This window comes from Rheinheimera pacifica, from assembly GCF_900108485.1.
Taxonomy (GTDB): Bacteria; Pseudomonadota; Gammaproteobacteria; order Enterobacterales; family Alteromonadaceae; genus Alishewanella; species Alishewanella pacifica.
In genome coordinates this window covers 57,672-115,342 of the sequence record NZ_FNXF01000010.1, presented here as the reverse complement: position 1 = coordinate 115,342, position 57,671 = coordinate 57,672, and the positions used below count along the sequence as shown (strand labels likewise).

General features: G+C 48.6%; 59 protein-coding genes (2 of these 59 cut by a window edge). 51 read left to right on the top strand and 8 right to left on the bottom strand.

Features of this window, described 5'->3' with window-relative positions:
- The 12 genes from flgK to BLW68_RS13415 all read left to right on the top strand — a co-directional run.
- A protein-coding gene (gene flgK / locus BLW68_RS13470; protein WP_092794227.1) for a flagellar hook-associated protein FlgK crosses the window boundary here: on the top strand, positions 1–1,746 show its 3' portion. 273 nt of this gene lie to the left of the window's left edge; the window shows 1,746 of its 2,019 coding nt (coding positions 274–2,019); the start codon falls outside the window, past its left edge; its stop codon occupies positions 1,744–1,746.
- 2 nt (positions 1,747–1,748) lie between these two features.
- Positions 1,749–2,984, top strand: a complete 1,236-nt coding sequence (gene flgL, locus BLW68_RS13465) for a flagellar hook-associated protein FlgL (protein WP_092794224.1) — start codon at positions 1,749–1,751, stop codon at positions 2,982–2,984.
- Positions 2,985–3,149: 165 nt separating this feature from the next.
- On the top strand, positions 3,150–3,977 hold the full coding sequence (locus BLW68_RS13460; RefSeq protein ID WP_092794221.1) for a flagellin N-terminal helical domain-containing protein: 828 nt from the start codon (positions 3,150–3,152) through the stop codon (positions 3,975–3,977).
- Positions 3,978–4,173: 196 nt separating this feature from the next.
- Positions 4,174–4,998 carry a flagellin N-terminal helical domain-containing protein gene (locus BLW68_RS13455; protein ID WP_092794216.1) on the top strand — a complete coding sequence of 275 codons (825 nt, stop codon included), beginning with the start codon at positions 4,174–4,176 and terminating at the stop codon, positions 4,996–4,998.
- Between the two features lie 147 nt (positions 4,999–5,145).
- Positions 5,146–5,973, top strand: a complete 828-nt coding sequence (locus tag BLW68_RS13450; RefSeq protein WP_092794211.1) for a flagellin N-terminal helical domain-containing protein — start codon at positions 5,146–5,148, stop codon at positions 5,971–5,973.
- 220 nt (positions 5,974–6,193) lie between these two features.
- Positions 6,194–7,018, top strand: a complete 825-nt coding sequence (locus BLW68_RS13445) for a flagellin N-terminal helical domain-containing protein (RefSeq protein ID WP_092794207.1) — start codon at positions 6,194–6,196, stop codon at positions 7,016–7,018.
- A gap of 68 nt (positions 7,019–7,086) precedes the next feature.
- Entirely contained in the window at positions 7,087–7,464 is a 378-nt protein-coding gene (locus tag BLW68_RS13440; protein WP_092794205.1) for a flagellar protein FlaG, read from the top strand.
- An 8-nt stretch (positions 7,465–7,472) separates the two neighbouring features.
- Entirely contained in the window at positions 7,473–8,936 is a 1,464-nt protein-coding gene (gene fliD / locus BLW68_RS13435) for a flagellar filament capping protein FliD (RefSeq protein WP_092794203.1), read from the top strand.
- A gap of 11 nt (positions 8,937–8,947) precedes the next feature.
- Positions 8,948–9,382 carry a flagellar export chaperone FliS gene (gene fliS, locus BLW68_RS13430; RefSeq protein ID WP_092794200.1) on the top strand — a complete coding sequence of 145 codons (435 nt, stop codon included), beginning with the start codon at positions 8,948–8,950 and terminating at the stop codon, positions 9,380–9,382.
- Positions 9,382–9,690 (top strand): hypothetical protein, encoded by a 309-nt coding sequence (locus tag BLW68_RS13425; protein ID WP_092794198.1) that lies wholly within the window; start codon positions 9,382–9,384, stop codon positions 9,688–9,690. The genes fliS and BLW68_RS13425 overlap by 1 nt, the downstream gene beginning before the upstream one ends.
- A 21-nt stretch (positions 9,691–9,711) precedes the next feature.
- Positions 9,712–12,528, top strand: coding sequence for a motility associated factor glycosyltransferase family protein (locus BLW68_RS13420; protein ID WP_092794195.1), 2,817 nt, complete (start codon positions 9,712–9,714; stop codon positions 12,526–12,528).
- A 66-nt stretch (positions 12,529–12,594) separates the two neighbouring features.
- The gene (locus BLW68_RS13415) at positions 12,595–14,040 is read left to right on the top strand and encodes a hypothetical protein (RefSeq protein WP_177172241.1); all 1,446 of its coding nucleotides are present in this window, start codon (positions 12,595–12,597) and stop codon (positions 14,038–14,040) included.
- Positions 14,041–14,185: 145 nt separating this feature from the next.
- Here the strand turns inward: BLW68_RS13415 and BLW68_RS13410 are convergent, their stop codons facing one another.
- The 6 genes from BLW68_RS13410 to pseB are packed head-to-tail and all read right to left on the bottom strand — an operon-like array spanning position 14,186 to position 19,573.
- A complete protein-coding gene (locus BLW68_RS13410) occupies positions 14,186–14,632 on the bottom strand; it encodes a GNAT family N-acetyltransferase (protein WP_092794190.1) in 447 nt (148 codons plus the stop codon).
- Positions 14,633–14,635: 3 nt separating this feature from the next.
- Positions 14,636–15,685, bottom strand: coding sequence for a pseudaminic acid synthase (gene pseI / locus BLW68_RS13405; protein ID WP_092794187.1), 1,050 nt, complete (start codon positions 15,683–15,685; stop codon positions 14,636–14,638).
- A 12-nt stretch (positions 15,686–15,697) separates the two neighbouring features.
- Entirely contained in the window at positions 15,698–16,735 is a 1,038-nt protein-coding gene (pseG, locus tag BLW68_RS13400) for a UDP-2,4-diacetamido-2,4,6-trideoxy-beta-L-altropyranose hydrolase (RefSeq protein WP_092794185.1), read from the bottom strand.
- Positions 16,732–17,430: a pseudaminic acid cytidylyltransferase gene (gene pseF, locus BLW68_RS13395; RefSeq protein ID WP_092794182.1), complete on the bottom strand. Its 699-nt coding sequence runs from the start codon at positions 17,428–17,430 to the stop codon at positions 16,732–16,734. The genes pseG and pseF overlap by 4 nt, the downstream gene beginning before the upstream one ends.
- Positions 17,427–18,575, bottom strand: a complete 1,149-nt coding sequence (gene pseC, locus BLW68_RS13390; RefSeq protein ID WP_092794173.1) for a UDP-4-amino-4,6-dideoxy-N-acetyl-beta-L-altrosamine transaminase — start codon at positions 18,573–18,575, stop codon at positions 17,427–17,429. The genes pseF and pseC overlap by 4 nt, the downstream gene beginning before the upstream one ends.
- On the bottom strand, positions 18,572–19,573 hold the full coding sequence (gene pseB, locus BLW68_RS13385) for a UDP-N-acetylglucosamine 4,6-dehydratase (inverting) (protein WP_092794169.1): 1,002 nt from the start codon (positions 19,571–19,573) through the stop codon (positions 18,572–18,574). The genes pseC and pseB overlap by 4 nt, the downstream gene beginning before the upstream one ends.
- A gap of 201 nt (positions 19,574–19,774) precedes the next feature.
- On the opposite strand from pseB, the gene BLW68_RS13380 reads away from it, so the two are divergent.
- The 33 genes from BLW68_RS13380 to BLW68_RS13220 all read left to right on the top strand — a co-directional run bounded on the left by BLW68_RS13380 (position 19,775) and on the right by BLW68_RS13220 (position 52,004).
- Entirely contained in the window at positions 19,775–20,569 is a 795-nt protein-coding gene (locus tag BLW68_RS13380; protein ID WP_092794166.1) for a flagellin, read from the top strand.
- Between the two features lie 112 nt (positions 20,570–20,681).
- Positions 20,682–22,133, top strand: coding sequence for a sigma-54 dependent transcriptional regulator (locus tag BLW68_RS13375; protein ID WP_092794164.1), 1,452 nt, complete (start codon positions 20,682–20,684; stop codon positions 22,131–22,133).
- Between the two features lie 120 nt (positions 22,134–22,253).
- Positions 22,254–23,360, top strand: a complete 1,107-nt coding sequence (locus BLW68_RS13370; protein WP_092794161.1) for a sensor histidine kinase — start codon at positions 22,254–22,256, stop codon at positions 23,358–23,360.
- 3 nt (positions 23,361–23,363) lie between these two features.
- Positions 23,364–24,734 carry a sigma-54-dependent transcriptional regulator gene (locus BLW68_RS13365; protein WP_092794158.1) on the top strand — a complete coding sequence of 457 codons (1,371 nt, stop codon included), beginning with the start codon at positions 23,364–23,366 and terminating at the stop codon, positions 24,732–24,734.
- Between the two features lie 116 nt (positions 24,735–24,850).
- The gene (fliE, locus tag BLW68_RS13360) at positions 24,851–25,186 is read left to right on the top strand and encodes a flagellar hook-basal body complex protein FliE (protein ID WP_092794155.1); all 336 of its coding nucleotides are present in this window, start codon (positions 24,851–24,853) and stop codon (positions 25,184–25,186) included.
- A gap of 14 nt (positions 25,187–25,200) precedes the next feature.
- Positions 25,201–26,895, top strand: coding sequence for a flagellar basal-body MS-ring/collar protein FliF (fliF, locus tag BLW68_RS13355; protein WP_092794152.1), 1,695 nt, complete (start codon positions 25,201–25,203; stop codon positions 26,893–26,895).
- A complete protein-coding gene (gene fliG / locus BLW68_RS13350; RefSeq protein WP_092794148.1) occupies positions 26,888–27,922 on the top strand; it encodes a flagellar motor switch protein FliG in 1,035 nt (344 codons plus the stop codon). Before fliF ends, fliG begins: the two co-directional genes overlap by 8 nt.
- Positions 27,923–27,939: 17 nt before the next feature.
- Positions 27,940–28,764, top strand: coding sequence for a flagellar assembly protein FliH (fliH, locus tag BLW68_RS13345; protein WP_092794144.1), 825 nt, complete (start codon positions 27,940–27,942; stop codon positions 28,762–28,764).
- Between the two features lie 3 nt (positions 28,765–28,767).
- Positions 28,768–30,114, top strand: coding sequence for a flagellar protein export ATPase FliI (gene fliI, locus BLW68_RS13340; RefSeq protein WP_092794139.1), 1,347 nt, complete (start codon positions 28,768–28,770; stop codon positions 30,112–30,114).
- Positions 30,114–30,569 carry a flagellar export protein FliJ gene (fliJ, locus tag BLW68_RS13335; RefSeq protein ID WP_092794136.1) on the top strand — a complete coding sequence of 152 codons (456 nt, stop codon included), beginning with the start codon at positions 30,114–30,116 and terminating at the stop codon, positions 30,567–30,569. The genes fliI and fliJ overlap by 1 nt, the downstream gene beginning before the upstream one ends.
- A 129-nt stretch (positions 30,570–30,698) precedes the next feature.
- A complete protein-coding gene (locus BLW68_RS13330) occupies positions 30,699–32,468 on the top strand; it encodes a flagellar hook-length control protein FliK (RefSeq protein WP_092794133.1) in 1,770 nt (589 codons plus the stop codon).
- Between the two features lie 95 nt (positions 32,469–32,563).
- Complete coding sequence (fliL, locus tag BLW68_RS13325) at positions 32,564–33,085, top strand: flagellar basal body-associated protein FliL (RefSeq protein WP_092794130.1); 522 nt, start codon at positions 32,564–32,566, stop codon at positions 33,083–33,085.
- Positions 33,086–33,097: 12 nt separating this feature from the next.
- Complete coding sequence (gene fliM / locus BLW68_RS13320; protein ID WP_092794127.1) at positions 33,098–34,186, top strand: flagellar motor switch protein FliM; 1,089 nt, start codon at positions 33,098–33,100, stop codon at positions 34,184–34,186.
- A 6-nt stretch (positions 34,187–34,192) separates the two neighbouring features.
- Positions 34,193–34,582 (top strand): flagellar motor switch protein FliN, encoded by a 390-nt coding sequence (gene fliN, locus BLW68_RS13315; protein ID WP_068234596.1) that lies wholly within the window; start codon positions 34,193–34,195, stop codon positions 34,580–34,582.
- Positions 34,582–35,094 carry a flagellar biosynthetic protein FliO gene (gene fliO, locus BLW68_RS21420; protein WP_092794124.1) on the top strand — a complete coding sequence of 171 codons (513 nt, stop codon included), beginning with the start codon at positions 34,582–34,584 and terminating at the stop codon, positions 35,092–35,094. Before fliN ends, fliO begins: the two co-directional genes overlap by 1 nt.
- A gap of 8 nt (positions 35,095–35,102) precedes the next feature.
- Positions 35,103–35,849, top strand: a complete 747-nt coding sequence (gene fliP / locus BLW68_RS13305) for a flagellar type III secretion system pore protein FliP (RefSeq protein ID WP_092794121.1) — start codon at positions 35,103–35,105, stop codon at positions 35,847–35,849.
- Positions 35,846–36,115, top strand: a complete 270-nt coding sequence (gene fliQ / locus BLW68_RS13300; protein ID WP_092794117.1) for a flagellar biosynthesis protein FliQ — start codon at positions 35,846–35,848, stop codon at positions 36,113–36,115. The genes fliP and fliQ overlap by 4 nt, the downstream gene beginning before the upstream one ends.
- Before the next feature lie 6 nt (positions 36,116–36,121).
- Positions 36,122–36,895, top strand: coding sequence for a flagellar biosynthetic protein FliR (fliR, locus tag BLW68_RS13295; RefSeq protein ID WP_177172240.1), 774 nt, complete (start codon positions 36,122–36,124; stop codon positions 36,893–36,895).
- A 15-nt stretch (positions 36,896–36,910) separates the two neighbouring features.
- Complete coding sequence (gene flhB, locus BLW68_RS13290; RefSeq protein WP_092794114.1) at positions 36,911–38,038, top strand: flagellar biosynthesis protein FlhB; 1,128 nt, start codon at positions 36,911–36,913, stop codon at positions 38,036–38,038.
- Between the two features lie 82 nt (positions 38,039–38,120).
- Positions 38,121–40,223 (top strand): flagellar biosynthesis protein FlhA, encoded by a 2,103-nt coding sequence (gene flhA, locus BLW68_RS13285; RefSeq protein ID WP_092794111.1) that lies wholly within the window; start codon positions 38,121–38,123, stop codon positions 40,221–40,223.
- Positions 40,224–40,233: 10 nt separating this feature from the next.
- Positions 40,234–41,619, top strand: coding sequence for a flagellar biosynthesis GTPase FlhF (gene flhF / locus BLW68_RS13280; protein WP_092794108.1), 1,386 nt, complete (start codon positions 40,234–40,236; stop codon positions 41,617–41,619).
- Complete coding sequence (locus BLW68_RS13275) at positions 41,612–42,490, top strand: MinD/ParA family protein (protein WP_092794105.1); 879 nt, start codon at positions 41,612–41,614, stop codon at positions 42,488–42,490. Before flhF ends, BLW68_RS13275 begins: the two co-directional genes overlap by 8 nt.
- The gene (locus BLW68_RS13270; protein ID WP_092794102.1) at positions 42,487–43,206 is read left to right on the top strand and encodes an RNA polymerase sigma factor FliA; all 720 of its coding nucleotides are present in this window, start codon (positions 42,487–42,489) and stop codon (positions 43,204–43,206) included. The genes BLW68_RS13275 and BLW68_RS13270 overlap by 4 nt, the downstream gene beginning before the upstream one ends.
- Before the next feature lie 53 nt (positions 43,207–43,259).
- Complete coding sequence (gene cheY, locus BLW68_RS13265) at positions 43,260–43,631, top strand: chemotaxis response regulator CheY (protein ID WP_206109480.1); 372 nt, start codon at positions 43,260–43,262, stop codon at positions 43,629–43,631.
- A gap of 25 nt (positions 43,632–43,656) precedes the next feature.
- Positions 43,657–44,409, top strand: a complete 753-nt coding sequence (locus tag BLW68_RS13260; RefSeq protein WP_092794099.1) for a protein phosphatase CheZ — start codon at positions 43,657–43,659, stop codon at positions 44,407–44,409.
- 15 nt (positions 44,410–44,424) lie between these two features.
- Positions 44,425–46,560 carry a chemotaxis protein CheA gene (locus BLW68_RS13255; protein ID WP_092794097.1) on the top strand — a complete coding sequence of 712 codons (2,136 nt, stop codon included), beginning with the start codon at positions 44,425–44,427 and terminating at the stop codon, positions 46,558–46,560.
- 12 nt (positions 46,561–46,572) lie between these two features.
- Complete coding sequence (locus BLW68_RS13250; RefSeq protein WP_092794094.1) at positions 46,573–47,721, top strand: protein-glutamate methylesterase/protein-glutamine glutaminase; 1,149 nt, start codon at positions 46,573–46,575, stop codon at positions 47,719–47,721.
- Positions 47,714–48,457, top strand: a complete 744-nt coding sequence (locus BLW68_RS13245; protein ID WP_092794091.1) for a flagellar motor protein — start codon at positions 47,714–47,716, stop codon at positions 48,455–48,457. The genes BLW68_RS13250 and BLW68_RS13245 overlap by 8 nt, the downstream gene beginning before the upstream one ends.
- 5 nt (positions 48,458–48,462) lie before the next feature.
- Positions 48,463–49,452, top strand: a complete 990-nt coding sequence (locus BLW68_RS13240) for a flagellar motor protein MotB (protein ID WP_092794089.1) — start codon at positions 48,463–48,465, stop codon at positions 49,450–49,452.
- Between the two features lies 1 nt (position 49,453).
- The gene (locus BLW68_RS13235) at positions 49,454–50,230 is read left to right on the top strand and encodes a ParA family protein (protein ID WP_092794086.1); all 777 of its coding nucleotides are present in this window, start codon (positions 49,454–49,456) and stop codon (positions 50,228–50,230) included.
- Between the two features lie 3 nt (positions 50,231–50,233).
- Positions 50,234–51,046, top strand: a complete 813-nt coding sequence (locus tag BLW68_RS13230) for a chemotaxis protein CheW (RefSeq protein ID WP_092794083.1) — start codon at positions 50,234–50,236, stop codon at positions 51,044–51,046.
- A gap of 30 nt (positions 51,047–51,076) precedes the next feature.
- Positions 51,077–51,571, top strand: coding sequence for a chemotaxis protein CheW (locus BLW68_RS13225; protein ID WP_068234640.1), 495 nt, complete (start codon positions 51,077–51,079; stop codon positions 51,569–51,571).
- Between the two features lies 1 nt (position 51,572).
- Positions 51,573–52,004, top strand: a complete 432-nt coding sequence (locus BLW68_RS13220; RefSeq protein ID WP_092794080.1) for a DUF2802 domain-containing protein — start codon at positions 51,573–51,575, stop codon at positions 52,002–52,004.
- Between the two features lie 13 nt (positions 52,005–52,017).
- Here the strand turns inward: BLW68_RS13220 and BLW68_RS13215 are convergent, their stop codons facing one another.
- Positions 52,018–52,332: an EscU/YscU/HrcU family type III secretion system export apparatus switch protein gene (locus BLW68_RS13215; RefSeq protein WP_092794078.1), complete on the bottom strand. Its 315-nt coding sequence runs from the start codon at positions 52,330–52,332 to the stop codon at positions 52,018–52,020.
- Between the two features lie 9 nt (positions 52,333–52,341).
- Positions 52,342–54,243, bottom strand: coding sequence for a flagellar hook-length control protein FliK (locus BLW68_RS13210; protein WP_092794076.1), 1,902 nt, complete (start codon positions 54,241–54,243; stop codon positions 52,342–52,344).
- 104 nt (positions 54,244–54,347) lie between these two features.
- On the opposite strand from BLW68_RS13210, the gene ccmA reads away from it, so the two are divergent.
- The 6 genes in view from ccmA to BLW68_RS13180 are tightly spaced (at most 2 nt apart) and all read left to right on the top strand, a layout consistent with a single transcriptional unit that may run on beyond the window.
- On the top strand, positions 54,348–55,007 hold the full coding sequence (gene ccmA / locus BLW68_RS13205) for a cytochrome c biogenesis heme-transporting ATPase CcmA (protein WP_245728340.1): 660 nt from the start codon (positions 54,348–54,350) through the stop codon (positions 55,005–55,007).
- Complete coding sequence (ccmB, locus tag BLW68_RS13200; RefSeq protein ID WP_092794071.1) at positions 55,001–55,666, top strand: heme exporter protein CcmB; 666 nt, start codon at positions 55,001–55,003, stop codon at positions 55,664–55,666. The genes ccmA and ccmB overlap by 7 nt, the downstream gene beginning before the upstream one ends.
- Position 55,667: 1 nt before the next feature.
- A complete protein-coding gene (locus BLW68_RS13195) occupies positions 55,668–56,402 on the top strand; it encodes a heme ABC transporter permease (protein WP_092794068.1) in 735 nt (244 codons plus the stop codon).
- A gap of 2 nt (positions 56,403–56,404) precedes the next feature.
- On the top strand, positions 56,405–56,605 hold the full coding sequence (gene ccmD / locus BLW68_RS13190) for a heme exporter protein CcmD (protein WP_092794065.1): 201 nt from the start codon (positions 56,405–56,407) through the stop codon (positions 56,603–56,605).
- On the top strand, positions 56,605–57,090 hold the full coding sequence (ccmE, locus tag BLW68_RS13185; protein ID WP_092794062.1) for a cytochrome c maturation protein CcmE: 486 nt from the start codon (positions 56,605–56,607) through the stop codon (positions 57,088–57,090). Before ccmD ends, ccmE begins: the two co-directional genes overlap by 1 nt.
- A protein-coding gene (locus BLW68_RS13180; protein WP_092794060.1) for a heme lyase CcmF/NrfE family subunit crosses the window boundary here: on the top strand, positions 57,090–57,671 show its start. Its footprint extends 1,386 nt past the window's final position; 582 of the gene's 1,968 nt are visible here — the first part of the coding sequence; the start codon lies at positions 57,090–57,092; its stop codon lies beyond the right edge, outside the window. Before ccmE ends, BLW68_RS13180 begins: the two co-directional genes overlap by 1 nt.

Here is a 57,671-nt window from a genome sequence, read left to right as displayed (position 1 = left end):
TTCTCGAACCCTGCCAACAGTATCGCTACCGGTATTAATGATTTATTTAAACAGTTTCAGGTTGCAAACAACGAGCCTGCTACACTGGCAAACCGTCAGTTGGTCATCGGCAGCTCCCAGGCTCTGCTGGATAAATTTAATACCTTATCCAGTCTGGTGCTGGATCAGGATAATTTTGTTAATCAGCAACTGGATATCTATACCCGTGAAACTAATTCTTATATTAAACAAATCGCCAGTCTGAATCAGGAAATAGCCTCCTACGGTACCGGTAACAGCCGGCCTATACCGCTGGATTTACTGGATAAACGTGATCTTGCGATCCAGAAATTATCTGAAATGGTTGAGATCCGCACGCTGGATGCAGACAACGGCGAAAAAATGGTATTTCTGGCCACAGGCCAATCGTTAGTGGTTGAGCGCGGCGAGTTTAATCTGGTAGCACTGCGTGGCAGCCCGGATCCATCCGTACGTGATTTAAAGCTGCAGTTATCCAGACGCACCGATGTTGAGCGCGATATTGATATTGATAATCTGGGCGGCAAAATTGGCGGCTTGCTAAAATTCCGTGAAGAAATTCTGATCCCGACCCAAAACCGGCTTGGGCAGTTAGCGTTATCAATGACAGACGCTATGAACACGCAAAACCGTTTGGGGATGAATTTAAACGGTGAAATTGGTGGTAATTTATTTAACCTTCCAACCAGTAGGGGTTTTGCATTTCCCGGCAACACCGGCGCCGGTGCGGTCAGTGTTGCTATTGAAGCAGGGCAAGGCAAAAATTTGCCACCTAACGATTTTCTGCTGACAGTTGAAGCTGGCGCTGTGCGGATCCAGGCTTTGGATGCAAAGGGCGAGATCATTGTTGGTTCTGACAAAGTAGTACCCGTTGGGGGCTTTCCTGCCACCATAAGCTCTGCCGATGCCGGCGGTGATTTGTATGGTCTGGAAATTACCCTGACAGGTGCCCCGGCTGTTGGTGACAGGTTTGAACTAAAACCCCTTAGTACCGCATCAAGAACCCTGACCCTGGCAACCACCCGGCCGGAAGATATTGCCTTGGCATCGCCAGTGCGCACCGGTTTTACCGTAAATAATTTGGGTAATGCCCAGATTGATGCGGTGAAGGTAAGCGATACTACCCCTGCTACTCTGCCGAACTATGGCTTTGATACACCATCAGGGTTGATCAATGGTCCCTGGACGATGACCTACGTTGGTGGGAATACCTTTGAAATTGTAGATAACCTCGGTAACCCGGTGGCAACTGCGGCTTTTGGCTCAAACCAGTATCAGGATATTTTTGCTCAGGCGGGAGTTGATGTTGGCTTTGATTTCTCCGTTACAGGCATCCCCAGTGTGGGCGATACTTTTAGCATCAGCTTTAATGACGGTGGTTTTAATGACAACCGTAACGGCCTGGCTTTGTCGGAATTACAAACTGCGCAAACGACCCGATTAAACCCATTGTCGGCGCCGGATAGCGCGAACGCAGTAAACTTTAATCAGTCTTATGCCGATATGGTTAGTCTGATTGGTGAGCGTACCAGCCAGGGGCGTAATAATGAAGCCGCAGGTAAAGCTTTATTAGAACAAACCACGGCCTGGTATGAATCATTATCCGGCGTCAGCCTGGATGAAGAAGCGTCTAACCTGATCCGGTTCCAGCAAACCTATGCGGCAGCGGCCCAAATTATTTCCACATCGCAAACCGTGTTTGACACCTTGTTAGCGGCAGTGAGGTAGTGATGAGATTATCTTTTAATATGAAATTTAATGCTGGTTTAGACGGCATTTTAAATACCCAGCAAAAAATGAACCGGGCGCAGGATCAATTAACCAAGCAAACCCGTATCTTGACACCTGCGGATGACCCTGCTGCGTCAGCAAAAGTGTTGGGGCTAGACCAGAATCTGCAGCAGGTTGCCCAATTTCAGAATAATAGCGTACTGCTAAAAAACAACCTGGCGCTGGAGGAAACAGTACTTACCAGTATGCGCTTGTCCATAGACAAAGCGAGGGTACTGGCTATTGCATCAGGTAACGGCGCTTATACTGACGATGACAAAAAAGCGGTGGCGCAGGAGCTTAGAAATATTCAGGTGGAATTACTTGACCTGATGAACAGCCGTAATGCCGAAGGTAGCTATATTTTTTCCGGCTATCAGGATAAAAAACAAAGTTACAGCCTGAATAATGCTACCGGTATTTATGAGTTTCAGGGCGATGATGGTAAAAAAGCACTGCAAATTTCCCCTACTATTGCATTGGCAGGCAATGATAGCGGTAAGTTTGTGTTTGAAAATGTTGATGCCCGCTTTAAAACTACACCAGCAGTGATCAATGCTGGCGGCGCTACCAATGCTACTGTTTCTGTGACAGATCAAAGCCAGTTTGATGCTTATTACAAACAAAATTATGACAGCCTGACGCCGGCAAACAATGATTTCAGTGTAGTGCTAACAGCACCATCAACCTATGAGATCCAAAAAAATGGCGCTGCGTTAGTTCCACCGGTAACCGGCACCTTTACGCCTGATGCCCCCATTCAGTTTAATGGCTTAACTATTACGGTAAGTGGTGCTGCCGCTGTACCGGGGCAGGTTGATTTTTCTTTGCAGGCCCCAGAAAAGAAAAATATTTTGACGACTATTGGTGAGTTTATTACTGCGCTGGAAGACCCCGGGCTGTCGGGTTTTGAATTCAATGAAGCTATCAGCGACACCATCACTCAGATAACGTCAGCTGCGACCAATATTGACAGCTTTTTGTCTTCTATTGGTGGGCGGGTAAATGTACTTGATAGTGTGTTTGGCACTAACGAAGATTTAACGATTAATAATAAGGCCTACCGTGCAGACTTGTCTGAGGTTGATTATGCAGCTGCGCTGACAGAGATCACCAAACAGGAAATTGCACTTCAGGCTATTTCCAGCACTTTTGTCAAAGTGTCTGGTGTTAGTCTGTTTGACTATGTTCGTTAAGATCCTTGCCGGGCAGTATATGCCTGGCTACTGCAATTTTTTTTAGTATTAGCAAAAAAATCCTCAAGTTTTTGCCAGTTGCTCCGATAAATAAGTATCAGATGAAAACACGGCCACTTAATAAGGCTTTGTTTCAGATACGATTAAATTAGCAGGAGCAATACCATGTCTTTATACGTCAATACCAATATTTCATCACTGAATGCACAACGTCAGTTATTTAACTCTGGTAATGCTCTGGATACCGCATTTAAGCGTTTGTCATCAGGCTTTCGTATTAACAGTGCCGCTGATGATGCCGCTGGCTTACAAATTTCTAACCGCTTAACCAGCCAGATTAATGGTCTGGACCAGGCCGCGCGTAATGCTAATGATGGTATTTCACTGGCACAGGTGGCAGAGGGTGCGATGGAAGAGATCACCAACTCTTTGCAACGTATCCGCACTTTGGCTATTCAGTCACAAAACGGTATCAACAGTTCAACCGACCGTGCTGCGCTGCAAAAAGAAGTTACAGCGTTAAAGGCTGAAATGAGCCGGGTAGCAAGCACAACACAATTTGGTACGCAAAACCTGCTTGCTGGCGGTTTCTCGGCAAGTTTTCTGGTAGGGGCCAATGCCGGTCAGAATATTGATATCAGGTTATCACGCACTGGTGGTTACGGTACAGCTGCTCTGGGCTTAAGTGCACTGAGTGTATCTTCTGTTGGTGGTGCTTCTGCAGCCCTGGCACTGATTGATACCGCTATCGGTGTTATTGACGGTACCCGTGCCGATTTGGGTGCGATTCAAAACCGGTTTCAGGCCACTATCCGTAACTTAACCAATATCTCAGAAAACGTATCCGGTGCGCGTAGCCGTATTCGCGATACCGATTTTGCCAAAGAAACTGCTGAATTAACCCGCACGCAAATTTTGCAGCAAACCAGCACCACTGTACTGGCGCAGGCGAACCAGCGGCCGCAGGCAGCCTTGAGTCTGTTACAAGGTTAATTTTCCTACCGCTAGAAAGCCACCTAATGGTGGCTTTTTTGTTGTTTGAATTAAAATTACTAGCAAAGATAATATTTTTATAAATTATCTAAAGTTTTATCATTTAATTCCGATATATAAATAACACTGAAATATAGCGACATCGCCAATAAAGGCGGCAGCTGCTAGTGTTTAATTAGGTAGCAGGAGAGTTAATATGGCTTTATATGTCAACACCAATACTTCGTCCCTGAATGCGCAGCGGCAGTTGTTCAACTCAGGTAATTCGCTGGATACTGCTTTTAAGCGTTTATCATCCGGTTTCCGTATTAACAGTGCCGCTGATGATGCTGCAGGTTTGCAGATTTCAAACCGCTTAACCAGCCAGATTAATGGTCTGGACCAGGCAGCACGTAATGCGAACGATGGTATTTCACTGGCGCAGGTAGCAGAAGGTGCGATGGAAGAGATCACCAACTCTTTACAGCGTATCCGCACTTTAGCTATCCAGTCACAAAACGGTATCAACAGTTCAACTGACCGTGCCGCACTGCAAAAAGAAGTTACAGCGTTAAAGGCCGAAATGAGCCGTGTTGCCTCAACGACTCAGTTCGGCGTAACGAATCTGTTGGCAGGTGGTTTCTCGGCATCATTCCTGGTAGGCGCCAATGCCGGGCAGAATATTGATATACGTTTATCGCGGGCAGGTGGTTATGGTACCAATGCACTGGGTTTAAGCGCATTGAGCGTATCTTCTGTTGCAGGCGCTTCTGCAGCCCTGGCATTGATTGATACGGCTATCGGTGTTATCGACGGTACCCGTGCCGATTTGGGTGCGATTCAAAACCGGTTTCAGGCAACGATCCGTAACTTAACCAATATCTCAGAAAACGTATCAGGTGCACGTAGCCGTATTCGTGATACTGACTTTGCTAAGGAAACCGCTGAATTAACCCGCACGCAAATTCTGCAGCAAACCAGTACCACTGTACTGGCACAGGCGAATCAGCGGCCGCAGGCTGCACTGAGTTTATTACAATAAATCCCGCGTTAAGTAATAAGCCGCCTTTTGGCGGCTTATCTTTTTGAAAAGAAAGAAAATAGTCAAGAATTTTACTGGCGTGCCGATATATAACTAACAGTAAGTAAGTGCCGTGATTACGGTATTAAATGTGGAAGGAATTGCTGCATGCCTTTAGTTGTCAATACTAATCAGTCGTCATTAACCTCGCAGCGGTTATTGGGAAATGCGACTGTAGGTCTGAGCACCAGCTTTGAGCGCCTGTCATCGGGGTTTCGCATTAACCGTGCCGCAGATGACGCTGCAGGTTTGGTTATTTCTAATGTGTTAACCAGCCAGGTCAACGGCCTGGATCAGGCGGTACGTAATGCCAATGATGCTGTTTCGCTGGTACAGGTGACAGAAGGTGCCATGGAAGAAATAGCGACCAGTTTGCAACGTATGCGTGTTTTGACCATTCAGTCAGAAAACGGCATCAATACTGCTGCAGATATCGCTGCCATTCAGCAGGAATATGATCAGTTGGCAGCTTCCATCCAGAACATTGCAGATAACACCGAATTTGGTGGTATTAAATTGCTTGATGGTAGTACACCTGTAGTGGTGTTTCAGATTGGCGCCAACGCGGGGCAGAAGATTGAAATTGATTTATCTACCGGTTATGGCAGTGGTGCGGCAGGGTTGAATGTTGCAGCAGTGCAGCTGGGAATAGATGACGCTGCGGACTCTTTGTTAGCGCTGGACCAGGCTATTTTAGCTATTGATGTCGGGCGCACAGAACTGGGTGCCTGGCAAAATGCGCTGGGCTCCACCATTCGTAACCTGACTAATGTGAGTGAGAATGTGTCATCGTCGCGGGGCCGTATACGGGATACCGACTATGCCAGAGAAACAACAGAACTGACCCGGACACAGATTATTCAGCAAAGCAGCACCACAGTGTTGGCACAGGCCAACCAGAGGCCGCAAGCTGCATTAAGTGTATTAACTGCGTAAAATAAAAACCACCACTGAGGTGGTTTTTATCATTCTGATATATATAAGCTTTTTTACTAAATAAAAAATATCTGAAAAAAAGTGATTTTTTCCTAAAGTATATGAAGTCGCGGCCGAAATACTGGTTAAGCCAAGTTGCAGCTTGGCTCAGTTAACGGGATAACCGTATTTTAAACATCAGTTGAAAGTAGCAAAGCTACCGCCAACTAAGGAGTGACTCATGGCTTTATATGTAAACACCAATACATCGTCACTGAACGCACAGCGTCAGTTGTTTAATTCAGGCAATAATCTGGATACCGCTTTTAAGCGTTTGTCTTCAGGTTTTCGTATTAACAGCGCAGCTGACGATGCTGCTGGTTTACAAATTTCAAACCGCTTGACCAGCCAGGTAAATGGCCTGGATCAAGCTGCACGTAATGCCAATGATGGTATTTCAGTAGCTCAGGTGGCTGAAGGCGCAATGGAAGAGATCACTAACTCTTTACAGCGTATCCGTACTCTGGCAATTCAATCACAAAACGGTATCAACAGTTCCACTGACCGCGCAGCACTGCAAAAAGAAGTAACTGCGTTAAAAGCGGAAATGAGCCGTGTTGCTTCAGTAACTCAGTTTGGTACGCAGAACTTGCTGAACGGCTCTTACTCTGCATCTTTCCTGGTAGGTGCAAATGCCGGTCAGAACATTAGCATCAGATTATCACGCACCGGTGGTTACGGTACAGCTGCTCTGGGCTTAAGCGCACTAAGCGTATCATCAGTAGGTGGTGCTTCTGCTGCTCTGGCTTTGATCGATACAGCCATTGGTGTAATTGACGGTACCCGTGCCGATCTGGGGGCGATCCAAAACCGCTTCCAGTCAACTATCCGTAACTTAACTAATATTTCAGAGAACGTATCAGGTGCTCGTAGCCGGATCCGTGATACTGATTTCGCCAAAGAAACGGCAGAGTTGACACGTCAACAGATCCTGCAGCAAACCAGTACTACTGTATTGGCGCAGGCAAATCAGCGGCCACAGGCAGCTTTATCTTTATTGGGTTAAACTAATACACGTAGCGGTGAGAATTTAATATAAAGTTCTCACCCTGCGTGCCGATAAGGAGGCTGAAGATGAGCAGCATTAGTGTAAGTAATGTGTCAGTAGCAGGCTATACACCCGCTGCTGATAAATCAGCGCGGCCTGCACAGGCTGAGCCTGAGATGGTGAAACCGGCAGAGGCAGTTAAGCCCGTTGCTGAGGTCAGTAAAACTGAATTACAACAGGCAGTTGATGTGGTAAATCAGGCTGTAGCACTGGAGCAGCGGTCATTAAGTTTTTCAATAGATGATGTATCAGGTCGATCAGTTATTAAAGTGATAGACTATGAAACAGACGAACTGATAAAGCAGATCCCCTCGGAGGAGCTGTTAAAGGTTGCGCAGGATATTAAGCGGTTGCAGGAAGAAATGGGGCAGTCCATTGGCTTGTTAATCGACAACAAAGTGTAGAGGTTATTATGTCGGGTATTAATTTTTTAGGTTCAGCGTCTGGTTTACCTTTAGAGGAGTTGGTTACTACCTTGGTGAAGGTTGAGCGTGACAGTAAGCTTAACCGGATTAATACCACTAAAAAGACATTGGATGCCTCGCTGTCTGGTGTTGGGCAGCTTAAATCTGCGCTGTCAGCATTTCAGGATGCGATAAAAAAGTTGGGCGGAAATAATTTAAACGCCCGCGTTGCCACGGTAACGCAACCCACCGAGAATAAAACCTATATTGAAGCGTCGGCATCCGGCTCTGCTGTGGCCGCCAGTTTTGATATAAAGGTAAATCAGCTGGCATCCGGCAGCCGCCTGGAAAGCGCTGATTTAGCCTATGGCTCTGCTAGTGACGTTATTTCTACAACTGATGGTACTTTAACATTAACTGCAGGCAGTAAAAGCTTTGACGTTGAAGTTACTGCAGGTATGACACTTAATCAGTTACGCCAGAAAATTAATGCGCAGACGGATAACTTTGGCATTAATGCCAATATTATTAATGCTGGTGGTTCTGTTGGTACAAAGCTGGTATTAACATCGAATGAAACCGGTGCTGGTAATGACGTCGTGATCACCAATAACAATGCCGAACTGGATGCTTTGTCAACTGTACCTACCGGTGCTGTAGCAGGCATGACGGCAAGCCAGGTGGCACAGGATGCCATTATCGAAATTGACGGCATTATTGCTACCAATAGCAGCAATACCTTTACCAATGCTATTCAGGATGTCAGTCTGACGGTAAAAGCAGTTACGCCAGAGGGTAATAATGCCACCGTGGATATTGCCACCGACCAAGAGTCTGCTAAAGAAAATATTCAGAACTTTATTAATAATTATAATGTATTGGTGGATCAAATAGCTGATCTGACCAAAATGCGTACCTTAGGTGCTGATGGTAAAACGGTGACTGCAGAAGGTGGCGCTCTGGCGGCTGATTCGCTGCCGCGTTCTATTATGAATCAGTTAAAAGGTATGCTCGGTGGTGTGGTCGGGGAGTCAGGCTCTCAGTTGGCAACACTTTACTCTATGGGCATTACTTTTAACGACGATGGTAAATTAGAAATCTCTTCTACTTCAAGTTTTGGTGCTGATTCCGGCCGGGTCCGGTTTGATAAAGCGTTGGCTGAGAATTATGACGGTATTGCTGCTATTTTTGGCGGTGATGAGGGCCTGAGCGCTAAATTGGACCAATTTGTGTCGCAATTTACCGAAGCCGGCGGCATTATTGCCAACAAAGAGAGTTCATTGAAAACACAATTAGATAAAAATACTAAAGATTTGGACGCTGCTAACCGATATATAGAAAGCTTTGAGCAAACCTTGCGTAAACGCTATACCGCACTGGATGCATTATTGGGTTCGATGCAGAACATGGCATCAACAGTAACGGCGCAATTGACAAATTTACCAGGGTTTGTAACCAATAAATCGAATTAGTGGAGCATCTTATGAGTTACGGAATTAAAGCCTATAAAGCAGTTGGTATTAAAGATGATTTGGCGGTTGCCGACCCACACCGTGTTATCCAGTTGTTGATGCAAGGTGCCTTGGAAAATATGGCAAAAGCCAAAGGTTGTATTGATCGTAAAGACTTTGCCGGTAAATCTGAGGCAATTTCTAAAGCAATCAATATTATTTCTGCATTGCAGGGTTGTCTGGATATGAGCGCCGGCGAAATTTCTGACAACCTGTTTTCCCTGTACGACTTTATGCTTAATCACCTTATTCAGGCCAGCCGCGATAAAAGTATCAGTAAGCTGGATGACGTAATGGAAATTTTACTGACTATTAAAGGTGCCTGGGATCAAATTCCGGTAAATGATCGTGAGAAAGGTTACCAGTTACAGGCGCAAAAAAATCAGCAGTTAGCTGTTGGTGCCTGATGACTGAAACTGAAACTATTAAGCAGCAATGCACAGCACTTCGCACCGATATTGATACCTTAATACAGCAGCCTGCTTACGACGTAGAGCAGGTTGCTGCTTTGGTAAAGCAATTAAATCAGCACTTGTGCCAAAGTATTCCCCCGCAAGACAATATTGAATCTTTTGCCCTGTTTTTGCAGCAAAACCTTGACTGGCTACAGGCAACAATGGCAAAACTGTCAGCAGACAAAGAGGCTGTAGCTGGCAATATGTTAGAAATAAAAAAGGGGCAACGCGCCCGGCATAGCTACGGTCAACATAACTAACTATTAAAATCAGGCACTTGCATGCTGAAGTATATTAATTATCAGCTGGATCAGGACGATGCCGCACAGGCGGCGTCTGAGCAGAAAGTCGCAGTAACTATTAAGCAGCGTTTTAATCAAAACCTTCGGGCATTATCTCAATATATCCCTTCAGTTGTACCGATAATTCAGCAACATAGTATGCAGCAGTATTCGGTATTTTGTACCCGTGCAGCAGAGCTGAATATTGTTGATTTTGCTACCGGCCGGGTTTGGTACAGCGACACCCCCAGTGCGGAAGTCTCAGTTGAAGTTGACAGCTTTTGCCATAATGCGCCTTATATTGAACTTGATAGTGCCGCCGGGCCAATACAGGCTGATCAGCCTTGGCCGGTTGAAAGTTTGCCGTCGCAGGTTGACGTGGTGGTTATGCTGGGGCTGGGGCTGGGGTATCAGATAAACGCGCTGTTGCAAAAAACAAAGATTAAGTACCTTATTGTGTACGAACCCAATGTGGATACGCTGATTTGCTCAGTGCAGGCTAATGACTGGCGGCAACTGTTTGCAGCAGCAGATGCTGCAGGCACACAGATTTTTCTGCAATTGGATAATGACGGTAGCTCGGTTGCGGAAGACTTGGCAGAGCTACACAGCGTTGCCAGTTTTAGCCGGATTTATCTTTATCGGCATTACTGCCATCCAGTGATGGATAAAGTTGCTGAATATTTATTTGCCCACAGCGGTCAGCCGGAACAGTTGCTGGGTAGTACTGCACAGTTTGTTGCTTACGAAGACTTTAACGATTATGTTGCCGAGCGCAGCGTTAACGTGCTCGGCAACCACAAACCGCTTGCTGCTGCACCGGCAGATGAGCTGTATCAGCGCAATATGGCAGCGCTGCAAAAGTTTTACCCCAAAGTTTATAGTGAAATTGACAAGCACCAAAGCCAGCATTGGCAGCTGACGACGGATGGCAATGGTAAGGCCAATCTATATCATCCGCAGCGCAAGGCTTTGTTTTATTATGACATTGATACGGAGTCTGCCCGTTTGGTTGAGCATTTTACCCATCAGCCGTATAAAGATGACGTATTGCTAGGCCAGACGTCTGTTGATAAATTCAGCCACTACATCCATTACTCGCATATTGCGCAAACCCAGCCGCTGATTAGCAAACAATTACAGCAAAAAATTCAGTTGCCGCAAGAAGTCGATTCGTTAATTATTTTCGGTGTGGGTTTGGGTAAGCATATTCAACTACTGACTGAACAATATCAGATCAGCAATCTGTATATTTGTGAGCCCAATTTAGATTTTTTTGCTTCCAGCCTTAAAGTAACCGATTGGGCCGCTATATTTGAACGCGCCGAGCAAAATGGGCTGCGGATATATCTGAATCTGGGCGGTGATGGCTCAACCTATTTTTATGATTTAATGGCGCAGTTTTACCAGGTTGGCGCTTATTCTATTGCCAACACTTATATGTTTTGCTCTTACTTCAACCAGAAAATGCATAAGGCGATTGCGGATTTACGCGCAGAGTTAAAAGTTGTGCTGGCACTGGGTGAATATTACGATCATTGCCGTTATGGTATTGCCCATACCTATAACAGCGTGGCTAAGCAGCATAAGTTTTTACAGCACGACAACAGTAGTTATCGTAATTTGCCTGCATTGAATTTACCGGTTTTTGTGGTTGGTAATGGCCCGTCGCTAGACAACAGCTTTGGCTATTTACAAGAGCACCGCGACAAAGTAGTGCTAATTAGTTGTGGTACGGCATTATATTCATTGTATAAAAAGGGAATTAAGCCGGATTTTCATGCTGAGGTTGAACAGAATCGCTCTACGTTTTGCTGGATAGGGCAGGTGAAAGATGCAGAATATTTAAAGGATATTCGGCTGATTAGTGTAAACGGTATACATCCTGATACGGCAGATCTGTTTAAAGACACTTTGTTGTGCTTTAAAGACGGTGAATCATCAACGAATTTCTTCGATGTACGACTGAAAAAGCAGGGTGTGCAGGTTGCTTCGTTGAGTTATGCCTACCCAACGGTCACTAATTTAGTACTAAACTATGCCTTGAAGCTGGGCTTTAAAGTATTTTATCTGTTTGGTGTTGATCTCGGTTACGCCGATGTAAGGCATCACCACTCACAAGCTTCGGCTTATTATCGTAACGATGGCACAGAAGTGTATGACTACCAGCAAACACATGGTGGCGGTATGCCGGCAAAGGGCAATTTTTTACCTTATGTGTTTACCAAGCCTGAATTTGAGATGTCACGAAAACTACTGGAGCAGGCTATCAGTAAAGCCGGACGTAAAGTAGAGATCTACAATTGCAGCAATGGTGTGAAAATTGAAGGCGCAGTGCCGCTGCAACCAGGCAATATTTTGTTCAGTGACTTACCAAAGCGTAAAAACCTGGTGTTGCAACAGCTGATAGATACGGCTTACTACGCCGATTTATCACCCTATGCTTCATCGATATATGCTCAAATCGACTTTGCTGCATTTCGCCGCACTGTCGACGCCTGGTTGGCCCTGTTTGATAATGACATTACCGACGGTGAACAGGCCAAAGCCTTTATTGCCAAGCAGTGGCGCTTGTTGCAAACCGCTGCGCGCGACCCATCAGATCCAACATTTTATTTGTTCTACGGTAGCACAAATTACTTTGGTGGCCTGATGACGAAAGTGGCGTCCTGCATAAGTGAAGATACGCCGGAGATCTTGCCGGTGTTTAAGCAAGTAATGCAGGTATGGCGGGATTATATCACTGTTGGTGGTGAGCAGTTTGAGCAGCAGCCACTCAAGTTTGATGATGTGGATGTACAACATTTGTTTAAGTAAGCCGAAGATGTTATTTTTTACTGTTTACATAGCTAAACAGTAAAAACTGCCTGTTGACGATGCACTATGGGTAAAACTGTTCCGGTTTATCGTTTAATTAACCCCAGCAATGAGGATATTATGAGTTATCAGTTAGGAGCCAGGCTGGAAGGTGTTCGTCAGAATATCAATTTGATCAAGCTGCATTTGGATGCGAGCGCTAAAACAGCGATCGATATTGGTTGTAATGAAGGTGTGGTAACTTGTTCTCTTGATTCATTTGGGCTTAAGGCTTTTGGCTTTGAATCTGAAAAGAAATATGCTGAAACAGCTGATACATTTCAAATCCACAATTTTAGCCAGGCTGAAATTTGTAATATTGCACTTTCTTTGGATGATATAGAGCAGTTGCCAGAAGTTGATGTTGTTTTGTTTTTGTCTGTAAATCAACAATTGGCAAAAATATATTCCCGAGAGTATTCTGAAAAATTCCTTTTAGAAGTTTTCAAAAAGTGTACGAAACAAATGTTTTTTCAGCCATGTATGATTTATGAAAAATATGGTGAAGTCCAAGGATTTATAGAGAATGATATAAATTCAGCTAAAGAATATTTCGATAACTTGCTTTATGAAGCCGGAGAAATATTCACCAGTCAGGTAGTGGGACTATCAGTTAATGGGATCCCTCCAAGTGAGCCATACAGACCATTGATTTTATACTCCCGAACCATAGGTCGCGGTCAGACAATTAAAATACCCAGTATTAACGATACAGTTAGTTTGTTGCGGGATACTTCTGTCAAGCTATGTAATGTTGAGCTGGATAAATGCATTAGTTCCCGTGATATGCAGGCCTTTTCAAAGGATGGCTGCTGGCATCGTTTTGTTGAAATGTCTACTTACTTGCTATCAATGGTTCAGGAAAAGCGGAATGATTTTATCTATGAGAATACTCCACTATTTCATTATTATGAAAAAGTACGCCCAAGTGTGTTTTCAGAGTTGTGGACGTTAACCGGTAAAACTGAAGATATCGGTGTGCTTGGCTCCATGCCCCTTAACAAATATGTTAGTTGGATGCCATGGTTTGAACCAGCAGATACTGTAGAGAATATTACTAGTGGTATTAGTGAACAACCTGATATACCAGAATGGGATTCTCATGCATTTGGGCCTGTTGCAAAAGATGCTGGATTACAGGAAGTGGATCGTTTGTATAAGCTGTTAATAAAAATATCTAACGAAGGATATAATCCTGAAGTTAACTATGACGGTTTTATACGGGGCTATATTATGCGCCGAGGTAGTGAATCGAGGTTCTCTGTAACTGCCGGGCAACACAGATTGGCAATATTGGCGGCATTAAATTACAAAACTTGCTTGGTTAAATTTCAACCAGGAATGGGGCGTGTGATTGATGTTGCAGAAGTTGAAACTTGGCCAATGGTGAAAAATGGTATCTATAGCAAGCAGCAAGCATTGAATATATTTAACGGTATTTTTGATGTGAATGGGCTTTCATTTTCAGTCTAAGTAATTGTTAAATAAATGTTTTGTAGTGGTTTTGGTGTACAGAGACCTTAGTATTTAAGGTCTCTGTATTAAATTGATAACTGCTGGTACCACCTGCAAGAAGAATTCCTTTCATAGCGCATCCTGTTGCAGCGTAATGTGAAGATTAGCCTGGTGTCTGAGATTCATAATACATGATGCCATTGTGCGTATTTTGATAAGTTAACCCGGCATACTCTGCGACGCACACTGATGCAGTATTACCCGGCAGAATTTCAGCAACTATCGTTCCTGTCAGTTGGCTTACCAGCAATTTAACCATAGCTTTAGCTAAGCCTTTACCGCGATATTCCGCAGCTACTGTCCAGGATATGCGATGATAGTCTGCTGTTGAATCTACTCTGACAGTACCAGCAGGCTGGTCTGCGTATTCTGCAATATACAGCCGGCGCTGCGGATTACTCAGGCTTTGTTGTAACCAACGGATATGCTGCTGTTCAGTAATCTGGTCTGAATTGAGGCTAAATCGCTGTGTATCTGCGTCATTGCGCCAGCGCAACAAAAGCTCAGCGTCGGCCATAGTGGCCAAGCGAAGCATGACAGATACACTCATATATCAGATTAGCTCCCAACTCAGCGGGGTACCCATCGTCACGTCTTGTTTCACCTGACGACCGAGAAACTGTGGTAAGTATTTGGGCGCCAAACCCAGCCCTGGTCGCACAGAGCGCAGGTTATCTGCAGTAAAGATGTCGCCTGCTTGCATATCTTTGGCTATATAGAGCGATCGCCGGTGTACCCGTGAGGCAATTTCTTTGTCGGTACAGCCATAATGCACTTTACCTAAGGCATCTTTAGCTTTACGGCATTCTGATACCAGCAAGCTGAACTCGTCCGGCTCCATAGAAAAGGCGGCATCAATACCGCCTTCACTGCGGTCCAGCACAAAGTGTTTTTCTATCACGGTTGCACCCAGGGCGACGGCAGCGACGCTGACACCAATACCGGCGGTGTGATCTGATAAGCCAACCTGACAGCCAAACAATGCCGCCAAATGCGGAATAGTGTTTAAGTTGGCGTCTATGGGGCGGGCCGGGTAATTGCTGGTACATTTTAACAAGATAATGTCTTTGCAACCGTTGCGTTGCAGCACGTCAACAGCTTCAGCTAATTCAGCTTGTGTGGCCATGCCGGTTGACATGATCACCGGTTTACCGGTGCGGGCAACGGCCGCGATTAAACCATGATCGATATTTTCAAACGAGGCAATTTTATAGCAGGGTACGTCCAACTGTTCCAGATAGTCTACTGCGGTTAAATCAAACGGCGAGCTAAACGCCAGCATGCCCAGCTCTTTTGCCCGGTCAAACAACGGCTTGTGCCACTCCCACGGTGTCATCGCTTGCTGATAAAGGCTGTACAGTGAGCTGCCGTGCCAAAGGCTGTCGGGGTTATCAATAAAAAATTCGTTCTGGTGCAGGTTTAGCGTAATGGTATCCGGGGTATAGGTTTGCAGCTTTATTGCATCGGCACCACATTTTGCGGCTGCCTCAACCATCAGTAATGCCTTGTCCAGGCTTTGATCATGGTTGCCGGATAATTCGGCAATAATAAACGGCGCCTGGTCCGGCCCTACCGCGTGTTTGCCAAGCATAATTACAGCCATTGCTTATCCTCGTTACGGATGTCCGTTATTCAGTGTCATCATTATAGTTTCAACTACCAGGGGTGTGCCTGCGGCAGCCGGTATCAGACCGGCTGCCGTTTGGCCCATACTATCAAGCAGTGCTGGTTGCGACAGGTAATAGCACAGTTGCTCTGCAAAGAACTCTGCTGACATATCTGCAGCCTGTCCCAACCACACACAGGCGCCAAGCTGGTCAAGATAAGCCGTTGTCGCCTGCTGATTTTCGGCAACGGTAACAACCAAACCCGGCAGAGCACTAATACACCTTTCCCAATGACTGGCACCACCACCACCAAGCATGAGTCGCGCCTGGTGCATTAACTTCGCCATATAGTTACATTGCACATGTAACCTCATATCGGGCAGGCTTGCAGTAAGCTGTTTAATATCTGCATGCCACGGATTATTCGCTCCAATAACTATATCGGCAGAAACACCGTTGAGCTTTAATCCATCTATTGCCTTAATAGCCAGAGTGGTTAAATTTTGCTCGTCACTGCCGCCAAACCCGATCAGGATCCGGCCCGGTTCATGCTGCGCTTGTGGTTGATAAAACTCTTCACGCAGTAAGGCATAGCGTGGCCCCAACAATGGCTTGCAATGCGCTGGCAGCCATTTGCTGTAACGCTGCTCTGCGTTGGGTAGCAGGTTTTGATCCAGCAACAGGTCGCAGTCATACGCACGATTGGCCAGATCATCTATTTGCATAATGTAGCGGCAACGGGCCCGTAGCATCCGGCAGTAGTCAGTTGCCAGCGCATAGTGATCTAGCACCAACAGTACATAATTCTGTGTTAACTGTGCCAGTGTTGCTGTTGCATCTGCAGTTTGACTGCTAAGAGCGTCCGGTAACGGCAGTACGTTAAAGCCCTGACTGCGGATAACATCAGCCAAATGACCGGATGTCAGCCGGCAGGCAAAATCACAGCTGGCGCCTGTTTTTTTCAAAGCATGCGCCAGTGTCAGGCAGCGCATAACATGGCCTGAACCCAGCGTTACGGAGGCATCCGTGCGAAACAACACTTTCACTGCGCAGGCGCCTGTAGCAATTGGTACAACAGCTCGGCCCGTTGCCAGTCCTCAACAGTATCAATATCCTGCACTAAATGCGCCGGTAACAGCAGCATTCTGGAGCCGGTGCCGAATACGGCTTTGCCGGTATCCAGCCAGGTATCAGCTGTTGCCCAATACAGTTGGCCGGCATCATGGAAAGTTTCAGCCAGATCTTGCGAGCGGCGCATAATGCTGGCCGGGTCAAATGGCACTACGCCGCCCTCAGCAGTTTGCAGCAGGGCGCGCTGAATAGGGAAAGAGAAACGGGCCGCGCTAAAGACATAATCCGCTTTGCTGCTTAACAGCAGCTGGTATGCCGCGGCAATACGCTCACTGTTTAACAACGGAGTAGTGGCATAAATGCAGGCACAGCTGCTTAGCGGCCAACCCAGTTGTTGCAACTCCGTAATGGCGTTACGTATGACGTCTGTGGTGCCGGTAAAATCATTCGCCAGCTCTGGCTTGCGCATAAAAGGGGTTTCTGCGCCGTAGTGCCGTGCTATAGCGGCTATTTCGGCATCATCGGTGGAAACCACTACTTTATCCACTACGCCGCTGTTTAGTGCTGCCTGGATCGGATAAGCCAGCATAGGCTGGCCGCAAAAAGTTTTAATATTTTTGCGTGGTATGCGCTTACTGCCACCTCGCGCCGGAATAATGGCCACCCTCACTGCAGCAACTCCGCCAGTTTATCGGCAATATATTGTTGCTGCTCGCCGGTTAATTCCGGAAACATCGGCAGGCTGATAATGCGCTCATAAAAATCTTCTGCTACAGGAAAATCACCCCAATCAAAGCCCAGTTGCTGGTAATAGGGTTGGGTATGGATGGGAATATAATGCACATTAACGCCAATACCGGCATCGCGCAGGCCGTCAAATACTGCTTTGCGTTTGGTTTTGTCATCCAGGCGGATAATATATAAATGCCAGGCACTGATATTAATATCATCCAATGCCGGTAAAGCAACGGGCAGCTCTGACAGCAAGCGGTTATAGTTGGCTGCCAGTAACTGACGCTTTTGAATAATAGGCAATAAACGCAGGCTTTGGCTTAAACCCAGCGCGGCCTGTATGTCGGTCATGCGATAATTAAAACCAAGCAGCAATTGCTGATAATACCAGGCGCCATGTGCGGGCTCGGTCATCATGTTTTCGTCGCGGCTAATGCCGTGGCTGCGCAGCAGGCGCATTTTATCGGCCAGTTCAGTGTTATTGGTCAGTGCCATACCACCTTCGGCGGTGGTGATGATTTTTACCGGATGAAAGCTAAACACGGTGATATCGCTATAGCGGCAATTGCCCACTGGTTCATCCTGATAACTTGCGCCAACAGCATGTGAAGCATCTTCAATTACGCTAAAGCCAAATTCATTGGCCAGATAATGTATTTGCTGCATATCGCAGCTGGCACCGGCTAAATGTACCGGTATTACCACTTGTGGTAGGGTATCGTTGCTACGTGCCTGCTCCAGCTTTTGCCGCAGTTTATCTACCGCCATATTGCCGCTGTCGGCTTCTACATCAACAAAATCGATATCGGCGCCGCAGTAACGTGCGCCATTGGCTGAAGCGACAAAACTGATCGGAGAAGTCCAGACCCGGCTGCCGGGTCCAACGCCAAGTGCTAAACAGGCAATATGTAAGGCCGAGGTGGCGCTATTTACCGCAACAGCATGCTGCGCTGTTGTCAGTTCACAAAAACGCTGCTCAAAAGCCGGCACGGCAGGCCCCTGGGTTAAAAAGTCGCTTTGCAGTACCTGAGTTACTGCATCAATATCCGCCTGAGTAATGTGCTGACGGCCATAGGGGATCACAGCATAGCTTCCTGATTAAACTGACGCATCTGGTCAACACTAAGAAAATCCGGGTTGGTGTCAGACACGTATTGAAACCCCGGCGTTACCAGCTTACCCTGCTCTTGCAGAGCATTGCTGGAAAAGTCATTGCTGCGGTTAAAAAACTTAATTGCCGGGGCAATAACAAAGTGGTCAGCAAACTCGTAAGTGTGATAAGACATATCACCCGGACACATCATCTCATGCAGTTTTTCACCGGGGCGAATACCCACCTCTAGCACTGGTAAATGCGGTGCCATGGCTTTGGCTAAATCTACAATGCGGATAGACGGAATTTTAGGCACAAAAATTTCACCACCGAGCATGCGTTCAAAGTTCTTTAACACAAAATCGACGCCTTGCTGCAAGCTGATCCAAAACCGTGTCATCTCCAGATGGGTAACCGGAATATGGTCATGCTTTTTATCAATCAGCTGTTGAAAAAACGGTACCACTGAACCACGCGAACCCACTACATTACCGTAGCGCACTACTGAGAAGCGCGGTTTTGCACCGCCGGAGATATTGTTCGCGGCGATAAACAGTTTATCGGAAGCCAGCTTGGTGGCACCGTACAGGTTGACCGGGTTGGCAGCTTTGTCGGTAGATAGTGCAATGACTTTTTCGACACCGTTTTCAATAGCCGCGTTGATGACGTGCTCTGCGCCGTTAATATTGGTTTTAATACATTCCATCGGGTTGTATTCGGCTGCAGGTACCTGTTTTAGTGCCGCCGCGTGGATAACGTAATCTACGCCATGCATCGCCCGCACCAACCTGTGCTCGTCGCGCACATCGCCGATAAAATAGCGCATGCAGTTTTGGTTAAATTTTTGCTGCATCTCGTACTGCTTTAGTTCATCGCGGGAGTAAATAATGATTTTTTTCGGCTTATAGCGTGCAAGCAGAGTTTCCGTGTACTTATGGCCAAATGAGCCGGTACCACCGGTGATTAAAATTGTTTTGCCGTTAAACATAAGCTGCCCTCGGGAACTACTTTTGTGCGAAATGCTGTTTAAAATGACATTAGCATAAACTGTGCCGCCAGAGCTAACATATTCAGTTCAAACACTTTAATACTAATACATCGGCTTAGTTTTTGCGCTGACTTAATTAATAGCGGTTTACCGTCGCTTTGACTAAACTATAACCAGTTTTGAAGACAAAGTGGTGCCAAGATGAAACTTAATACCCCCGGCAGTTTAAATACCTTAAACCAGGCCCAGTTACAGCAGGACAGCCTGTTAAAAAAACTGGCAACGGCAAAACGCATTAACAGTGCCGCTGACGACGCGGCCGGTTTGCAGATAGCTAATCAGCTAAGCAGCAGTATTAATGGCAAAGGCCAGGGCGAGCGTAACCTGTATGACGGTGTGTCATTAGCGCGGGTATATGAACAGGGTTTGCAAGGCATCAACGACAACCTGGGTGAGCTAAGCCGTTTGGCTGTTGCCGCCGGTAATGGTATTTATGGCGCGCAAGAGCGCTCAGCACTGCAGGCAGAGGCGGATCAATACATCGCTAATATTCAGCAGGTTATTGATAATACAGAGTTCGCTGGTAAAAAGTTATTTGATCAGGACGGCGCCTTAAGCTTTGGTACTGGCTCTGGCAGCCTGAATTTAAGCACGGTAGACGTTGCTTCCGGTTTAACCGCACAGAATATTTTTAGTATAGATTTAAGCTCCGCGGACGCAGCGGCAGCATCGCTGGGTAATATTCAGCAATCGCTGGACTATATTGGTGGTTTACAAGCTGACGCGGGCGCATCCATCAACAGCTTTAGCTCTGCGGCCAGTAATTTAAACGGTCAGCAAATTGCCGAGTCAGCCGCGCGTAGCCGGATTGAAGATCTGGATTTTGCCCGCGCCAGCAGTGACAAGGTGGCGGCTGATATTTTGGCTAATACTTCTGTCAGTGTTTCACTGCAGGCCAGAATGCAGCAACAACAGGCTTTAAACCTGCTTAGTTAACACCTTAAAGCCACGCTATTTTTTTGACACTGTGTCAAAAAAATAGCGTATTACCTTGCAAGCTCATCTTTGCGAAGTACAATGCAATCAAAAGCATAATAAAAGCAGTGGCATGGTAAATAATCCTTTTCTGTATATCGTTGACGAACAAAGCAGCCGCAGCAGCCGGCTCAGTACAGTATTAAGTTTTATTAATGAGCCGCACCAGATATTGGATATGGCTGCGCTACAGGCGAGGTTGAATAATCAGGAGCCGGTCGTGGTGCTGCTGGGGGCACTTGAAAGCCAGCGCCATGCTGATCTGCTGTTGCGCTATCCGGCTACGGCGTTCTTACTGCTGGGAGAGCCACTGCAACCCCTGTTGCAGTATGCCAATGCGGTAGGCCTGCTAAGCGAACCTTTCTCTTATGCCTCTTTAACTCAGCTACTGCGAGACAGCCAGCAGTATCACCGCCTTTTACCGCTGCAGCATAAGCCGCATAACATGGCAAAATTTGACGGTATGGTAGGTAATTCTGCCGCCATGCAGCAAGTACGGTTTCTTATTCAGCAAGTGGCAAAAACTGAAGCTAATGTGCTGGTGCTCGGCCCTTCAGGTACCGGCAAAGAAGTGGTGGCGCGTAATATTCATTTATTGTCTAACCGGGCGCGTGGGCCTTTTGTACCAATAAACTGTGGTGCTATACCGGCGGAATTACTGGAAAGTGAATTGTTTGGCCATGAAAAGGGTGCTTTTACCGGTGCCATCTCTACCCGCAAAGGCCGCTTTGAGCTGGCGCAGGGCGGTACACTGTTTTTAGATGAAATAGGTGATATGCCGCTGAATATGCAGGTAAAGCTGCTAAGAGTATTACAAGAACGCACTTATGAACGGGTAGGGGGCACCCAACCCATTAAGGCTGATGTGCGTATTGTTGCCGCTACGCACCGCGATTTGGAGCAAATGATTGCTGAGGGCAGTTTCCGTGAAGACTTATACTACCGTTTGAATGTATTTCCTATTGAAACCCCCGCGCTTAGCCACCGCTGCGACGATATACCGTTGCTAATAAGCGAGCTGTTACAACGCCAGGAGAAGTACAGCCAGGCTAAAGTTAAATTTACCGAATATGCTTTGCAAAGCCTGCAACTGCACAGTTGGCCGGGTAATGTGCGCGAGCTGGCAAACTTGCTGGAGCGGATGGTTATTATGTACCCGGACCAGGTAGTTGATGTGGCCGAGTTACCACCGAAATACCGCCATCTGGAGATTGAAAGCTATGTACCGCAATACCCAGAAAGTTTGCAGGAGCGTGATTTACTGAACGAAATGTTTCAGTCTGCAGATGATGATGAAGACGAAGCTGACGATGCAGGCTTTTTTGCAGTTGCAGATGGCTTGCAGGACTTACCCGATCAGGGGCTGGACTTAAAAGAATATCTGGCCGAGCTGGAAATCCGCTTTATATCTCAGGCTTTAGAGCGGCACGAGTTTGTCGTGGCCCGGGCAGCAGAAGTGCTGGGCCTGCGCCGCACTACGCTGGTAGAGAAAATGCGTAAATATAATCTGGGTAAAGACGAGTAATAATACCCAGTAACTTACAGTGTCAGGCTTTTGACACTGTAAGTTACTAAAAATATTTAATTTTATCTGGCATAATGCCTGCATTACCCCTGAGCGATAACGCAACGTTTAAGGGTAATTATGACAACTGCCAACGCATACGACTTTTCTTTGCGCACTGTGCCGGATACTGCAGCACTGGCAGCAGCCAACGGGCGCAATGTGCTGCAGCTATTGCCGCCCACTCACTATGATGCGGTGTTGCAGGCTTTACCTGCTGCAGTGATCCTGTTAGATCAACGCGGTGTGGTGTATCAGGCCAATCCGGCAGCGATGAGTTTGTTGGGGGAGCCTCTTACCGGGCAGCGCTGGCTTGACGTTATCGGCCGTTGTTTTCGCCCGCGCAGTGATGATGGCCTGGAAGTGTCATTGCAAGATGGCCGCCGGGTTAAGCTGCAAATAAGCACCCTGGCGCAAAGTGGTGCATCTTCGCAGGCAGGACAGCTTATTATGCTGACCGATCTGACCGAAACCCGGCAATTACAAAGCCGGCTTAGCCATATGCAGCGTTTATCCACTTTGGGTAAAATGATGGCAACATTAGCCCATCAAATCCGCACACCATTATCTGCAGCCTTACTGTATGCGCAAAACCTGGCCAACCCAAGAGCTACGTTGCAGGTGCAGCAGCAGTTTCAGCAAAAGTTATTATCGCGTTTACAGGATTTAGAGCAGCAGGTCAGCGATATGCTGCTATTTGCCCGCTCTGGCAGTGCCCGGCAAGTTGCCGCGTTTTCGCTCAGTGCTTTAATTGAGCAGCTAAACACCAGTATTGAAGCATTGCTGCAACAGCACAATGCCCACCTATCGCTGCACTGCAGTGATCCCACACTTTGTCTGCTGGGGAACCAGGATGCACTATGTGGTGCCTTACAAAATCTTATTCAAAACAGTATTCAGGCAGCAGGGCCTGATACACAAATATCGCTTGATATCGCCCCGAGCAAACAGCACATCGGTATGTTAGTGCTGCGCCTTACTGATAATGGCCCAGGGGTAGCACCGGCACTGCGTGACTCCTTGTTCGAACCCTTTGTTACGGGCCGGGCGCAGGGCACTGGCCTGGGGCTTGCGGTGGTGCAGGCGGTAGCTCACTCGCATCAGGGCTCAGTGCAGTATGTTCCGACAGAGCACGGTGCCTGCTTTGAAATGCTGTTGCCGATACAGCAACCAGCCAGCGGGGAATAGCAGATGAGCCAACATATACTGTTAGTAGAAGATGATGCCGGTTTACGCGAAGCACTACACGATACCTTATTGCTGGCACAGTATCAGGTATGTGCAGTAGACAGTGCTGAGCAGGCATTGCTGACATTAAAGCAGCAAAGTGTGCAACTGGTGATCAGCGACGTACAGATGCAGGGCGCTTCAGGCCTTACACTGTTAAAAACCTTACGCGAGCAGTACCCGAAAATACCGGTGTTAATGATGACGGCCTATGCCACGGTGCAGGCTGCGGTAGAGGCTATCCGGCTGGGGGCTATTGATTATCTGGCCAAGCCGTTTTCACCGGAAGTATTGCTTAATACCGTAGGCCGTTATGTCAGCGCAGAACCAGTAGCCAGTTTTGAGCCCATAGTGGCTGCCCCGTCCAGTAAACAGTTACTGACATTGTGCGCCAAAGTGGCCCGTACTGATGCCAGTGTAATGATCACCGGCCCCAGCGGCTCGGGCAAAGAGGTGTTGGCCCGCTACATTCATCAGCTGTCTGAACGCAGCGGGGGACCCTTTGTGGCAATCAATTGCGCTGCTATTCCGGAAAATATGCTGGAATCTACCTTATTTGGTTACGAGAAAGGCGCCTTTACCGGTGCCATAACGGGTTGCCCCGGTAAGTTTGAACAGGCCCAGCACGGCACTATTTTACTGGATGAAATAACCGAAATGGATTTAAACCTGCAGGCCAAATTATTGCGCGTACTGCAAGAGCGTGAAGTAGAGCGCCTGGGCGGCCGCAAAACCATTAAACTGGATGTCAGAGTCTTGGCCACCAGTAACCGTAATCTGAAACAAGCCGTGGAGCAGGGCCGGTTTCGTGAAGATTTATACTACCGGCTGAACGTATTTCCGCTCAGCTGGCCCGCCTTGTGCGAAAGACCGGCCGACATAGTACCGCTGGCGCTGCACTTACTGCAGCGTCATTGCCGGGCAACCGGGCGGGCTGTAGTGCGTTTAACTGAGGCGGCTGCGTTGCAGTTAAGCCGCTACAACTGGCCGGGTAATGTGCGTGAGCTGGATAACGTAATGCAGCGCGCTTTAATTATCTGCCAGAATGACAGTATCGAAGCTGATGACATTTTGCTGGAGCAAGCCGATATGCAGCCTTTGGCTATTGCTGATAGTGAGATACCTTTGCCGGCTACACAGATGGCAGAGGATGATGACGCCAATACCGGTTTTAAAGCCAGCGTACATGAGCAGGAGCACCGTATTATTCTGGCAACTATGAAAGCTTGCGCCAACCGGCGTAAAGACGTGGCCGAGCGGCTGGGCATCAGTGATCGCACCTTGCGCTATAAACTGGCCCGGATGAAAGAGCATGGTATTGAGCTTCCTGCCTGATATAAAACCCTCAAATTGAGGGTTTTTTCTATTAAATTCAATATACTAAAACTTGGCATAACTCCTGCTTTGCATTAGCTAATCGTATTAGCAGCAAATTTTTGACAGGTGACGCTATGAATATCAAAGGGCAGGCCCTTTACGCCGAAATGCAGTCGCTGGCTAGCCAGGCGCGCGGCGTTGGCAGCGAGCTGAAGCTGAAAAATACCGCTGAAGTTAATCCCAGTCAGAGTGATTTTGGCAATATGCTGAAAAATGCCATTAGCAATGTAAACGCCTTACAACAAGAAACCAGCCAGATGCGTACTGCAGTGGAAATGGGCGATCCCAGGGTATCGCTGGCACAGGTAATGATTGCCAGCCAGAAATCCTCTCTGGCATTTGAAGCCACCGTGCAAGTGCGCAATAAGTTGGTAGAAGCCTACAAAGACATTATGTCGATGCCGGTATAACGGAGGAATAAGCTGTGGCTGAAAATCAATCCACCGAGCTGGCACTGGCCAATACCGAATACGGTGCCGGTGAGCAGCAGGAACAAAAACCGGGTTTTGTCGGCAGTTTGGGCGGCATGGATCTGGTGCGCCAGATCACCCTGATTGTCGCGCTGACCATCTGTCTGGCCATTGCTATTCTGATTATCATGTGGGCACGCGAACCAGAAATGCGGCCGCTGGGCAATTTTGAAACGCAGGAGCTGATCCAGACACTGGATCACCTGGATGCACAAAAAATCAGTTATAAACTGGAAGGCAATACTATTTTGGTACCTGAGGATAAATTTCAGAGTATTAAACTGTCATTGTCTCGCGCGGGCCTGACCAGAGAACCCTCCAGCGGCACAGAGTTTTTACTGCAGGACAGTGGTTTTGGTGTTAGCCAGCGCCTGGAAATGGAGCGGTTAAAACACAGCCGTGAGCAACAACTGGCCCGCACCATTGAAGAGCTGCAAAGTATATCCCGCGCCAGAGTTTTATTGGCTATTCCAAAAGAAAACGTGTTTGCCAGAGTAGAGCGGTTGCCATCAGCCACAGTGCTGGTAACGGCCCGTGGTGGTACGTCAATTCGTGACAGCGAAGTGGCGGCTATAGTCGATATCGTTGCCTCTGCTGTGCAGGGACTTGAACCATCGCGTGTAACGGTAACAGACCAAAACGGCCGCTTGCTGAACAGCGGCTCGCAAGACGCCGCAGCTGGGCGCTCGCGCAAAGAATATGAACTACAACGCACACGCGAAGATGAATACCGCCAAAAAGTCGACTCTATTTTAATGCCGGTGCTGGGTTATGGTAACTACACCGCTCAGGTCGATTTGCTGATGGATTTTACTGCCACTGAGCAGACGCAAAAACGTTTTAACCCGGATTTACCTGCTGTGCGCAGTGAAATGACCATTGAAGAAAACAGCGTGGGCGGGTTAAGTGCCGGTATACCCGGAGCGTTATCTAACCAACCGCCGATGAATTCCGCTATACCCGAGCAGGCAACGGGCGGTGGTGCACAACCGGTAGTACCAGGCCGGAATCATAAAGAAGCTACCCGTAATTATGAATTAGATACTACCATCAGCCATATTTCTCAGCAAAGTGGTGTGATCCGCCGTTTAAGCGTATCGGTGGCTATCGATTACAAACCTGCGACAGCTGTAGATGGTGAACCTGAGCCTCGCACCCAGGCAGAGCTGGCTAACATACGCCGTTTACTGCAAGGCGGCATCGGCTTTGACGCCCAGCGCGGCGATATGATTGAAGTGATCTCCGTACCCTTCATGAAAGAAGCCGTTATTGAGGCGGAAACCCCTAATTTTTATGAAGAAGAATGGTTTTTGCGTGTCGTGCGGCTGGTTATTGGCGGCCTGATTATCGTAGTGCTTATTCTGGCCATAGTGCGGCCGATGCTGAAGAAACTGATTTATCCGGAAGACACCAAAGATAGTTATGATGATAATGCACTGTCCAGCGGGCTGGATTTGGGCGACGATACTATCGACATGCTAAGCTCAACATTTGATGAGAATGCAGTAGGTTTTGCCCCGGATGGCACGCTAATGTTGCCGGATTTACATGGTGATGACGATTTATTACGCGCAGTTCGGGCTTTAGTGGCAAATGAGCCGGAATTATCCTCTCTGGTAGTGAAAAACTGGTTGGCTGAAGATGAGTAGCATAGAAGCAACAAAACCTTCGTTTGACGTAGGTAAACTGGACGGTGTTGAAAAAGCCGCCATCTTACTGCTGAGCTTGTCAGAAGAAGATGCTGCGCAAATTTTAAAACACTTAGAGCCCAAACAAGTACAGAAAGTAGGTTTGGCTATGGCGCAGATGACTGATCTGAACCAGGCAAAAATCTCGGCTGTGCACCGCTTGTTTATTGAGCAAATTCAGAATTTCAGCACCATTGGCTTCCAGAGTGAAGAGTTTATCAAACGCGCCTTAACCGCAGCTTTAGGTGAAGAGAAAGCCGCTAACCTGATAGACCAGATAGTACTGGGTGGTGGGGCTAAAGGCCTGGATTCGCTGAAATGGATGGATTCTAAGCAGGTAGCCAATATTATCCGCAACGAGCACCCGCAAATTCAGACTATCGTCTTGTCTTATCTGGAGCCGGAGCAATCGGCGGAGATTTTATCTCAGTTCCCGGAAAAAGTGCGGTTGGATTTAACCATGCGGATTGCCAACCTCGAAGAAGTACAACCGGCAGCACTGCAAGAGTTAAACGAGATTATGGAGAAACAGTTTGCCGGCCAGGCGGGTGCGCAAACTGCGAAAATGGGCGGCTTAAAAGCGGCTGCTGATATCCTTAACTATATGGATACCAATATTGAAGGCCAGCTGATGGATTCTATCCGTGAGCACGATGAAGAAATGGCACAGCAAATACAGGATCTGATGTTTGTATTTGAGAACCTGATCGACGTTGATGACCGTGGCATTCAAACCCTGCTGCGCGAAATTCAGCAAGATGTGCTGATGAAAGCGTTAAAAGGCACCGATGAAAACTTAAAAGAGAAAATCTTCAAAAATATGTCAAAACGTGCCGCTGAACTGCTGCAAGACGATTTAGAAGCCATGGGGCCAGTGCGGGTAAGTGATGTTGAAGCGGCGCAAAAAGAAATTCTGTCCGCCGCGCGCCGGTTGTCTGACGCCGGTGAAATTATGCTGGGCAGTGGCGGTGGCGATGACTTCGTCTAAGCAGAGCGGGTAGTATTATGAGCACTGATGCATTTAAGCACAAAAGGCCGTTTTCGCCCGATGAAGAAACTGATGAACTGATTAGGCACTGGCAAACACCTGATATGACACCAGTGCATGATGGCATTCGCACCAATGCGCTGAATAAAACGCAGCCTCAGGCCAAAGCCAGCAAAGCAGACGAAGATGAAGAGCTGACAATTAAGCCCCTGACAGCAGATGAGATAGAGCAAATCCGTCAGGCGGCTTACGACGAGGGTTTTGGCCAGGGTAAAGACGAAGGTTTTAGTAAAGGGTATGCCGAAGGCCGTGAACAAGGCCAGCAGGATGGCCTGGCTCAGGGCCACGCTGAAGGCAAAAAACAAGGCCTGGCAGAAGGCCAGACAGAGCTGAATGATAAGCTGATACAACTAAGCACATTGCTTGACCAGCTACAGCAGCCGCTTGCCAGCATTGATAAACAGGTAAAACAGCAATTATTGCAGCTAAGCCTGGCTATGGCGCAGGCAGTTATTAATGTTGAGGTAAAAACCAATCATCAGGTTATTTTGCAGGCCATCTCAGAGGCTACCTCAGCACTGCCGCTGCAAGCCGGACAGCTGGTGATAAAACTGAACCCGGCTGATTTAGCCATTGTGGAGCAACATTACACCAAAGATGAGCTGACACAACGCAACTGGCAGCTCAGAGCCGAGCCTCTGCTGGAGCAGGGAGGTTGTGTGGTAGAAAGCAGCCAGTCCAGCGTGGATCGCAGTTTACAACAACGTATTCAAGGCAGCCTTGAGCATTTTATCCAGATCCAACAGCACGACACCAAACCCGATGCCCAGGCTGAGGAGTAAACTATGGCAAACAGCGAAAGTCTGAGCCAGTTTCTGCAGCAGCAACAGCGTTATGTGCATAGTTCCCGGCCTGCTGTCGCCGGCCATTTGGTCCGGGTGGTAGGCTTAACGCTGGAGGCAACCGGGTGCAGTGCTGCTATTGGCCAGCCTTGCTCGGTAGAAACCGCCCGCGGCGAAATTATGGCGGAGGTGGTCGGTTTTGCCAATGATCGCATTTATCTGATGCCAAAAGATGATGTATCTGGCGTTGTACCAGGTGCCCGCGTTACACCCATGCTTAATTTTAAAGGCGTACCGCTTAGCCTTAATCTGCTTGGCCGGGTAATAGACGGCGTAGGCGCACCGCTGGATGGTAAAGGTCCTATCGCCGCCGAACAATTCGGTGGCGCTAAAACCAAACCTATTAACCCTTTACACCGCCGGCCAATTAAACAGCCACTGGATGTGGGCGTGCGTTCTATCAACAGCATTCTTACTGTAGGCAAAGGCCAGCGTATGGGATTGTTTGCCGGTTCAGGTGTGGGTAAAAGTGTGTTGTTGGGTATGATGACCCGTGGTACCTCGGCTGATGTGATTGTGGTAGGCCTGGTAGGTGAGCGTGGCCGCGAGGTAAAAGAATTTATTGATGAAATCTTGGGCGAGGAAGGTAAAAAGCGCTCGGTTGTAATAGCCGCACCAGCTGATGTGTCGCCACTGATGCGGTTAAAAGGCTGTGAAACTGCAGTGCAGGTAGCAGAATATTTTCGTGATCAGGGCATGGATGTGTTACTGCTGATTGACTCTATTACCCGCTATGCGCAGGCACAACGTGAAATTGCACTGGCGGTGGGCGAGCCGCCGGCTACCAAAGGCTATCCGCCCTCGGTATTCGCCAAATTACCGGCACTGGTTGAACGAGCCGGTAACGGTAGTGGCAGCCAGGGTTCAATAACGGCATTTTATACCGTGCTGTCTGAAGGTGATGACTTACAAGACCCTATCGCCGATGCGTCGCGCGCCATTCTTGACGGCCATATCGTGTTATCACGGGCTTTGGCTGATGCCGGACATTTTCCGGCGGTAGATGTAGAAAAATCCATTAGCCGTGTTATGCCCGCAGTAACCAGTGCTGAGCATCAGCAAATGGCGCGTACGATAAAGCAGTTGTATGCCAGTTACCAGCAAAGCAAAGACTTAATCGCCATCGGGGCTTATGTACGGGGTAGCGATCCGCAACTGGATGTGGCTATCGGCATGATGCCAAGAATCAATCGTTTTTTGCAACAGGGAATGCATGAAGTTGTGACCTACGACGACAGCCTGCAAGGGCTTAATCTGTTGGTTCCGGCTGCTGCAAGGAGTAATGCCTGATGATTAACCAACGCTTTGCCATGCTGATAAAAATACAACAAGAGCGTGAAGAAAAACTGCAGGCACATTTTGTTAAAGCCCAGCAGTTTTACCAGCAGGCTGAACAGAAATATCAGGGCCTGGCAGACTACCGTACCGATTATATTCAACAGAGCCAGCAACAAGGTGCAGCCGGCTTACAAAGCCGGCAGTACACTCAGTTTATTAGCTTTATTGGCAAGCTTGATCAGGCAATACAGCAACAGGGCCGGGCATTGCAGCAGGCTAAAGCCGCGGCAGAGCAACGTAAACAGAGCTGGCTGGCGATGCAAAAAAAGCGTAAAGCTATGGAGTTACTGGTACAGCGCGGCGAACAGGCAGAGTTATTAAAGCAGCTAAAACAAGAGCAGAAAAATGCCGATGAGTACGCCAGCCAGCAATTTATGCGCAGCCGTAATGAGCCGCAGATGTACTAATTTACTCAGGTTGGCCTGAAATTTGAATGCAATTGAAGATAACTGAATATATAGGTTTTAACACAACGGCTTTAACCGGTTTAAAGCGCAGTTAACGCCTGATCGCATTGGTCAGTCAGGGGAGTGAAAATGGTGCAAGCTATACAATTATCAATGCTGACAACCAGCGCAGACAGCGCGCTGCGGCTGGATGGCGCACTCTCAGATTCTGCAGCAGAGGCTGGTGCTGAACTCTCTGGCCTGGGGTTTGGTGAGTTGTTAAACGGCATAACGCAACCGGCAACAAATGGCCAGTCTGCTGCAAAATTGCGGCATGTCCCTGCCGGAATCAGTGTGTTGAATGGCGTTAGCCAGGCACTATTAGCTGCTGCCGATGCTAAGGGCAATGCTGCCAGCACAGGAAACGCAGATACAGATAGCGCAGACAATACAGATAGTGCAGCAGGTTTAGATAAAGACTCCTTGCTAACTTCCAGTCTGCTGGGGCAGATAGCGCTAAAAGATAAACTGCCTGAAACTGGCAGTGACACTGATGCTGCTATTGGCACCGATACCGGTGCTGTTGCGGAAGACCCGGCTACCGTTTTGCCAGGTAATGTTTTGTCAGGTAATAATCAGCCTGAAGCAGATGCAGCAAAAGCGGTTAAAACAACAGAGCAACTGGGCCAATCAGCAAACGAAACAACGGATATTGCCGCTGATCTGCTGGTTAAAGCAAACAGCCAGACAGCAGGTGAAGCTGCACCGGGTAAGGTAACAGATAAAACAGAAGCCTCTGCTGGCGGTAAAGGCGAAGCTCAGCCTGTAGCAGAGCTATCGGGTGCAGCTAAGGGAACTGCTTCGCTGAACGAGAGTGGATTGGCAACCGAGGCGGGTTCAGATAACCAGACTCGCGGCAGCAATAACCATGACGGCGCAAAAGCCGTAACAGAAACCGCGGTAAAAGCTGACGATAGCACTATAAAAACAGATAATAACAGCACAAAATCGGCTTCTGTGACTCAGGCCGATACTAAACCGGCAGCTGCTGACACCCCGGCGCAGATGACAGCGCATACTGCTCCCGCCACAGGCACCGCAGATAACAGCAAAACGGATGCCGACACTGACGCGACCACAATTAAGCAGCCGCTGACGGCAACGGCTGATAAAACAGATAATCAGGCGGGTGGCAAGGCGGGTTCTGATCAGAATGCCTCTAAACATGATGCTCAAAATGGTTCACAACAGAGCTCGTCGCAACAAAGCTCATCACAACAGAACTCGCGGCAAAATAATAATAGCCAGCAGTCTGCAGATGGTTCAGTGGCGGTGCCAGATAGCAGTATCGCAACGGCTAAAGTGGCTTCAGATACCAGTGCCGCTGCGCGCAGTGATACGGCATTTGGCAACGCACTGCACCTAGCAGAGCAGCGCCAGCAAGCCAGCCCGGCTCAGACGCTGGCTCGGCCACTGGCCGAGCAGTTAAAGCAAAGCCTGAATTTACTGCAACAGGATGCAGCAGGGCAACTGCGCGAAAGAGTCAGCCTGATGGTGCGGCAAAATATTCAGATCGCTGAAATCCGGCTGGATCCGGCCGGGCTTGGCCAGATGCAAATTAAAATAGATATGCAGCAGGATCAGGCCTCAGTGCAATTTATTGTGCAACAGTCACAGGCAAAAGAATTATTAGAACAGCAATTACCACGGCTCAGAGAAATGCTGCAGCAACAGGGTATTCAGTTAACAGAAGGCCAGGTGCAGCAGCAATCACAGCAAGAGCGACAGTTAGCGCAGCGTGACAGTAATCATTCTGGCCGAAACGGTAAACATACCGCAGACGATAACCAGGATGGCGTGGCGGAAACTGTGCAGCTTAATGTAAAAACATCTGACCGGCTGGTGGATTATTATGCATAACAGCCAGTAGTGGCGGTTAATTCAGTAACGGTGATTTACATTGGGCGTCACAGATGAGCATAATAATGTCACTTTAACAAACAGGTAGCACAGGCATGGCAGCAGAAAAAGATCTGGTTATTGCAGAAGGTTCAGCTAAGAAAAAATGGCTGCTGTTGGGTGGTGGTGCGGCTCTGGTAGTGGTATTGATTGTTGTAGGGCTGATGTTGTTTACCGGTTCAGACAGTAATAATGCTGCATCAGCTTCAGATGCGGCCTCAGGTGCAGTAAGTACGCCCGGCGGTAAAGATGCAAAAGGCTCGGCGCTGTATGTGCCGCTGCCACGGCCTTTTGTGTTTAATGTACCCGGTGCGTCACGCGATCGCATGGTACAAATTAAGGTGCAGTTGCTGGTGCGCGGCACTAATAATGAAACTATAGCTATGCGGCATATTCCACTGATTGAAGGCAGTTTGCTGGAAACCTTCAGCGCGGCCAATGCCGATGAGCTGGTTACTGTTGCCGGGCGCGATGCATTAAAAAACAAAGCATTAAGCGATTTACAGCAGGCGATGATCGAGGTAGTGGGTTCGGTGGTAGTAGAGGAAGTTCTCTTCACCGGTTTTGTGATGCAATAAGAGTGAGCAGCCGTGACCGATTTACTGTCACAAGATGAAATTGACGCGCTGTTACATGGTGTTGATGACGTCGAAGAAGAGGAAATAGACGAATCCGGTGAAGGCCGGGGCCGCTCTGCCATGGAATACGATTTCTCGTCGCAGGATCGTATTGTACGTGGCCGCATGCCAACGCTGGAGATGGTAAACGAGCGCTTTGCCCGCCATATGCGGATCAGCCTGTTTAATATGATGCGCCGTACTGCCGAAGTGTCGATTAACGGCGTGCAGATGATAAAATTCGGCGAGTATGTGCATACATTATTTGTACCTACCAGTTTAAATATGGTGCGGTTCAGGCCACTCAAAGGCACCGGCCTTATTACCATGGAAGCCAGGCTGGTGTTTATTCTGGTCGATAACTTTTTCGGCGGGGACGGCCGTTACCATGCCAAAATTGAAGGCCGCGAGTTTACGCCGACCGAGCGGCGTATTATTCAGATGCTGTTAAAGCTGATTTTTGAAGATTACAAAGAAGCCTGGGCACCTGTGATGGATGTGTCTTTTGAATACCTGGACTCTGAAGTTAACCCGGCAATGGCCAATATTGTCAGCCCCACAGAGGTGGTGGTAATCAGCTCTTTTCATATTGAACTGGACGGTGGCGGGGGGGATTTCCATGTCGCTTTACCGTACTCAATGCTGGAGCCGATCCGTGAGCTGCTGGATGCCGGTGTACAAAGCGACAAAGAAGACACCGATTTACGCTGGAGTAAGGCGCTACGCGACGAAATTATGGATGTAAAGGTAGATTTGACTACCAAAATGATGGATGTCGATTTAACGCTGCGGCAAATTATGGAATTGCAGGCCGGCGATATTATCCCGATAGAGATGCCGGATCATATCACGGTGCTAATTGAAGATTTACCGACGTACAGAGCTAAATTGGGCCGTTCGCGCGAACATGCGGCGCTGAAAATTATTGAAAAAATTAAACGGCCGGAATCAGCGAAATCTGAGATGCACGTATTTACTAAAGGTGGGCGGCGCCTTGACAGCGATGCCGATATTTCCGAGTTAGAAGCCGATCTGAACCTGTCAGATCGCGACAGAAGGTAACAAAAAATGGCTGATGATAAAGACACCATGGACGAATGGGCCGCTGCCATGGCCGAAGCTGAAGGCACTGATGGTGCAGAGGCTGTTGAGCTGGAAGAGCTGCGTGACGAAAAAGCCGATATCACGGTAGACGAAAAACGTAAGCTGGACACTATTTTAGATATTCCGGTTACCATTTCTATGGAAGTGGGGCGGGCTAAAATAAGTATCCGTAATTTATTGCAGCTTAATCAGGGCTCGGTGGTTGAGCTGGAGCGGGTAGCCGGTGAGCCACTGGATGTGTTGGTTAACGGCACTCTGATAGCACACGGTGAGGTGGTTGTGGTAAACGACAAGTTTGGTATTCGCCTGACTGACGTTATCAGCCAGATTGAGCGGATTAAGAAGTTACGTTGATGCGATTATTGCTTGTTACTTTGCTATGTTGCAGCTTATTGTCGCTGACGGCGCTGGCCCAAAGCACTACCGCTGAGGCAGGACAAACTCAGGATGCAACCAAAACGGAGGCTGTAGCACAAAGCGAACCAGAGCTTCCGCCAGTGCAGCCTGAACCAGTACCCGCTGTGCCGCTAAAAACAGAAGCGCCAGCCGAGCGCCCATCAGCAGGCCTTGGCCTGGGGAAAATGGCGTTGTCGCTGGCGATTGTGGTAGCAATAGTGCTTACGCTGGGCTGGGCATTCAAAAAATTGACGCTGCGCTTGCCTGGTAGCCGGCATATAAAAATTATTTCTACTATGCCGCTTGGCCCGAAAGAGCGCTTGTTAGTTGTTGAAATGCAAGGAAAACAACGCGTTTTAGGTGTCACCGCACACAGCATAAATTTATTGTTTGAACTGGAAAATCCCCTACCTGAAGAAAAGTTGGCATCAGACTTTCATACACAGTTGCAATCGTTCCTGAAAAAATAGTGTGAGCTATGTTGCGACTGTTGTTCGTGGTGCTGGTAATACTGCTAAGCCCCGATGTTCTGGCTGATAATGGTGCCTTGTCGGCTGTTACGGTAACTACCGGAGCCGATGGCTCCCAACAATACAGTGTAACGCTGCAGGTACTGGCGCTGATGACAGCGCTCAGTTTTATTCCTGCTATCGTTATCATGATGACCTGCTTTACCCGCATTATTGTGGTGCTGGCCATATTGCGCCAGGCCATTGGTTTGCAGCAAACACCGTCTAACCAGGTATTAATTGGCATTACGCTGTTTCTGACCTTTTTTATTATGGCGCCGGTGTTTAAAAATATTAACGACACGGCCATTCAGCCCTACCTGAGCGAAGAGATTACGCCGGTGCAGGCACTGGACGCCGCGCTGATACCGATAAAAGGTTTTATGCTGCACCAGACCCGCACCAAAGATTTGGACACCTTTGCCCAGATTGCCGGGCTTGAAGTGGCCGCATCTCCGCAGGACTACCCGATTACGGTAGTGATCCCGGCCTTTATCACCAGCGAACTTAAAACCGCCTTTCAGATTGGCTTTATGCTGTTTATCCCGTTTCTGATTATCGATCTGGTAGTAGCCAGTGTACTGATGGCAATGGGTATGATGATGTTATCGCCGATGATTATCTCGTTACCTTTTAAGCTGATGATGTTTGTACTGGTTGATGGCTGGATTTTAGTTATGGGGACGCTCGCCACCAGCTATGGGGTGGGCACATGAGCCCGGAGGTTTTTGTCGATGTGCTGCGTGATGCGCTGTTTCTGGTAATCTTGCTGGTAAGCGCCATTATTCTGCCATCGTTGTTTGTCGGTTTGCTGGTAGCCATTTTTCAGGCAGCCACCTCAATTAACGAACAAACATTAAGCTTTTTACCACGCCTGATTGTTACGTTGCTGGCGCTGATTTTTGGTGGCCACTGGTTTACCCGCGTTATTATGGAATACACCAACGAGCTGATTTTAAGTATTCCAACGGTAGTAGGCTAAAGCACGATGGAATTTCCGCTGAACGTACTGATGCAGACTCTGGCAGATTACCTGCTGCCAATGTGTCGTGTTACCGGTATGTTCCTGATTATGGCCGGTATTGGGGTGCGTAACGTACCGATGCGGATAAAAACCGGTCTGGTGCTGATGATCACGCTGATCATTATGCCCACTTTGCCGCCGGTAGCTAACCCGGACTTAATGTCCGGCCAGATGATCCTGGAAGTGATGCTGCAACTGCTGATTGGCTTCGCTCTGGGTTTTATTTCATTAATGTTTATTACGACCTTTGTTATTGCCGGGCAATTGCTGGCAATGCAAACCGGCCTGGGCTTTGCGTCAATGGTCGATCCGGCCAGTGGCGTTAACGTGGCGGCTATCGGCCAGTTTTATCTGATCCTGGCAACTTTGCTGTTTTGGATCTTTGATGGCCACTTAATCATGATCCAAATGCTGGTATTCAGCTTTGACACGCTGCCCATTAACGGCCAATGGTGGGAGGTTACCAGTTACTGGACTGTGATCGAATTCGCCGGCTGGATGTTTGCCACCGCACTGGCAATAGCGCTGGCGCCAATTGTCTCTATGCTGGTGGTTAACCTGTCGTTTGGCATTATGACGCGCGCCGCACCGCAGCTGAATATTTTCTCTATTGGTTTTCCAATCACGATGTTGTCAGGCTTAATCATTCTGTGGTTAACGCTGGACACTTTCTTATTTCATTATGACAAACAGTGGCAGCACGCGATAGATTACAGCTGCCGGCTGATTGGCTGTTAGGCGGAGGGCACTGCAATGGCAGATGAAAGCACCGAAAAGACCGAACAGCCCACACCCAAGAAGCTGGAAGACGCAGCAAAAAAGGGCCAGGTTGCCCGCTCCAAGGATCTAGGCACCGCTTTTGTGTTAATTGGCAGTGCAGCCTCTTTGCTGGTATTTGGCAAAATGCTGGCCAGTGGCGTGCTGGACATTGGCCAGCGTATGTTACAACTGGACGCAAAAGATATTTTTGAAACCAACTCCATGTTTACCGCCTGGGGGGCAGTGGGCGAAAAGCTGATACCCCCTATGGCCGGTATTTTTATTATTATTCTGATTGCGGCCTTTATTGGTAACACCTTACTAGGTGGTTTTAACTTCAGTTGGGAAGCTGCTGGCCCCAAAGCCAGTAAAATGAGCCCATTAAAAGGCTTTAAGCGGATGTTTGGCCTACAGGCGCTGGTTGAGCTGCTTAAAAGCATCCTCAAAGTGATAGTGGTAATCGGTATTGCCTATCTGCTGCTTAAGGTGTTTTTTTTCGACATTATGGCGCTGTCTTTAATGAGTGAGCCAAATAATATCGAATCGGCGTTACACTTTTTAGCCTGGTTGTTTTTGGGCTTATGCGCCAGCGTATCGGTAATTGCCGTAGTTGATGCGCCATACCAGAAATGGAATCATATAAAACAACTGAAAATGTCACTGCAAGAAATTAAAGACGAGTATAAAAACAGCGAAGGCGATCCGCAAATTAAAGCCCGTATTCGCCGCACCCAAATGCAAATGTCGATGAAACGCATGATGCAGGAAGTGCCAAAAGCCGATGTTATTGTGACCAACCCGACACACTATGCGGTGGCATTAAAATATGAACAGGGTAAATTCCGCGCCCCGATCGTAGTGGCTAAAGGCGTGGATGAAGTCGCCATGCATATCCGTAAAATAGGTAATGAACATAAGGTGCCGGTTATTGAATCCCCGTCGCTGGCACGGTCTATTTTTTACACCACCAAGCTTGACCATCCGATCCCCGAGCAACTTTTTGCGGCTGTAGCGCAGGTTCTGGCCTATGTACATCAGCTGAAAATGTATAAAAAAGGCAAAGGCAGCCGGCCAAGAACGCTGGCAAAAGAGCTGCCGATACCGGAAGATTTCCGTCATTAATTTAAACTAAGACTACCCTGGCCAGTATTGGAACGCTTCTTGCTGAACAGCTGCATAGCGCCAATTTACTGTCAGGGTTGTCATGCAGTTAGCCAGTGTTTTTAATAAATTCGACCGCACCCATTTAGCCTATGCCAAAGGTATAGCTACACCGCTGCTTATTCTTGCCGCTCTGGCGATGATCGTGCTGCCGCTGCCGCCATGGCTGTTAGATATGCTGTTTATCTTTAATATCGCGCTGGCATTAGTGGTGCTGCTGGTTACCATTTACAGCCTGCGCCCGCTCGATTTTGCCGTTTTTCCCAGTGTGTTGCTTATTGCCACCATTTTGCGTCTGGCGCTTAACGTTGCCAGTACGCGGGTGATCCTGATGGAAGGGCATCAGGGCGAGGCGGCTGCCGGTAAAGTTATTGAAGCCTTTGGCTCGGTGGTTATCGGCGGTAACTTTGCCGTAGGTCTGGTGGTATTTATTATCCTGGTAATTATTAACTTTATTGTAATTACCAAAGGTGCCGGGCGTATTGCTGAAGTATCTGCCCGTTTTACCCTTGATGCGATGCCGGGTAAGCAAATGGCCATCGATGCCGATCTGAACTCAGGCCTTATTACTCAGGAAGAAGCCCGGGCACGGCGCGATGATGTGACCAGTGAAGCAAACTTTTACGGTTCAATGGACGGTGCCAGTAAGTTTGTTAAAGGCGATGCCATTGCCGGTATTGTGATTATGGTAGTGAGTATTGTCGGTGGCTTGTTTATCGGCATGGTGCAGCACAGTTTAACCTTCGGTAATGCACTGGAAATTTATACCCTGCTAACTATCGGTGATGGTCTGGTAGCACAAATCCCCGCACTGTTATTGTCTATCGGCACAGCAATAGTGGTAACCCGGCAGAATAAATCTGAACAAATGGGTACACAGATGGTGGCGCAACTGGGTACTACTCAGGTGCTGACTGTGGCTACCTCCGTGCTGGCAATTATTGGTATTGTGCCGGGCATGCCGCACTTTGCATTTTTGTCTATGGCGGCTGTGCTGGGCGGCGTTACCTACCTTATGCATAAACGCCAGCAAAAACAAAGTTCTGAACTGGTTAGCCGCAATACGCAAGAGCTTGCGCCGGTTGAGTCTAATGTGGTTAAAGAAATTGGCTGGGACGATGTACAGGGCGTTGATACCATTGGTCTGGAAGTGGGCTACCGCTTAATTCCGCTGGTGGATAAAGCCCAGGGCGGTGAACTGTTAAGCCGCATTAAAGGTGTGCGTAAGAAATTATCACAAGAGCTGGGTTTTCTTATTCCGGCCGTGCATATCCGTGACAATCTGGATTTAGAACCCAACAGCTACCGTATGACCTTAATGGGCGTTACCAGTGGTGAAGGCGAACTGCGGCATGATAATGAGCTGGCGATTAACCCCGGCCAGGTGTTTGGCACTGTTAAAGGTATCGCCACTAAAGATCCGGCTTTTGGCTTAGATGCCGTGTGGATAACCAAAGATCAGCGCGAGCATGCGCAAACTCTGGGTTATACCGTGGTAGATGCCGCAACGGTAGTGGCTACCCACTTAAGCCAGATTTTAACCAACCATGCTGCCAGTTTGCTGGGCCATGAAGAAGTACAAAATCTGTTGGACATGCTGGCCAAGCACTCGCCTAAACTGGTAGAGGGGCTGGTACCAGATACACTGGCGCTGACCACAGTGGTGAAAGTGCTGCAAAACCTGCTGCAGGAAGGCGTACCTATCCGCGATATGCGCACCATAGTGCAAACCCTGGTGGAATATGGCGCTAAAAGCCAGGATGTCGATGTGCTTACTGCTGCTTGTCGTATTGCGCTGCGTCGTCTTATCGTGCAGGAAGTGGGGGGCAGCCGTAAAGAAATCCCGGTTATTACTTTTGCGCCGGAACTGGAGCAGATGCTGCATCAGTCGATGCAGGCTGCCGGTAATGATGGTGCCGGTATTGAACCGGGCCTGGCGGACCGTATTCAGCAGTCGCTGCAGGATGCGCATCAGAACCAGGAACTGAGCGGTGACAGCGCAGTATTGCTAACGTCAGGAATTTTACGCTCAGTAATGGCACGATTCGTGAAATACACCATTCCAGGGCTGCGGGTATTGTCTTATCAGGAAATACCCGACGATAAACAAATTCGTATTGTCAGCGTTATAGGCCAGGCAAACTAGGAGTTAACTCATGAAAATCAAACGCTTTGTAGCAAAAGACATGCGCACAGCATTACAGGAAGTAAAAGAATTCCTTGGGCCTGACGCCATTATTTTGTCAAACAAAAAAGTCGCCGAAGGCGTTGAAATCGTTGCTGCTATCGATCATGAACCAGCCCCTGTAGCCAAAGTGGCTACTGCTGCACCTAAACGCACCGAGCCCCGCCTGCAGGTTACCGTAGCAGATGACGACGAAACAGAAGCTCCGGCAGACTCGTTAAAAGCCCTGCTGGCGCGGCAAATGATTAAACAGCAAAAAAGTACTCAGCCAACTGCTGTCGCAGCTCAGAAAAAAGATATACAGCTTGCCGCGCAGTTTGAGCGTCAAAGTTCCGGCGTTGCTGCCAATGTTAGCGGTGGTGTCAGTACGGTGCAGTTTACTGAGCTGACCAAGCAGCAGGATCAAAAAGCTAAACTGCTACAGCAACAAATGGATGCCATGCGCAATGAAATGTTGTCTATGCGCCAGTTATTGCAGCATCAGGTTTCTGGTTTAATGTGGCAGGAGCTGGCACGGCGTGAGCCTGTGCGGGCATTAGTGATTGAGAATTTGCAGCAATTAGGTTTATCTGAGCAGGTGGCTGATCAATTAGCCTGCTTTATGCCGGAAGATCTTAACACCACTGATGCCTGGGATGCCGCGCTGGAGTTACTGGCCGGCCAGCTAAGTACAACCAACGATGACATTTTACGCCGTGGCGGTGTAGTAGCGCTGGTAGGCCCGACCGGCGTGGGCAAAACCACTACAGTGGCAAAGCTGGCGGCAGAATTTGCCAAGCGCCATGGCGCTGATCAGGTGGCGCTGATCACCACTGACAGCTATCGCATTGGTGCTTTTGAGCAACTGGCCACTTTTGGTCGTATTATTGGTTGCCCGGTAAAGCAGGCTAAAGACAGTGACGAGCTGGCGCTGTTAATTAATCAGTTACAACAACGCAAACTTATTCTGATAGATACTGCCGGAATGAGCCAGCGAGATGTGCGCCTGGCAGAAAAACTTGCATCTTTGGTACACAATAGTCGTGTCAAAATAAAAAGTTATCTGGTATTGTCTGCGACATCGCAGGCAAGGGTTATGCAAGAAAGTGTAATGCATTTCAAACGCATCCCCTTGTCTGGTTGTATTTTCACCAAACTTGACGAATGCTTAAGCTTGGGGGAAGTTATAAATGTTGCCATTCAGAATGCGTTACCGGTTAGCTACCTGACCAACGGTCAGCGGGTACCCGAAGATATAGCTGTGGCCCAGGCGCAAACGCTGGTGCAACAGGCAGAAACGTTACGTATCGCGCAAAGTAGTACGGTTCATCAGTGGTATAACGACGGCATGAACCGCGCGGAAGGAACCTATGCATAGTCATGAAAATATTGATGATCAAGCCAGTGGCCTGAGAAAAATGAATAAGCAGATGGTAAAAGTAATATCAATTACAGGTGGCAAAGGCGGCGTAGGTAAAACTAACGTTTCGCTAAACCTCGCCATGGCATTATCCCAACTGGGAAAAAAGGTGCTGGTGCTGGATGCTGACCTGGGTTTAGCCAACTGTGATGTCATGCTTGGGTTGCGGGTAGAAAAAAACCTGTCACATGTGTTGTCAGGTGAAGTTGAGCTGGATGATGTCATTATCGACGGCCCCTTCGGCATTAAAATTATCCCGGCCACCTCCGGCTCTCAAAATATGACGGAACTGGCACCGGCAGAGCATGCAGGTCTTATCCGGGCGTTCAGTGAGTTAAAAACACCGGTAGATGTACTGTTGGTTGACACCGCCGCCGGCATTTCCGATATGGTGTTAAGCTTCTCCCGTGCCTCGCAGGATGTGCTGGTAGTAGTGTGTGATGAGCCATCATCTATTACCGATGCCTATGCGCTGATGAAGATCCTCAGCCGTGACCACGGCGTAGAAAAATTTAAAATTGTGGCCAATATGGTACGCAGTTTAAAAGAAGGCCAGGAGCTTTTCGCCAAACTGACACGGGTAACAGATCGTTTTTTAGATGTTAATCTGGAACTGGTTGCTGTAATCCCCTACGATGAAAACGTACGCAAAGCTGCCCGTAAGCAAAAAGCCTTTATTGATATTTTTCCAAAAACGCCAGCGAGTATGGCGATAAAAAGCCTGGCCCTCAAAGCCGGCAAATGGCCTTTGCCTGCTGTAGCGTCCGGGCATCTGGAGTTTTTCCTGGAGCAGTTGGTTCATCCACATACTGATCGGGGGCTGGTGTGAATAGTAAACTTGCTGCCTATGGTGGTGTTGACCACATGCAACAATTGGTCGAGCGTCATGCGCCGCTGGTAAAACGTATTGCCTACCATTTGCTGGCCCGTTTGCCAGCCAGTGTGCTGGTAGATGACCTTATTCAGTCAGGCATGATTGGCCTGATCGAGGCAGCAAAAAACTTTGACGGCAGCAAAGGCGCCAGTTTTGAAACCTTTGCCGGCATTCGTATCCGTGGTGCTATGCTGGACGAAATGCGCCGTGGCGACTGGACACCGCGCTCGGTGCACCGCAATGCCCGGCTGATAGCAGAAACCATAGCTGAACTTGAATCGCAACATGGCCGTGATATAAAAGATATTGAAGTTGCTGAAAAACTTGATATATCTTTGGATGAATACCATCATATGCTCAGCGATATCAGCAGTGGCCGTATTATTGGTATAGAAGACTTAGGTATTTCCGAGGATGTGCTGGTTACCTCGGGCGATACAGAAGGAGATCATTTGTATGAATCTCAGGCCAATGAAAGCTTCCACCAAGATTTAGTTAAAACAATCAGTAATTTGCCAGAGCGGGAAGCTTTAGTGCTTTCGCTGTATTATAATGACGAGCTAAACTTAAAAGAGATTGGGGCAGTGCTTAATGTCAGCGAGTCCCGGGTAAGTCAAATTCATAGTCAGGCATTGGTCAGATTGAAAGCCAGAATGCAGGATTGGTTGTAAGCTATTCTGAGATAAAAAGTAATATCTCGTCGGAGGGGATTTTGGATAAAAACATGAAAATTCTTGTGGTAGATGATTTTTCAACCATGAGACGCATAATAAAAAATCTGTTGCGTGACCTTGGCTTTACCAATGTGTCAGAGGCTGACGATGGCAGCACCGCTTTGCCTATGCTGCAAAACGGCGATTTTGATTTCGTCGTGACTGACTGGAACATGCCGGGTATGCAGGGTATCGATTTATTGCGTGCTATTCGCGCCGATGCCAAGTTAAAGCATATACCGGTACTAATGGTTACTGCTGAAGCGAAAAAGGAGCAGATCATTGCTGCGGCGCAAGCTGGCGTAAATGGTTATATCGTTAAGCCGTTTACGGCTGCAACCTTGCAAGAGAAGTTAGCTAAAGTATTCGAACGGATCGGCTAACCGTAGCTGACAAAGGAGTGATGCCATGTCTGCGATTACGGCGCCTGTAATTTCTCTGGACCAAGCGCGGGAGCTGGTGCAGCTCCTTGAGATGGGCGAAAACGAAACAGCTAATCAAATGGTGCAGCAACTGGCTGTACCAGGTTCGTCAGAGTTATTTGCCGAGGTAGGTAAACTTACCCGGCAACTGCATGATTCACTGAAAAATTTCCAGATAGATCCCTCACTGAATAACCTGTTAGAAGAAGATATTCCAGATGCCAAAAAACGGCTGAATCATGTTATTGATATGACAGAGCAAGCCGCTAACCGCACTATGGACGCAGTAGAATCCTGCCTGCCAATTGCAGATCAACTGAGCCAGCAACTGGGTAAAATTCAGCCGCAGTGGCAAAAATTAATGCAGCGGCAACTACAGTTGGGTGAGTTCAAGCAACTGTGTCATACACTGGATAATTTTTTACTGCAGGCAAATACTGATTCAGGCACCTTAAATGCTTTGCTGACAGATGTGTTGATGGCACAGGATTATCAGGATCTTACCGGGCAGATTTTACGCCGGGTAATCGAGCTGGTACGTGAAGTAGAAGAAAGCCTGATTGGCCTGCTAACGGCTTTTGGTCAATCCAGTATGATGGTATCTGCTGAAGCTAAACCTGCAAAAAATAAGCCCAAAGCACATGAGGCAGAAGGGCCTATTATTGATGCAGCAGAGCGTGATGACGTGGTAAGCGGTCAGGATGATGTCGATGATTTGTTATCCAGTTTGGGTTTTTAACAGAGGTGTCTTTGCATGAGCTTTGATATGGATGAGGATATACTGCAGGACTTCCTGGTTGAAGCCGGTGAAATCCTCGAACTATTGCAGGAACAGCTGGTAGAACTGGAGAATAATCCTGACGACGCCAATTTGCTCAATGCAATTTTCCGTGGCTTTCATACCGTAAAAGGCGGCGCCGGTTTTCTGTCCCTAACCGAACTGGTTGATGCCTGCCATGGTGCGGAAAACGTGTTTGATATACTGCGTACCGGCAAGCGCCGTGTTACTCCGGAGTTGATGGACGTTATCCTTCAGTCGCTTGACAGCATCAACGCGATGTTTGTTGAAGTGCAAAACCGCCAACCGTTAACGCCAGCCTCTGCTGCAGTGCTCGAGGCTTTGCATCATTATAGCGAGCCAGAATCTGCCTCTAATCCTGCGCCGGTGGTAAAAGCTGCGCCTGTGGCAAAGCCTGAACCTGTGGTTGTTGCCGATGCCACACAGAGCAGCGGTACAGTGGATGAAATCACTGAAGAAGAATTTGAACGGATGATGGATGAGCTGCATGGCAAGAAAGGCTCAGCCACAGCAGCTCCGGCACCTGAACCTGTGCCAGCACCCGCAGCCGGTGCCAATGCCGGTGATGACATTACAGACGATGAATTTGAAGCTATTCTTGATCAGCTGCATGGTAAGGGCTCCTTTGTTCCTGATACTGCTACTGCCAAGTCTGAAAAAGTGCCTGCAGCCCCGGCAAACAATACAAAAGCGGGCGACGAAATAGACGACGCTGAGTTTGAAGCTCTGCTTGATCAACTGCACGGTAAGGGTAAAGCTCCGGTTGCAGTAGAAGCAAAAGCTGCCGCAGTAAGCCAGGCTTCATCACCCGCTAAGCCTGAGGAAGCAAAAGCTGCTGCAACACCCTCACCTGATAAAGCGGCGGCGCAGCAACAGGCTGCGCAGGCGGAAACGACAGTACGGGTAGATACCAAACGGCTCGACCAGATTATGAATATGGTCGGTGAGCTGGTATTGGTACGTAACCGTCTGGTGAGCTTGTCCGGCACGGTGCAAAACGAGGAAATGAGCAAAGCCATCTCTAACCTGGATGTTGTTACTGCCGATATTCAGGGCGCGGTAATGAAAACCCGGATGCAGCCCATTAAGAAAGTATTTGGCCGTTTTCCGCGCGTGGTACGTGATTTGGCCCGCTCACTGCAAAAAGACATTGAACTGGTGCTGGAAGGTGAAGACACCGATCTGGATAAAAACCTGGTTGAAGCACTGGCAGATCCATTGGTGCACTTGGTGCGTAACTCGGTTGACCACGGTATAGAGTTGCCGGATGTGCGGCAAAAAGCCGGTAAAAAACGTACAGGTATCGTAAAACTGGCAGCGGCACAGGCCGGCGACCATATTTTATTGACCATTCATGATGATGGCGCCGGTATGGACCCGGAAAAACTAAAAGGTATCGCAATAAAACGCGGTATTCTCGATGTTGATGCCGCAGCACGGATGTCAGACACCGAAGCCTTTAACCTGATTTTTGCACCGGGATTCTCGACCAAAGAACAAATTTCAGATATCTCCGGCCGCGGTGTCGGCATGGATGTAGTAAAAACAAAAATCACTCAGCTCAACGGTACTGTGCATATCCATTCCAAAATGGGTGAGGGTACCTTACTTGAGATTAAGGTACCGCTGACACTGGCGATTTTACCAACACTGATGGTAATAGTTGGTAAACAGACTTTTGCTCTGCCATTGGCCGGGGTAAGTGAAATTTTCCATCTGGATCTGAATAAAACCAATGTGGTAGATGGCCAGTTGACAGTAGTGGTACGTAACAAAGCCATTCCGCTGTTTTTCCTTGAGCACTGGCTGGTTAAAGGTTCTGATAAAAAACGCCGCCGCGAGCAGGGCCATGTGGTAATAGTGCAAATTGGTACTCAACAGGTTGGTTTTGTTGTGGATTCTCTGATAGGTCAGGAGGAAGTCGTTATAAAACCTCTGGATGCGCTACTGCAGGGCACACCGGGTATGGCAGGCGCTACTATTACTTCTGATGGTGGTATAGCGCTTATTCTGGATGTACCAAACTTGCTGAAGCACTATGCGAAGAAATCAAAAATTAAGTTTGATCGCTTCAATAAAATAACCGCCTAAAGAGAGAAACCTATGGCAATTAGGGTGTTAGTAGTTGATGACTCGAGCTTTTTCCGCCGCCGGTTAACAGAAATTCTGGCGAAGGATGGCGACATCGACGTTATTGACACCGCCAACAACGGCAGGGAAGCCGTTGATAAAGCTTTAGCGCTAAAGCCTGATGTGATTACGATGGACGTAGAAATGCCGGTGTTAGACGGTATTTCTGCCGTGCGTGAAATAATGCAGCAGCAGCGTATTCCCATTCTGATGTTTTCCTCACTGACCCATGAAGGCGCCAAGGCGACCTTTGATGCGCTTGAAGCGGGTGCCGTTGACTTTCTGCCGAAAAAATTTGAAGACATCGCCCGCGACAAAGACGAAGCCGGCCAGCTACTGCGTGACAGAGTAAAAGCGGTAGCCCGTAAGCGTACGCTGGGGCGCCAGACGTTTAGCAACACGCCGCTGGCTTCACGCCCGGCACCCGCTGCCAGCGACAGCAGCAGATTGTCAGAGCGCCCGGCATTAACCCGCAGCAGCTTTGAGCGGCCTAAGTTAAATGAAAGAGTGAGCCCGCGCGGGGCTTTTCAGGCCAGTGGTAAAAGCTATAAGCTGGTTGCAATTGGTACCTCTACCGGTGGGCCGGTGGCCCTGCAACGTATTATCACTGCGTTACCGGCTGATTTTCCATTACCGATAGTGCTGATCCAGCATATGCCTGCAGCCTTTACCGGTGCTTTTGCCCAGCGGCTAAATTCGCTGTCAAAAATCGAAGTGCGCGAAGCACAAGACAACGATGTGCTGCGCCCCGGCGTGGCTTACCTGGCCCCTGGTGGCAAACAAATGCTGCTTGAAGGCAATGACAGTTCCTGCAGGTTGCGGATTAAAGAAGACGACTCGCCACGCATAACATTTAAACCCAGTGTTGATATTACCTTTGCGACAGCCGCTAAAGTATTCAGTGATAAAGTGCTGGCCATTGTGCTTACCGGCATGGGAGCTGATGGCCGTGAAGGTGCAAGGCTGCTTAAACAACAAGGTGCCCGTATTTGGGCGCAGGATGAAGCCAGCTGTGTGGTTTATGGTATGCCACAGGCTATAGCCGCGGCAGGCCTGATGGATGAGGAAGTCAGCCTGAATGAAGTTGCCGCACGGTTGATCACGGAACTAAAACATGGATAAGCTGGCCATCAGCGGTTTTTTTCTGGCAGTTATTGCCGTGGCCGGTGGTTTTGTCATTGAAGGTGGCAGTCTGGCTACGTTATTGCATTTCCCTGCCTTTCTTATCGTGTTTGGCGGTACTGTGGGGGCGGTAATGCTGCAAACCCCTATGTCGCAATTTAAACTGGGTTTAAAAATATTACCCTGGGTGATCCGCCCGGCGCAAATGCCGCTGGAACAGACAGCACAGCGTATAGTGCAGTGGGGCAGCGCAGCCCGGGGGAGCGGTTTTCTGGCGTTGGAGCAGGATGCTCTGGCAGAGCACGATGCGTTTTTACACCGCGGCCTGAATTTACTGGTAGATGGCGTTGACCCCAAAGCTTTGCAGGATACACTGGATGCAGAACTGACACTTGAGCGTGAAAGGTTGCTGCGTGGTGCCCGTATATTTGATGCTATGGGCGGCTACAGCCCGACCATAGGTATTGTCGGCGCTGTGCTGGGTCTTATTCAGGCCATGTCAAATATCTCTGAACCGCAGTTATTAGGCCAGGGTATTGCCACTGCATTTGTTGCCACCATTTATGGCGTTGGTTTTGCGAATCTGGTGTTTATTCCGGTGGGTAATAAGCTGAAAAGTCTGGTACAGCAACGTACTTTGTACCATGAACTGATTATTGAAGGTCTGGTGTCTATCGCTCATGGCGAAAATCCGCGCAATATCGAGCGTAAGCTGGCCGCTTACCATCCGGGTTAACACCGATGTACCGGCATAAACAGAAGCACACACAGGTAGAGCCAGAGCAGTTAGATCGCTGGCTGGTGTCATACGCTGATTATATGACGCTGATGTTTGCGCTTTTTGTTGTGCTGTATGCCATGTCGATAGTGAAAGAAGAGCAATACAGTGTACTGGCTGATAGCCTTACCCGGATGTTTGAAAAACCAGAGCAGCAAAATACCGGCGTACAGGGGCAGTCAGTATTAACCCATGCCGTGCCGCAAAGTGAGTTGGATTTGTATGGCACCTCACTGGAGGAGGCAAAAGGCCCCAGTTTAGTGGCCGATGCCAAAAGATTATCAGAAATCAGTGAAACCCGGCTGGGCAGCCCGTTACAAGCAGTTGAGCAACAACTGACAAAAGCTTTGGCTAATTTGCTGGAACAAGGTCTGGCCAAAATAGAACAGGATGAAAACTGGCTGACTATTGAGCTTAACAGCGGCCTGTTATTTGCCAGTGGCAGCGCTACAGCAACCAGTTCGGCGCAAACGCTGCTAACTGAAATTACCCGGATTATTAATCCCATCAGCAATTTTATCCGGGTGCGGGGTTATACTGACAACTTGCCGATTAACAATGAACTGTTTTCGTCAAATTGGGAGTTATCGGTGAGTCGCGCTACCTCGGTGTTACGAATTTTAGAACGCGCCGGAACAGCACCACAGCGCCTTGCCATAGAAGGTTTTGGCCAGTATTACCCGTTTGGCCCGAATGACACGGAACAAGGGCGGGCGGCAAACCGTAAAGTGGTGATTGCAATTTCCCGCTATGGGTATCAGCCGGAAGAAACTGCGCCAGCCCAGCCAGAGCCTGCTGATAACGCCGGTGCCGAGGGCTTGCAGCCGCAACTTGAGCAGATAACCCAGGACGATGGCAGCATTCGTGTTATTGCCCTGCCAGGCGGCGGTATTCGTATTACCACGCGCCAGGATAACCCGGATGCAAAACCTCCAGAACAACAGGAACCCTGAAGTGGTAATTTGGACAGTAGCGAATCAGAAAGGCGGGGTGGGCAAAACCACCACTACAGTAACGCTGGGCGGTTTACTGGCAGAGCGTGGCTATAAAGTCTTGCTGGTAGACACTGATCCGCATGCGTCCCTGACCTATTATTTTGGTATTGACGCAGAAGAGCTGGAAGTCAGCGTATACGACATTTTTATCCGTGGTAAAGACATTACCAGCGAAGAAATTCTGCAGTCATTATGCCCAAGTGGTGTGGCTAATCTGGATATTTTACCCTCATCTATGGCGTTGGCCACACTGGATCGCTCGTTAGGCAATAAAGGTGGCATGGGCCTGATGCTGAAAAAGGCACTGCATAAAATTAAAACAGAATATGATTATGTGCTGATTGACTGCCCACCGGTAATGGGCGTGCTGATGGTGAATGCGATTGCTGCCAGTGACCGTATTCTGATCCCGGTACAAACAGAGTTTCTGGCATTAAAAGGTCTGGAGCGGATGATCGCTACCATGGCACTAATGTGTACATCGCAGAAAAAAGATTATGCCTTTACCATCATTGCTACGATGTATGACAAGCGTACCAAGGCGTCGTTGGAAGCCTATAAAGAGCTGAAAAACAAATATCAGGAAAAGGTCTGGTCTGCGGTGATACCGGTAGACACCAAGTTTCGTGACGCCAGCCTGGCATTAACACCGCCGAATGTGCATGCGCCGGGTAGCCGGGGCGTTTTTGCCTACAACACCCTGCTGACGTATTTACTGCAACTGGCAGCGGAGTAAGGCATGAGTAATTTAATCGCCAGTCAGAAGGTTATGCAGCACTACTTATCAGCGCTGTTAACCGAAGAAGAGCCTGCAGCACCCACAGCAGAAGTGGCGATAGCTGAGCAAAAAAAGCAACAGCTAAATGAGTTGCTGGCACAAGCTGTAGTGACTGAAGTGGTTGCTGAAACAGTAACTGAAACGAAAGTAGTTACCCCACCTGCCGTAGAAACCAATGCCATGGCGGCCCTAAAAGCAAAATTCGCCGAGGCAGAAGCGGCCCAGGCACTGCAACAGCGGGCAGTACCGGTATCAGAACGTATTACTGTTGCGCAATCAACACCGCCTGCGCCACCTGTAGTAACAGCGGCACCGGCAAAAGATTACCGTCAGGGCCGGTTTCAGGCATTGTTTTTTGATGTTGCGGGTTTAAAAGTGGCAGTGCCGCTTAAAGAGTTGGGTGGTATTCATCAGATTGGCAGCATAAACAGCCTGATCGGCAAACCACAGTGGTTCAAAGGCGTGATGTTGTATCGCGAACAGAAAATTAGTATTGTCGATACCGCACGCTGGGTTATGCCAGAAAAATATGATCAGAGTTTGCAGCAAAAGCTAAACTATCAATATGTTATTATGCTTGGCAACAGTAACTGGGGCCTGTGTTGCGAAACATTGGTAAATACCTATGTGCTGGAGCAGGATGACGTAAAATGGCGTGAAGCCGAAGGTAAGCGGCCCTGGATGGCAGGCCTTATCAAAAAGCATATGTGTGTACTGCTGGATGTGGACGCTATGATTGATTTATTGAACCGTGGTCTGGATATCAGTGCATAATCAGACAAAGGATTTATACAGGAGCTGTGCATGAGCAATTTAACCAAGCAGTCGGTAAAGAAAACCGATTCAGCTGATATCGTGTTGCAATGGGTAACGTTTAAACTGCAGGAAGAAACCTACGGTATCAATGTGATGCAGGTGCAGGAAGTGCTGCGTTATACCGAAATTGCTCCGGTACCGGGCTCGCCGGATTACGTTTTAGGTATCATTAACCTGCGCGGTAATGTGGTAACGGTTATTGATACCCGCACCCGTTTTGGCCTGGAGCCCGCCGACATAACAGACAATAGCCGTATTGTTATCATTGAGGCAGAAAAGCAGGTTATTGGTATTCTGGTCGATAGCGTGGCTGAAGTGGTTTATCTGAAGCAGTCTGAAGTGGATACCGCACCAAATGTAGGCACAGAAGAAAGTGCCCGTTTTATTCAGGGCGTATCTAACCGTGAAGGTGAATTACTGATCCTGGTCGATTTAAATAAGCTGCTCAGTGACGAAGAGTGGGAAGAGATCGGCGCTATCTGATATGACGTTACCGGTGTTTGCTATTGCTGTCATACTGCTGCTGGCAGCGCTTGTGCTTATCGCTGTCTGGTGGCTGGGGCGCATACAACGCAACTGGCAGCAGCAATTACAGCAACTGGAGCAACAGCTTGACTTTAAAGCACAGCAGCTGTTGCAAACCCGGCACGAATTGGAAGAACTAAGAGCCGGTGTTATCGGGGTTGGCCAACGAGTGTTGCAGTTAGACGCTAATATAGGCGGTGTTAATCAGCAGCTGCAGGCGCTGGCTGATAAACAGCAAGCACTGGAGCTGACCGATCCCGAGTCAAAAATATACAGCCGGGCGATGAAAATGGTACAGCTGGGGGCCGATTTAGACGAAATTATCCGCGAATGTGAACTGCCGCGGGCCGAAGCTGAACTGTTGTACAACCTGCATCAGGCAAAAAAATAGCGTTAATTTAAGCTCAGCTTTTAATATCTATACGCTGGTGAATATTATGCCAGTTTTCCGGAAACTTGCCCTGCAGCACATACGAAAACGCAATCAGCTCCGCAATAACAATATAAAGTTGCTGCGGAATTTGCTCACCCAGTTCCAACTTAGTCAGCAGTTTACTTAGTTCTTCATCCTGATGAATTAACACGCCGTGTTCACGCGCCAGCGCAACGATCTCATCTGCCAGCTCTGCATGCCCCTGCGCCGTTACTGTAGGCGCCTGTTTGCCTTCATATTGCAGAGCGGTAGCGCTGCGCCGGGTTTTACTGTCATCGTTTGTCACTCAAACTCCTTATACTTTAATTGCCAGCAGGCTGTTGGCACGGGGCAAGATGGTGTCGGGGATTTTACCCAGCGTACACTCTGCCTGCGTTACTTCTAACCCCTGTGCTTTACAACGGTCACTGAGCAAAGGTAAAAAGCGATCAGCCTGCAATTTAGCCTGCATTTCGTCAGTATAAAACTGCAGTTGCAATTGTTGTTGCTGTAATTTTGCTACCACCATCAGCTGGCCCAGCTGCTTTAAATCAAACTTCATTGTCAGCTGCCACAGGGTTTGTTTTTCGCCATTGTGCTTGCCATCTGCTTCGCGTTGTTCCAGTAACAACTGGCTAAACACACTCTGGCTGCCTTGTTGCATCGGTAATTGCAGTAATAGCTGTTGCGTTTGCGCATTGTTGCTATCCAGCGTGGCCAATTGGCTTTGTTGCAGCGTGCTGCTATGGCCAGCCAGTTGGCGCAGCAAACTGCTGGCCTGGCCTGGCTCCAACTGGCTGATCAGTTGTGCCAGTGGCTTATTTGCCGGTTGTGTTGCTGCCGCAAGTGGTTTTTGCAATAAATGGCCAAGCAGTAACTGTATCGCTGCGGCCAGCGCACCGCCACTGGTTTGAGCCGTAGCAGAAGGCTGCAGCGGTTGAAATTGTAGCAGGCTGTTCAGCTGGCTTATCAGTTGCTGTGGCGACGGCACTTTATCTGCCGCTGGCTGGCTTTGCCGCACCAGTTGCAAAATTTGCTGCACCGCTGGTGGCAGCTCTGGCAGGCTGGCAAGGGTATCTGCCTGCACCGGCATAAGCGGCAGCAAGTGTCGCCATGCCTGCTGTACCAGTTGTTGTGTATTTGGTGTTTGCGGCGTCTGTACTGTGCTTGCCGGCGTTTTTGCAGCAGTGGCGTTGCTGTCTGTATTAAACTGCAACGTCCTGCTAAGTGCCTCCGGCGTTATTATTACACTGGCAGAGGTTTTAACCGGCTGCAGTAATAATTGCCAATGGCTGGCCTGTTGTTGTAATTGCAGTTGGTATGGTTGAGTGCCGGCATTTACGCTGCCAGACAGTTGGCTAAGTAGCTGTTGTGCAGCTGCAGGTACTGCAGTGGTGCTTCTGGCCGGTTGATTAAACAGTTGCAGCAGTTGTTGCAGCACAGCACTTTGCTCGGCTTTATTCAGGGTTACCGGTATTGTGGCCAGATTGGCATTAACCACAGTGCCAGCCGCTTTAATATTGGCAGGCAGTATTTGTAGCTGCAGTACCAACTGCTGGCGCTCTGCTTTGATATCCAGCAGCACCTGTGGTGGTGCAATTTTAGTATCGGCAGATAATGAGCCGGCGGCGCCACTGCCGGACAATTGTTGCATAAGTGCCGCCTGAGTAGTGGCAGGTAGCCGCACCACTGCGCCATTGCCAAGTTGCAGCGCCAGGCCTTGTGGTTGTTGTAGCACATTAACCGGCAGTTGCGTTGCTGCAGCCGGCTGGGGCTGGAACCCGGGCAAACCGGCAGATAACACCGACGATAACAATTGCTGTGCCTGTACTGCACTTAGTGTCAGCGTAATGGGCGCTGAGGCTGATTGCAGCACCAGTTGCAACTGGCCATTGCTCTGCGGTAAAAACTGCAGCTGCACATTTGCCTGCGGGCTGGTAGCTGGCGGGGGAGGGCTTTGCGTTGGCATGCCAGGTGTAACCGCTAAGGCTGTTTGAACACTGCTTTGCAGCATTGCCTGCACATTGGCCGGCAGGTTAGCTGGTAAGGTAATTTGCAGTGGGGCGCGGGGCGCAGGCAACTGCAGGCCAAACTGACCGTTAGTCAGCTGTTGCACCTGAGCCTGATATACCTGTGCTACCACCAGCTTTAATACTGCCGGGTCGGCTTTTTGGCCCGGACTAAGCTGAAACAGCTTATCCAGATTGATCTGGTTCATATTTTGCCTGTTTTGTTCTGCTGTGTGCTATCGCTGCATTCGTATTATGACGCCAATATGGTAATATGCGCGCAATTTTTCCTATCGTCGATAGCCAGAGGCCAGTGATTAAACATCAGCCCTTTTCTGTACCAGTTGGCCAGTTGCTACTGCAAGCTCAGTCACTTAGCTGTATCCGGCAAGACAGAGTGCTGTTTGAGCAGTTGTCGTTACAGGTGCATGCCGGTGAGCTGTTGCAGGTAGCCGGTAAAAATGGCGCCGGTAAAAGCTCGTTGCTGCGGCTGCTCGCTGGCCTGGCTACGCCTGACGAAGGGCAATTGCTTTATTGCCGGCAACCTGTAGCTGATGTTGCCACAGATTACGCCGCTAACCTGTGTTATATCGGCCACCACAGTGGTATTCATGAGCAATTAACAGCATTGGAAAATCTGGCATTCTGGCGCGCAGCGGCAGAACTGCCGCAGGCCGATGATTTGGCCCTGCTGGCAACACTCGGGCTTGCCGGGCTGGAAGATATTCCCTGTCGTATGTTATCAGCCGGGCAACAACGACGGGTATCACTGGCGCGGTTGTGGTTCAGCCGCAGCCAGCTGTGGATTTTAGATGAACCCTTTACTGCACTGGATCAATCGGCTATTGCGATGTTGCAGCAGTTTTTTCTGCAACATTTAACCTGTGGCGGCGCTATTATTCTGACCACTCACCAGCCGCTTAGTATGGTGTATGACGGCCTTAACACGCTGGAGCTGGCGTACCGATGGTAACCCTGGGACCTTTTTTAAAGCGTGAATTGCGCCTGCTGGCACGACAAAAAGCTGACTGGCTAAACCCGGTACTTTTTTTCCTTATTGTGCTGAGTTTATTTCCACTGGGCGTTGGGCCAGAGCCAAATTTGCTGCGTATTATCGCACCCGGAGTGATCTGGATAGCCGCTTTGCTTAGTGTGTTGCTGGCCGCCGAAAGGCTGTTTAAAGACGATTACCGCAACGGTGTGGTGGAGCAATTGGTGGCATCGCGCCAGCCGTTGTTAGCTTTTGTGCTGGCCAAATTACTGGCCAACTGGCTAAGTACCGGCTTGCCTCTGGTGTTGTTATCACCTTTAGTTGCGCTGTTGCTTAACGTTGATATGGCCAGCTTTATTGCTATGGTATTAACCTTGCTATTGGGTACACCGCTGCTGAGTTTGCTCAGTGTGCTTGGCGCAGCACTTACGGTGTCGGCCGATAAAGGTGGCATTTTACTGGCACTGCTGATTCTGCCCCTGTATATTCCGCTGCTGATATTCGCCAGTGCGGCGATGGAAGCGGCCAGTATGGCGCTGCCGTATCACGGACAACTGGCCGTGATGCTGGCTATGTTGTTATTTGCTTTGGCATTGGTACCGGTTGCGGTGACCAGCGCGCTGAAAATAAATGTGAGCTGATATGTTTAAATGGTTGCATCCTTACGCTAAGCCTGAAACCGTTTACCACTTGTGTGGCCGTCTTATGCCATGGTTAATGGGCGCAGCCCTGCTATTGCTGCTGCTGGGCAATATCTGGGGCCTGGCATTTACACCGCCCGACTATCAGCAGGGCGATAGCTACCGTATTATTCATTTGCATGTACCTGCCGCCATTATGTCTATGGGTACTTATTCTGCTATGGCTATAGCAGCCTTTATTGCGCTGGTATGGCAGGTAAAAGTCGCACAGTGGTCAGTACTGGCTATTGCGCCTATAGGTGCGGTATACACGGCTATAGCGCTTATTACCGGTATGGCCTGGGGTAAACCAATGTGGGGTACCTGGTGGGTATGGGACGCCCGCTTAACATCAGAACTTATTTTGTTATTTCTTTACCTTGGTGTAATAGCATTAAGCGGTGCTTTTTCAGACCGGCAAACCGGTGCCAAAGTGGCCTCTTTGCTGGCCGTAGTGGGTGTAATTAATCTGCCGATTATCCATTTTTCGGTAGAATGGTGGAACACTTTGCATCAGGGCGCGTCTATAACCAAGTTTGCCAAACCGTCGATTGATCCAAGCATGCTATGGCCACTGTTGATCAGCATTCTGGCATTTAAAATATTAATGCTGGCACTGCTGTGTGTTCGGCTACGCACGGCAATACTGGTAAACGAGCAGCACCGGCCCTGGGTTAAAGCAATGGCAGGAGACTAAATATGTATTTTCAGTCATGGGCAGAATTTTGGGCAATGGGCGGTTATGGTCTGTTTGTCTGGTTATCTTTTGGCAGCAGCTATGTCATGCTGGCCGCCTTAGCCTGGTACAGCCAGTACCAGCATAAACAATTCAAGCGTCAGCTTAGTGCAAAGCTGGCCCGCGAAAAACGCCTTCAGCAGTATCAGGAGCAAGCACACTAATGCAGCCAAGACGTCAGAAACGCCTGTTTGCCATTTTGTTGGTTATTGGTTTACTCACCGGAGCCGTAGCTGCCATGCTTTATGCCTTGCAGCAGAATATTGACTTATTTTATACGCCATCACAGTTAGTGGACGGCCTTGGTAAGGACAAAATAAAACCACAGGTTGGTCAGCGCCTGCGTATTGGCGGTATGGTGGTTGCAGGGTCAGTAAAACGCGACCCTGAGTCACTGAAAGTCAGCTTTGATCTGGTCGATACCGGCCCGCTGGTTACCGTAATATACGAAGGCATCCTGCCGGATTTGTTTCGTGAAGGGCAGGGTATAGTGGCACAAGGTGTGTTACAGGATGCCACAACCATTAAAGCGTCAGAAGTGCTGGCCAAGCACGATGAAGAATATATGCCGCCGGAAGTTGCCGAAGCATTAAAAGGTATTAAGCATGTACCGCCGTCACAGCAGCAACCAGCCAGCGGGAGCTATTAATGATCGTTGAAGCCGGTCAGCTTGCGCTGACATTTGCCTTTGCTTTATCGCTGTTACTGGCAATTATCCCTTTATATGGCAGTTTTGTAGCTAACCAGCGTATGTTGTTGCTGGCCAAACCGCTGGCCTTAGGCCAGTTTTTGTTTTGTTTGCTGGCAATGCTGGCACTGATTTACGCTTTTCGCACTAACGATTTCACCGTAGTTAACGTGGCGCAAAACTCCAGCAGCACCTTGCCCTGGTATTATCAGATCACCGCCAGTTTTGGCTCGCACGAAGGCTCTATGCTGTTGTGGGTGCTTATGCTGGCAGGCTGGACAGCCTTAGTTGCACAGTTCTCCAAAGCTCTACCTTTACTGCTGTTGGGCCGTATTCTGGGGATTATGGGTGTGATCTGTGTCGGCTTTATTGCCTTCTCGTTGTTTATGTCGAATCCGTTTGAGCGTAGCCTGCCGTTTTTTCCGGTAGAGGGGCGCGATCTTAACCCGCTGTTGCAGGATTTTGGCATGATCCTGCACCCGCCTACGTTGTATATGGGCTACGTTGGTTTTGCTGTGGCCTTTGCCTTTGCCATAGCGGCA

Bases quoted from the DNA above. Each gene is read 5' to 3' on its own strand.
- flgL (WP_092794224.1), top strand. From the start codon at position 1,749: ATGAGATTATCTTTTAATATGAAATTTAATGCTGGTTTAGACGGCATT.
- BLW68_RS13460 (WP_092794221.1), top strand. From the start codon at position 3,150: ATGTCTTTATACGTCAATACCAATATTTCATCACTGAATGCACAACGT.
- BLW68_RS13455 (WP_092794216.1), top strand. From the start codon at position 4,174: ATGGCTTTATATGTCAACACCAATACTTCGTCCCTGAATGCGCAGCGG.
- BLW68_RS13450 (WP_092794211.1), top strand. From the start codon at position 5,146: ATGCCTTTAGTTGTCAATACTAATCAGTCGTCATTAACCTCGCAGCGG.
- BLW68_RS13445 (WP_092794207.1), top strand. From the start codon at position 6,194: ATGGCTTTATATGTAAACACCAATACATCGTCACTGAACGCACAGCGT.
- BLW68_RS13440 (WP_092794205.1), top strand. From the start codon at position 7,087: ATGAGCAGCATTAGTGTAAGTAATGTGTCAGTAGCAGGCTATACACCC.
- fliD (WP_092794203.1), top strand. From the start codon at position 7,473: ATGTCGGGTATTAATTTTTTAGGTTCAGCGTCTGGTTTACCTTTAGAG.
- fliS (WP_092794200.1), top strand. From the start codon at position 8,948: ATGAGTTACGGAATTAAAGCCTATAAAGCAGTTGGTATTAAAGATGAT.
- BLW68_RS13425 (WP_092794198.1), top strand. From the start codon at position 9,382: ATGACTGAAACTGAAACTATTAAGCAGCAATGCACAGCACTTCGCACC.
- BLW68_RS13420 (WP_092794195.1), top strand. From the start codon at position 9,712: ATGCTGAAGTATATTAATTATCAGCTGGATCAGGACGATGCCGCACAG.
- BLW68_RS13415 (WP_177172241.1), top strand. From the start codon at position 12,595: ATGGGTAAAACTGTTCCGGTTTATCGTTTAATTAACCCCAGCAATGAG.
- BLW68_RS13410 (WP_092794190.1), bottom strand. From the start codon at position 14,632: ATGAGTGTATCTGTCATGCTTCGCTTGGCCACTATGGCCGACGCTGAG.
- pseI (WP_092794187.1), bottom strand. From the start codon at position 15,685: ATGGCTGTAATTATGCTTGGCAAACACGCGGTAGGGCCGGACCAGGCG.
- pseB (WP_092794169.1), bottom strand. From the start codon at position 19,573: ATGTTTAACGGCAAAACAATTTTAATCACCGGTGGTACCGGCTCATTT.
- BLW68_RS13380 (WP_092794166.1), top strand. From the start codon at position 19,775: ATGAAACTTAATACCCCCGGCAGTTTAAATACCTTAAACCAGGCCCAG.
- BLW68_RS13375 (WP_092794164.1), top strand. From the start codon at position 20,682: ATGGTAAATAATCCTTTTCTGTATATCGTTGACGAACAAAGCAGCCGC.
- BLW68_RS13370 (WP_092794161.1), top strand. From the start codon at position 22,254: ATGACAACTGCCAACGCATACGACTTTTCTTTGCGCACTGTGCCGGAT.
- BLW68_RS13365 (WP_092794158.1), top strand. From the start codon at position 23,364: ATGAGCCAACATATACTGTTAGTAGAAGATGATGCCGGTTTACGCGAA.
- fliE (WP_092794155.1), top strand. From the start codon at position 24,851: ATGAATATCAAAGGGCAGGCCCTTTACGCCGAAATGCAGTCGCTGGCT.
- fliG (WP_092794148.1), top strand. From the start codon at position 26,888: ATGAGTAGCATAGAAGCAACAAAACCTTCGTTTGACGTAGGTAAACTG.
- fliH (WP_092794144.1), top strand. From the start codon at position 27,940: ATGAGCACTGATGCATTTAAGCACAAAAGGCCGTTTTCGCCCGATGAA.
- fliI (WP_092794139.1), top strand. From the start codon at position 28,768: ATGGCAAACAGCGAAAGTCTGAGCCAGTTTCTGCAGCAGCAACAGCGT.
- fliJ (WP_092794136.1), top strand. From the start codon at position 30,114: ATGATTAACCAACGCTTTGCCATGCTGATAAAAATACAACAAGAGCGT.
- BLW68_RS13330 (WP_092794133.1), top strand. From the start codon at position 30,699: ATGGTGCAAGCTATACAATTATCAATGCTGACAACCAGCGCAGACAGC.
- fliL (WP_092794130.1), top strand. From the start codon at position 32,564: ATGGCAGCAGAAAAAGATCTGGTTATTGCAGAAGGTTCAGCTAAGAAA.
- fliN (WP_068234596.1), top strand. From the start codon at position 34,193: ATGGCTGATGATAAAGACACCATGGACGAATGGGCCGCTGCCATGGCC.
- fliO (WP_092794124.1), top strand. From the start codon at position 34,582: ATGCGATTATTGCTTGTTACTTTGCTATGTTGCAGCTTATTGTCGCTG.
- fliP (WP_092794121.1), top strand. From the start codon at position 35,103: ATGTTGCGACTGTTGTTCGTGGTGCTGGTAATACTGCTAAGCCCCGAT.
- fliQ (WP_092794117.1), top strand. From the start codon at position 35,846: ATGAGCCCGGAGGTTTTTGTCGATGTGCTGCGTGATGCGCTGTTTCTG.
- fliR (WP_177172240.1), top strand. From the start codon at position 36,122: ATGGAATTTCCGCTGAACGTACTGATGCAGACTCTGGCAGATTACCTG.
- flhB (WP_092794114.1), top strand. From the start codon at position 36,911: ATGGCAGATGAAAGCACCGAAAAGACCGAACAGCCCACACCCAAGAAG.
- flhA (WP_092794111.1), top strand. From the start codon at position 38,121: ATGCAGTTAGCCAGTGTTTTTAATAAATTCGACCGCACCCATTTAGCC.
- flhF (WP_092794108.1), top strand. From the start codon at position 40,234: ATGAAAATCAAACGCTTTGTAGCAAAAGACATGCGCACAGCATTACAG.
- BLW68_RS13275 (WP_092794105.1), top strand. From the start codon at position 41,612: ATGCATAGTCATGAAAATATTGATGATCAAGCCAGTGGCCTGAGAAAA.
- cheY (WP_206109480.1), top strand. From the start codon at position 43,260: ATGAAAATTCTTGTGGTAGATGATTTTTCAACCATGAGACGCATAATA.
- BLW68_RS13260 (WP_092794099.1), top strand. From the start codon at position 43,657: ATGTCTGCGATTACGGCGCCTGTAATTTCTCTGGACCAAGCGCGGGAG.
- BLW68_RS13255 (WP_092794097.1), top strand. From the start codon at position 44,425: ATGAGCTTTGATATGGATGAGGATATACTGCAGGACTTCCTGGTTGAA.
- BLW68_RS13250 (WP_092794094.1), top strand. From the start codon at position 46,573: ATGGCAATTAGGGTGTTAGTAGTTGATGACTCGAGCTTTTTCCGCCGC.
- BLW68_RS13245 (WP_092794091.1), top strand. From the start codon at position 47,714: ATGGATAAGCTGGCCATCAGCGGTTTTTTTCTGGCAGTTATTGCCGTG.
- BLW68_RS13240 (WP_092794089.1), top strand. From the start codon at position 48,463: ATGTACCGGCATAAACAGAAGCACACACAGGTAGAGCCAGAGCAGTTA.
- BLW68_RS13230 (WP_092794083.1), top strand. From the start codon at position 50,234: ATGAGTAATTTAATCGCCAGTCAGAAGGTTATGCAGCACTACTTATCA.
- BLW68_RS13225 (WP_068234640.1), top strand. From the start codon at position 51,077: ATGAGCAATTTAACCAAGCAGTCGGTAAAGAAAACCGATTCAGCTGAT.
- BLW68_RS13220 (WP_092794080.1), top strand. From the start codon at position 51,573: ATGACGTTACCGGTGTTTGCTATTGCTGTCATACTGCTGCTGGCAGCG.
- BLW68_RS13210 (WP_092794076.1), bottom strand. From the start codon at position 54,243: ATGAACCAGATCAATCTGGATAAGCTGTTTCAGCTTAGTCCGGGCCAA.
- ccmB (WP_092794071.1), top strand. From the start codon at position 55,001: ATGGTAACCCTGGGACCTTTTTTAAAGCGTGAATTGCGCCTGCTGGCA.
- BLW68_RS13195 (WP_092794068.1), top strand. From the start codon at position 55,668: ATGTTTAAATGGTTGCATCCTTACGCTAAGCCTGAAACCGTTTACCAC.
- ccmD (WP_092794065.1), top strand. From the start codon at position 56,405: ATGTATTTTCAGTCATGGGCAGAATTTTGGGCAATGGGCGGTTATGGT.
- ccmE (WP_092794062.1), top strand. From the start codon at position 56,605: ATGCAGCCAAGACGTCAGAAACGCCTGTTTGCCATTTTGTTGGTTATT.